The organism is Nocardioides sp., from assembly GCF_030149505.1.
GTDB lineage: Bacteria > Actinomycetota > Actinomycetes > Propionibacteriales > Nocardioidaceae > Nocardioides.
Map to the genome: position 1 here is coordinate 1 of NZ_JASBRN010000025.1, position 56021 is coordinate 56021.

Below are 56021 nucleotides of genomic sequence, written 5' to 3' on the forward strand. Positions count from 1 at the left end.
CCCCCTTCGTCGCTACCAGCCCTCTCGCTCGTTCCTCACGAGAGGGCCGCCAGACCCAACCACGCTCCTCCGGGGGCGCCGTCGAGCCGGCGCTCGGGCCGGGGGGCCCGGACGGCGTGGGCGACCCCTCCGCTGCGTTCGTCGGTGCGGGTGGGCTGGTGGCTGGGGATGGGCTGGTCGACGAGGAGTACCGAGTCGCGTTCGAGCGGGTGCAGGAGCGGTTGCACGCCGGGGACAGCTACGAGGTGAACCTGACCCACCGCCTGCGGGTGGAGAGCGGGATCGAGCCGGCGGCGGCGTACCTGCGGCTGCGCGAGCTCAACCCGGCGCCGTACGCCGGGTTCCTGCAGCACGACGTGCCGGGGGCGCGGGCGTGGCTGCTGTCGAGCAGCCCGGAGCGGTTTGCGACGGTCTCGACAAGCTCGACCAGCGGAAAAGGCTCGACCACCGACGGGCAGCGGCTGCTGGAGACCAAGCCGATCAAGGGGACGACCCCGCGCAGCGACGACCCGGTGGTCGACGCTGAGCACCGGGACCGGCTGGCGAGCGATCCGCGCTACCGGGCGGAGAACCTGATGATCGTGGACCTGCTGCGCCACGACGTGGCGTCGGTGTGCGAGGTGGGCAGCGTCGAGGTGCCGCAGCTGATGGAGGTGGAGTCCTACGAGACCGTGCACCAGCTGGTGTCGACGGTGCGGGGGCGGCTGCGGTCGGAGGTGTCGACGGTGGCGGCGCTGCGCGCGCTGTTCCCGGCGGGATCGATGACCGGGGCGCCGAAGCTGCGGACGATGGAGGTCGTCGACGAGGTCGAGGCGAGCCCGCGGGGGGCGTACGCCGGCGCGTTCGGCTGGGTGTCCGGTGACGGGCGGGCGGACCTGGGGGTGGTCATCCGGTCGCTGGTGACGGCGGGCGACGGGCGGTGGACGGTGGGGACCGGGGGTGGCATCACGGTGCTGTCGGACGTGGTGGAGGAGCACGCGGAGGCGGCGCTCAAGGCGCGGCGGCTGCTGGAGGTCTTCACCCCCTCGTGAGGGGGCTCCGACGTCTGCGGTGACTAGGGTCGGGGGCATGGCGTCCCACGCACCCGACCAGCGCTCGATCGACGGCGCGATGGACCGCGAGGAGCAGAAGCCGACGGTGGTGGTGCTCTTCGGTGCCGTCGGCGACCTGTCCAAGCGCAAGCTGCTGCCGGGTCTGCTGCACCTCTTCCAAGCCGACCTGCTCAACGACGCCCGGATCGTCGGGACCTCGCTCGAGGAGGTCGACACCGAGGAGTTCCGGCGGATCGCGCGGCAGGCCGTCGACGAGCACGGCGACTCGTGCTCGGAGCAGGTGTGGGCGGAGTTCGTGGAGCTGCTGACCTACGTGCCGCAGAAGGCCGGGACCGAGGCGCTGGCCCAGGAGGTACGCCGGGCCGAGGAGCTGCTCCCCGGTGCACCGCAGGACAAGCGGAGGCTGCACTACCTCTCGGTCCCGCCCAACGCTGCGCTCGCGGTCGTCAAGCAGCTCGACGACGCCGACCTGGTCGAGCGGTCGCGGATCGTGATGGAGAAGCCCTTCGGCACCGACCTGGAGTCGGCGAAGGCGCTCAACGCGCGGGTGCACGAGGTGTTCGCCGAGGAGCAGGTCTTCCGGATCGACCACTTCCTGGGCAAGGAGGCCGCGCAGAACATCCTGGCCTTCCGCTTCGCCAACGGCCTGTTCGAGCCGATCTGGAACCGCAACTTCATCGACCACGTGCAGATCGACGTGCCCGAGACGCTGGGGCTCGAGGGGCGCACGGCGTTCTACGAGACCACCGGCGCCTACCGCGACATGGTCGTCACCCACCTCATGCAGGTGCTGGCGTTCGCGGCGATGGAGCCACCGACCTCCTTGACGCCGGGACCGATCAGCGACGAGAAGCTCAAGGTCTTCCGCTCGATGAAGCCGCTGGACCCCAGCGAGGTCGTGCGCGGGCAGTACCAGGGCTACCGCGGCAAGGAGGAGGTCGCCGACGAGTCCGACACCGAGACCTTCGTGGCGCTGCGGGTCGACATCGACAACTGGCGCTGGGCCGGCGTGCCGTTCTACCTGCGGACCGGCAAGAAGCTCGCCGAGGGCGCGCGCATCATCTCGATCGCCTTCAAGGAGCCGCCGCTCAGCATGTTCCCCGAGGGTTCCAACGTCGGCACCCAGGGCCCTGACCACCTCACCTTCGACCTGGCCGACCAGTCGCGGATGTCGCTGTCGTTCTACGGCAAGCGGCCCGGCCCGGGGATGAAGCTCGACAAGCTCTCGATGCAGTTCGCCACCCACGACACCCCGTCGTCGGGCCTGGTGCTGGAGGCCTACGAGCGGCTGATCCACGACGCGATGCGCGGTGACCACACGCTGTTCACGACCGCCTCGGGCATCGAGGAGCTGTGGGCGAAGTCGATGCCCCTGCTGGAGAACCCGCCGCCGGTGCGGTCCTACCAGCCGGGCTCGTGGGGCCCCAACGCGATCCACCAGCTCATCGCACCGCACGCCTGGCGGCTGCCCTTCGAGCGGGCCTGGCGCGAGTCGGACGGCGCGGGCTGAGAGGTGGGCGGCCGAGGAGTCGGGGTCAGGAGCCGGAGGGGTACCCGGCGTCCTCCATGTCGCCCAGGCCACCGCCGTCGACCACGTCGGTGAAGCCGGCGTCGCGCATCCGGGCCACGGCGTCGGCCGAGCGGCTGCCGGAGCGGCAGTAGACGACGTACGACGCCTCGGGGTCCAGCTCGGCGAGCCGGTCGTCGAAGTCGGGGGCGGTGACGTCGATGTTCAGCGCGCCCTCGACGTGGCCCTCGTCGAACTCGGCAGGGGTGCGCACGTCGATGACGGTGGCGCCGGAGTCGACCGCCGAGGAGATCGAGGCGCTGCCGTCGCCGCTGGAGCAAGCGGTGAGTGCGAGGAGCAGGGCGGCCAGCAGGGACACGAGGCGGGTCATGCGCCGAGGATAGCGACAACCCCCCAAGGGGATGTCAGACACCGGGCTCGGAGCGCGGGTCGTCCTCCCAGCGGCGACCGCCCATGTCGATGCCGCGGCGGGTGTTGGACATCGACGTCACGACCGTCGTGCCCAGCGGGCCGTGCCGGTCGAAGACCGTGCAGCTGCCGACCGCGACCCCGTCGACCTCGACCCGGTCCAGCGCGCGCAGGCCCACGGTCACGCCGATCGGCAGCCGGGCGAGCGTCAGGGTCACGTCGGCGTTGATGTGCTGCACCCCGGCGCTGCCCCAGTTGCAGGCGAGGCTGGTGCCGTCGGCCGACGCGGCGACCGCCTGGAACGGGGTGACGGCCTCGCCGAGGACGATCGCGGGCGCGGTGTTCCAGTAGGTCTTGCGCGAGCCGTCCTGGTGCTGGCGGAAGTCCTGCGACCAGCCGGCGCTGCTGTGGATGAACGGCACGTGCGGCTGGTCGGTCACCGGAGCGACGTCCAACGGGGGTGCCTCGGGCCGGTCCGGGTTCGACCAGGTGTCGCCGGGGGCGTCCTCGGTCGGGCGCAGCCACAGGCTCGATGCCCGGGCGGTCGGCCCGCCCTCCTGGTGCAGGGTGACGTCGACGAGCGCCAGCCTCCGGCTCTCGCGCACCACCCGCGTGGTCGTCCACGCGGGCTGCATGCGTGTGGGGGCGAAGAGGTCGACCGTGACCCGGGTCGGCACCAGCTCGGGTCGACCCAGCTCCCGGCGTACGACGGTCTCGGCCGCGCGCCCCAGCAGGCCGGCCACCGCGACGCCGTGCGCCTGGTCGTCGGACCAGCTGCTCATCGCCAGGTGCAGCGGCTCCACGGCGTCCGCCTGCGCGTGCTCGGGCAGGGCTGCGAAGAAGGCGAGGTCCACGGGGCGCACGCTACCCACCGCCGAACCGTCACTTCCGAACCCCCGAGACGTCACATCCGGACCGGCGCTGTGCGAGATCGACGGCTGGGAGGTGCGGGACTGACGGGTGGAGGGTTCAGGACTGACGGTTCGGCGGTCAGGCCAGGCCGGCCTTGCGGGCGAGGCGGTCGGCGAGCTCGGCGGGGTCGAGCTCGTCGGCGAGGATCCGGGAGGTCGCCCAGCCCGAGGTGTCGAGGCCGGAGAGCCGGGTGAAGACGTGGAGGTCGTCGGCGTAGGTGTCGGCCAGCAGCCGCAGGTCCTCGCCGGTGGGCGGGGCGGCGTCGAGCCGGCGCTCGTGGGAGTTGCGGGGACGCGGGTCGATCTCGCGGCCGAAGCGGTGCAGCCCCAGGAAGTCGGTCATCGAGTCCAGCGCCGCACCCGGATCGACGACGACGTCGTCGAAGCGCATCAGCAGCATCCGCTCGCGCGGCAGGTGCTCGAGCGCGCGGCGCAGCTGCGCGCCGTAGAGACCGCGCGAGACGACGGAGTACTGCCGGGCGTCACGCTTGCTCCAGCCCTCCGGGACCTCGTGCACCCCGGGGGTGCGCATCCGGATCAGCTCCCCGAAGCCGGGGTACTCCCGCTTGGCGTCCAGCTTGTCGGTGAGCATCGTCCACTGCGAGAACGCCCGCTCGATCGGGTCGCGGAAGCACAGCACCAGCTGCACCTCGGGCCCGCCGGTCGCGGCCAGGTGGGCGTCGTACGCCGCGATCCGCTCCATCGCCCCCGGCCAGAAGAAGTACGACGGGGTGGAGTCGATCGCGCGGCGGGCCAGACCGGCCTGGTCCTCCCGCGGCACGGTGCCGTAGGCGGAGTAGTCCGGCGCCGACCAGTCGAGGCTGTCGTCGTCGAAGAAGTGCCGCTCCTTGACCCCGTGCCGGGCCACGTGGCGGTGCCGCACGAGCAGGGCGTGGAGCGTGCCCGAGGCGCCCTTCTGCACCCCGCCCAGGATGATGCTGACGGGGAGGAAGGGCTGGTCCGGTGCAGACGCCTCGGGGGTCACGGGGGGAGTCTAGGAGTGTGCGTCCACCAGGCTGGGGCTGCCGGGGAGCTCGAGCACGAGCCGGGCCCCGCCGTGGGGCGAGCGCTCGGCCCGCACGGAGCCGGCGTGCCGGGAGGCGGCCTGCGCGACGATCGAGAGCCCGAGGCCGGAGCCGGGCATCGCGCGGGACTCCTCGGAGCGGTAGAAGCGGTCGAAGACGTGGGGCAGGTCGTGCTCGGCGATGCCGGGCCCTTCGTCGTCGACGGTGAGGACGCCGCGGTCCAGGTGGACGCGCACGGTGCCGCCGGGCGGGCTCCACTTCGCGGCGTTGTCGAGCAGGTTGGTGACGGCCCGCTCGAGGGTGCCGGTCTCGCCCTGGACCACCCAGGGCGTCGTGTCGACGTCGAACCGGAGGGACGGCGCGCGACGGCGTACGCGCTCGACGGCGTGGTCGACGGCCTCGGCGAGCTCGACGGCCTCCACGACGGTGGGCAGCGGCTCGTCGCGGGCCAGCTCCACCAGGTCGCCCACCAGCTGGCTGAGCTCCTCGATCTGGGCGGCGACGTCGGCGAGCAGCTCGGCGCGCGCCTCCGCCGGGAGCGACAGCCCGCCGGCGTCGGCCTGGTCGAGGAGCTCGATGTTGGTGCGCAGGGAGGTGAGTGGCGTGCGCAGCTCGTGGCCGGCGTCGGCGACCAGCTGCCGCTGCCGCGTGCGGGAGAGCTCGAGGGCCAGCAGCATCTGGTTGAAGGCGGTGGCCAGGCGGGCGACCTCGTCGTCGCCCTCGACCTGGATCGGGGTCAGCTGCTCGGTCCGCGCGATCGTCTCCACCGCGCCGGTGAGCCGGCGCACCGGGCGCAGACCGTTGCTCGCGACGGCCCAGCCGGCGATGCCCGCGGTGATCATGCCGGCGATGCCGAACAGGACGGTGACGAAGCCGAGCTTGCCGAGCACCCGCTCCTGCGGGGCCAGGGACTGCGCGAGCACCAGCGCCTGTCCCTGCCCCGAGGCGCCGGCCGGCACCGCCACGACCCGGAACCGCTCCTCCCCGGTGTCGACCGTGCGGAGGGAGAAGGGCTCCTGGCGCAGCGCCACGGCCAGCTCCTCCTCGCCCAGGGAGATGCGGGGGTCGCCGGCCCGGTCGGCGGAGAAGATCGGGGGGTTCTCGTCGAGGTCGATGAAGGCGATCCGGATGTCCCCGGCACCCAGCGCCCACGGCGGGATGTCGGCGCGGACGCTGTTGGCCAGCGTGGTCTGGGTGGCGGCCTGCTGGGCCCGCTCGAGCAGCGAGGAGTCCAGCGAGCTGCCGAGCTGGACCCGCGTGGTGACGAAGGCACCGAGGGCCACGAAGGCGACCGAGAGGCCCACCGCGATCGTCGTCAGGAGCGTGACCCGGCTGGCCAGCGAGCGGCGGTAGTGCCAGCGCTCGCGGCTCCTCATGACTCCTTGAGCACGTAGCCCACACCGCGCACGGTGTGCAGCAGCCGCGGCTCGCCCTCGGCCTCGGTCTTGCGGCGCAGGTAGCCGACGTAGACCTCGAGGGAGTTGGCGGTCGTGGGGAAGTCGTAGCCCCAGACCTCCTCGAGGATGAAGGAGCGCTCCAGCACCCGGCGCGGCCTGCGCAGGAACATCTCCAGCAGCGCGAACTCCGTGCGGGTCAGCTCGATCAGCCGCTCGCCGCGACGCACCTCGCGGGTGGCGGTGTCCATGGAGAGGTCGGCGAAGGAGAGCACCTCGTCGTCGGCGCCCTCGGGAGGCGCGACCCGGCGCAGCAGGGCACGCAGCCGAGCGAGCAGCTCGGCCAGCGCGAACGGCTTGGTGAGGTAGTCGTCGGCCCCGGCGTCCAGGCCCTCGACCCGGTCCCCGACCGCGTCGCGCGCGGTCAGCACGAGCACCGGTACGTCGTTGCCGGCCGTCCGCAGGGCGCGGGTCGTCTCCAGCCCCCCGAGCCGCGGCATCATCACGTCCATCACGACCACGTCGGGCCGGGCCGAGCCGATCGAGGCCAGGGCCTCCGCGCCGTCGTGGGCCACCGACACGGCGTACCCGTTGAACTCCAGGCTGCGGCGCAGCGACTCGCGCACGGCCTTGTCGTCGTCGACGACCAGGACGCGGTGCTTCGCGTCGGTGCGGTCCTCGGCGGGTGCGGTCACGGGTCCACTGTGCCAGGCAGGGCTGAGCGCGGGCTGAGAGCCACGGACTGAGGAGGGGTGTCGAACGGCTCCCGGCGGGGTACGGTCCGCGGCAGACGGGGCGGCGGTAAGAGCAGCCCCCAGGGCTGGGGGGCCTCATGCGGACGAGTCGTGCCGTGCTGTCGGTGGTGCTGCTGTGCGGAGGGCTGGGCACGACCGGGCCCGCGAACGCGCACGAGGGGCAGGTGGGCCCCGCCGGTGGTGAGCGGCCCGCCGCGGGTCCCGGCCTCTTCTCCACGACGGCGTCGGCGCCGGCGCGGGCGGCCGAGCCCGGTCTGCCCGACCGCTTCCGTGACGAGGTGGTCATCGGCGGCCTCACCGAGCCGACGTCGGTGTCCTTCGCGCCCGACGGCACGGCCTTCGTCTCGCAGAAGTCCGGCGCCGTCCTGACCTACGACCGCCAGCCCGACGGCACGTACGCCGACCCGAGCCCCGGGCAGTTCGTCGACCTGCGCGCGCAGGTGCACAACTACTACGACCGCGGGCTGCTGAGCCTCGACGTCGACCCCGACTTCCCGCGCCGGCCCTACGTCTACGTCGTCTACGCCTGGGACGTCGACCCCCGCGACCCCGGCCGGGTCCCGGGCTGGGGCGAGCCCGACGGCTACTACGACGAGTGCCCCGAGCCGACCGGCACCAGCCCGGACGAGCAGGCCGTCGGCTGCGTCGTGCAGGCACGCGTCTCGCGCCTCACCGCCGTCCGGGGCCCCGACGGCTGGGTGATGGCGCCGGACGGTGAGCAGCCGCTGCTCGACGACTACTGCCTGCAGTTCCCCTCGCACGCGGCAGGCTCGGTCCAGGTTGGACCCGACGGCGCGCTCTACGCCACGGTCGGCGAGGGCGCGTCGTTCGACTTCGCCGACTACGGCCAGGTCGGCAACCCGTGCGGGGACCCGCAGGACGAGGGCGGCTCAATGCGCAGCCAGGACCTGCTGACCACCGGCGACCCGGTCGGCCTCAACGGCTCGGTGGTCCGGATCGACCCCGACACCGGCGCCCCCGCGCCGGGCAACCCCGTGCACCCGCAGGGGGGCGTCGCCTCGAGCGCGATCGCCATCGGCCTGCGCAACCCGTTCCGGTTCACCTTCCGCCCGGGCGCCGGCGACCGGCCCGAGCTGTGGGTCGGCGACGTCGGCGGCAACGGCTTCGAGGAGGTCGACCGGGTCGTCGACGCCTCCGCCGTCGGTGCCTCCGCGCGCAACTTCGGCTGGCCCTGCTTCGAGGGCCCCGGCCGCAACCCCGAGTTCCAGGCACTCGACCTGCCGGTCTGTGAGCGGCTCTACCGCGAGGGCGGGGTGGCGGCGCCGTACTTCGCCTACGAGACCCGGGGCGACAGCCTCTCCGACGACGAGGGCTGCGCGAGCGGCACCGCGTCGATCTCCGGGGTGCAGTTCCTCGGCGCGACCTACCCGTCGAGGTACGCCGGGGGGCTGGCCTTCAGCGACTTCTCTCGCCAGTGCGTCTTCGTGCTGCTGCCCGGTGCCGACGGGCTGCCCGACCCCGACCGGGTCGAGCCGCTCGTCACCGGCGCCCGGTCGCCTGTCGACCTCACCACCGGTCCCGACGGCGATCTCTACTACGTCTCCTACGGCACCGACGAGCGCGGCTTCCCGCTGCCCGGCAACGGGGCGATCCGCCGGGTGCACCACTACCCGGGCAACCTGCCGCCCACCGCGCGCCTCGAGGTCGAGGGCGAGCCCTACGGCGACGTCCCGCTCGAGGTGTCCCTCGACGCGTCCGGCAGCCGCGACGAGGGGTCCATGACCTACGCATGGGACCTCGACGGCGACGGGGTCTACGACGACGCCACCGGTCCGAGGGCCGGCCGCACCTACACCGACGGGGACACCAACGTGCTGGTCGGCGTGCGGGTCACCGACGAGGACGGCGCCACGAGCACCGCCCAGCAGTGGCTCTACCCGGGCAACACCCCGCCGACGCTGACCATCGAGAAGCCGACCGACACCACCACCTTCGCCGTCGGCGACCAGATCGACCTCGTGGCCAGCGGCAGCGACGCCGAGGACGGCAGCTACGCCTCGCGTGCGGACAAGTTCTCCTGGACCGTCTCGGTGCGGCACTGCCCGTCGGTGTGCCACACGCACCCGTTCACGACCTTCCAGTACCAGAACGTCGTCGAGGGCAGGTTCTTCGCACCCGACCACGAGTACCCCTCGACGATCCTGCTCACGGCCTCGGTGATCGACGACCGCAACATGACCACGTTCCGCTCCATCGAGCTGCAGCCCCGCCCCAGTGAGCTGGTGCTGACCAGTCGCCCCGCCGGTGCGCGGCTCAAGGCGACCGGGCACGTCGGCGAGGGCACCTACACCTACATCGAGAACAGCCGGCTCACGGTCTCCGCCCCCAAGCGGCAGAACATCCGCGGCAAGGTCTGGCTCTTCGAGCGGTGGAGCGACGGCGGGGCGCGCACGCACGAGGTGGTCGCGGCGCAGGGTGGCGTCGACCTGCGCGCGGTCTACCGCGCGAAGAAGGGCAAGCGCAAGCGGTAGCCCTCGCCGGTGGTCACAGGTAGCGGCCGGCCAGCCCGGCGGCGCGGGCGGCGTACCCACCGCCGAAGAGGCACGCGTGCACCAGCAGCGGGAAGAGCTGGTGCAGCGCGACCCGCTCCTGCCAGCCCTCGGCCAGCGGGGAGACCGACTCGTAGGCCTCGAGCAGCTGCGGCAGGTGCGGCAGCCCGAACAGCGCGAGCATGGCGAGGTCCACCTCCCGGTGGCCGCCGTACGCCGCCGGGTCGACGAGCCAGCCGCGCGCCGGTGACCCCGGCGACTGGAGCGACGGTCCGCCCCACACGACGTTGCCGTTCCACAGGTCGCCGTGCAGCCGGGCCGGTGGCTCCTCGGGGAGCAGCGCCGTGAGCCGGCCGACGACCGCCTCGACGGTCGCGGCCTGACCGGCGGTGACGTGCCCGCGGTCGCGGCCGAGCTTGAGGTAGGGCAGCAGCCGGCGCACGGCGTAGAACTCGGCCCAGGTGTCGGTGGGCCGCTGCGGCAGCGGCAGCCGCCCGATGAAGCCGTCGCGCTCGGCGCCGAAGCCGGGGGCGCCGGCGGCGTGGGTGCGCGCCAGCCCGCGGCCGAGCTCGGCGGCCGCCTCGGGGGTGGCACGCACCGGCTCGACCCAGCGCACCACCAGGCAGTCGGGGGCGACGGCCAGCAGCTCGGGCACGGGTGCGCCGTCGTCGTGCTCGGCCGCCTCGGCCAGCCAGCGCAGCCCGGCGGCCTCGCTCTCGAAGAAGCCGTCGGGCACGTGCGGTGCGGTCTTGGCCAGCGCCGTGGTGCCGTCGGAGAGCCGCAGCTTGGTGGCGTGGCAGGTGTCCCCCCCGGCCACGTCGGCGGTCGCCACGACGGCGGTGCCGAGCAGCTGCTCGGCCCGCTGCGCGATCCGCGGGGCGCGGGTCACGAGGCGTCCGGCCCCGCCCCGGCCGGAGGCCCGGCCAGCCCTGCGAGCACCGTCGGCAGCGCTGCGACCAGGGCGTCGCTCGTCCGCTCGACCATCCTCAGCACCTCCTCGAACCCGGAGTCCCCACCGTAGTAGGGGTCAGGGACCTCGCCACCCCGCCCGTCGGGGTCGAGGTCGCGGAAGAGCCTGACCCGCTCCGCCTCCGCGGTCGCGCCGGTGCCGGCCGCGAGGGCGCGCGCATCGGCGAGGTTCTGCTCGTCCATGGTCAGCAGCAGGTCGTGGTCGCCGAACCACTCCGGGGTCAGCTGCTGGGCCCGGTGGCGGCTCGGGTCGAGCCCGGCGGCGCGCAAGGTGGCCGCGGCGCGCGGGTCCATCGGCTTGCCCTCGTGCCAGCCGGCGGTGCCGCAGGAGTCGACGACGACGTACGGCGCCAGGCCGGCGGCGTCGACCCGGTCGCGCAGGACGACCTCGGCCATCGGGGAGCGGCAGATGTTGCCGAGGCAGACCAGGCCGATCCGGTAGCGGCCCGGCCGGCGCGGCGGCGGGAGGAGGGACCCGTCGGTGGAGGTCACGGCGCGGGTCAGTCGTCCTTGCCGAGGACGTTGTCGACCAGCCAGGTCACGAGGGTGATGACGATCGCGCCGCCGACCGCGGGCCAGAAGCCCGTGACCCGGAAGCCGATGTCCAGCGCGCCGGCGATGGCGTCGGTGAGCAGCAGCATCGCCGCGTTGATGACGAGCAGGAACAGCCCCAGGGTCAGCAGCACCAGCGGCAGGGAGAGCAGGGTGAGGGCCGGCTTGAGGACGGCGGTCACCGTGCCGAGGATGAGCGCCACCAGCAGCAGCGGGAGGATCTTCTCGGACAGCTCGGCGTCGCGCGGGGTGAAGCGGATGCCGTCGATCAGCCAGGCCGCGACGGCCAGCGCGACGGCGTTGGTGAAGAGCCAGGTGACGATGCGCACCGTTCGATCATGGCAGGGAGGGGCTCCCACGGGGCGACCCGGGGACCACTAGCCTCGGGGCGGTGTTCCCGGTCGGTGGTGTGGGCGTGATGCTCGTGGGCGTCGCGGTGACCGGCCTGCTCAGCGCGGTCCTCGCGACGGTCCTGGCCCGGCGTACCGGCGCCTCCTGGGCGTGGTCCCTGGCGCTGCTGCTCTGGTCGCTGGCCGCGATCGGCTTCGTCACGCTGATCCCCGCCGACGGCAGCCCGGGCGTGGTCTACGCCGACCAGCGCTACTACAACTCCTGCTCCTTCGACTACGGCGGTCCGGCGCCGGAGGGCTTCTGGGTCCTCTCCGGCGGCCAGCGGCTGCTCAACGTGCTGGTCTTCGTGCCGTCGGGCGCGCTCCTGGTGCTTGTCCTGGGCCGCTGGCGCAGCGCCTGGTGGACCGTGCCGATCGGCCTGGTCGGCCTGGGACTGGTCTCGGTCGGCATCGAGGCGACCCAGCAGGTGCTCTCGAGGCTCGACCGGTCCTGCGACGTCACCGACGTGGTCGACAACCTCACGGGTGCAGGCATCGGGGTCGCCCTCGGGCTGGCGTTCCTGCCGCTGGTGCGGCCGTGGCGCCGGGGTCGACCGCGGGCCGCGCAGCGGTCCTAGGGTGGCGGCATGGCCGACACCCCCCAGCCCCGGGCGCACATCCGCGACATCCCGGCGTACGTCCCCGGCAAGCCGCCCACCCCGCGGCCGGACCTGGTGACCTACAAGCTCTCCAGCAACGAGAACCCCTACCCGCCGCTGCCCGGCGTCGTGGAGGCCGCGCACGCCGCGGTCGCGACGATGAACCGCTACCCCGACATGGGCAACGCCCTGCTCTACGCCGGCCTCGCCGAGCGGCTCGGCGTCCCGGTCGAGGACCTGGCCGCCGGCACCGGCTCGGTCGCGCTGGTCTACCAGCTGCTCAGCGCCTTCTGCGACCCCGGCGACGAGGTCGTGCACGCCTGGCGCTCCTTCGAGGCCTACCCGATCGCCATCACCACCGCCGGTGCGGTCTCGGTGAAGGTGCCGGTCACCGAGGACGGTCGCCACGACCTCGACGCGATGGCCGCCGCGATCACCGAGCGCACCAAGGTCGTGCTCGTCTGCACCCCCAACAACCCCACCGGCCCCTCGGTCACCCAGACCGAGCTCGACGCCTTCCTCGCGCGGGTGCCCTCGCACGTGGTGGTCGTCGTCGACGAGGCCTACCTGGAGTTCGTGCGGATGCCCGACGCGGTCGACGGCGTCGCGACCTACCGCGCCCACCCCAACGTCGTGCTCTTCCGGACCTTCTCCAAGGCCTACGGCCTCGCCGGCTTCCGGGTCGGGTACGCCGTCGCGCAGGCGCCCGTCGCCGCGGCCCTGCGCGCGGTCTCGCTGCCCTTCGGCGTCAGCGCGGTCGCGCAGGTCGCGGCCCTGGCGTCCCTCGACGCCGAGGACGCGCTGCTCGAGCGGGTCGACGCGCTCGTCGCCGAGCGCGACCGGGTGGGTGCCCGGCTGCGCGAGGTCGGGTGGCAGGTGCCGGAGGCCCAGGGGAACTTCTTCTGGTTCGCCCTCGGCGAGCGGACCGCGGAGTTCGCCGCGGCCTGCGACGAGGCCGGCATCGTGGTGCGGCCCTTCGCCGGCGAGGGCTGCCGGGTCTCGGTCGGGGAGACCGAGGCCAACGACCGGCTGGTCGAGGTGGCGGCGCGGTTCGTGTGACCCGGGCGGGCTCCTCGGGTGAGCAGGCTGGTTGAAGTCTCACCTAGCCTCGGGCGCATGAGCGATGAGACACCGTCGTACGTCGAGGAGGGCGGCTTCGAGCGGGACATGACCTACGTCCCGGACCGGATCACCCGCGGTGGCGCCAAGCCCGAGCACGGGCCCGTCAACGGTGAGCTGTGGCCGGTCGAGCCCGGTCGCTACCGCCTGGTCGCCGCTCGCGCCTGCCCGTGGGCCAACCGCGCGATCATCGTGCGCGAGCTGCTCGGCCTGCAGGACGTCATCTCCCTCGGCACCCCCGGCCCGACCCACGACGCGAAGTCGTGGACCTTCGACCTCGACGCCGGGGACAAGGACCCGGTGCTGGGGATCCACTGGCTGCGCGCGGCCTACGACAAGCGCTTCCCCGACTACCCGCGCGGCATCACGGTGCCCGCGATCGTCGACGTCCCCTCCGGCGAGCTGGTCACCAACGACTTCCCGTGGATCACCCACGACCTCTTCTTCGAGTGGCGCGACCACCACAAGCCCGACGCCCCTGACCTGTGGCCCGAGGACCTCCGCGAGGAGATGGAGGAGGTGATGGAGCGGGTGTTCACCGAGGTCAACAACGGCGTCTACCGCTGCGGCTTCGCCGGGGACCAGGGCTCCTACGAGTCGGCGTACGACCGGCTCTTCGACGCCCTCGACTGGCTCGAGGAGCGGCTCTCGACCCGCCGCTACCTCATGGGCGAGGCGATCACCGAGGCCGACGTGCGGCTCTTCACGACCCTGGCGCGCTTCGACGCGGTCTACCACGGCCACTTCAAGTGCAACCGCAACAAGCTGACCGAGATGCCGCACCTGTGGGGCTACGCGCGCGACCTGTTCCAGACCCCCGGCTTCGGCGACACCATCGACTTCGCCCAGATCAAGGCGCACTACTACGTCGTGCACTCCGACATCAACCCGACCGGGATCATCCCCAAGGGGCCGGACGAGTCGCTCTGGCACACGCCCCACGGGCGCGAGCGCGTCTGACCGGTCGGGCGCAGGGCGCCCGACTGTGCGTACGCCGATCTGGAGGTCCTGCACCGAAGCAGGTTCAGTCGAGGACCTCGAGATCGGCCCGCTCGACGCGTCAGGTCACCGGAGGGCGCCCGGCGGCGCCGCGGGATCAGCTGCTCTTGGCCTCGACCTCGCTCTTGAGCTTGAGGACCTTGCCGCCATCCTCCTGCTCGATGAGGTACGCCGGGTCGTCCTTGCTCCCGTCGCGGGTGATCTTCTCGCCCTTGATCTGGCGGGTGACCTTCTCGCGGTGGATCTCGGCGACCTTGCCCTCGGCAGTCGAGCCGCCCCACTTCCAGGTGACCTTGCTGCCCTTGCGGATGCTCATGGACCGACCGTAGGCAGGCTGCCGCCCGGCCCCGCACACCCGGCGGAGGACACCCGCAGGGCTGGTGTGGGCCGCGTGGCAGCGCGGGGTCAGCGCGAGGCGTCGGCCTCCGCGGCGGCCTTCAGCTTCACCAGGGTGGCCTCGATCGCCTGCTGGGTCTTGTCGCCGAAGAGCGTGGACAGCAGCGCTCGGCCGGGGGCCGGGTAGTGGGAGAGGTCCCAGGTCTCGGTCACCTCGGTGCCGCCGTCGGGGGTGGGCGTGAGCTCGTAGCGCCAGCGGTGCAGCCCGGCGTGCCGCCAGGCGATCAGCCGGTCGGTCTCGAACTCCACGACCTTGTTGCTGATCCGGTAGGGCGCGCCCATCTTCATGCTCATGCCGAACCGCGAGCCGAGCTCGAGGCGGTCCGGGCCGGAGACGGCGTCGCGCACCGTGCCGGAACCGTCGATCCGGGAGTGCTGGCGCGGGTCGGCCACGATCGCGAAGACCGTGGCCGGGGGAGCGGCGACGGTCGTCGTGGCGGAGCGGTTCTTGGACGTCTTCGCGTGGGGGGAGGCCATGGCACCGAGCGTATGGACCGGGTTGGAACGCGCACCGCACCCGGCTGTTACGTTGGTCCCATCGGGATGTGTCCCGGGTCACAACCGCGCCACCCCAGCGGTCCAGCCCGAGGCCCACCGGACCCAGCGCCCCGGCACGGAGACCCCACCGCCGGGCGAGGCAGAAGGAGACCAGCGCAGATGACCCCACCACCCGACACCGCGGACGGGACGTTCGGCCCCGACCTGGTCGAGGTCTTCGGACCCAGCCAGAGCGACGGCGGCCCCGAGCTGGTGCAGCTCCTGACCCCCGAGGGCGAGCGCGTCCACCACCCGGAGTTCGACCTCGACTTCTCCGCCGAGCAGATCCGCGGCTTCTACCGCGACATGGTGCTGACCCGGCGCATCGACACCGAGGCCACCGCCCTGCAGCGCCACGGCGAGCTCGGCATCTGGGCCCAGCTGCTCGGGCAGGAGGCCGCGCAGATCGGCGCCGGCCGCGCCCTGCGCCCGCAGGACTACGTCTTCCCGACCTACCGCGAGCACGGCGTCGCCTGGTGCCGCGGCATCGACCCGCTCAAGCTGCTCGGGCTCTTCCGCGGCGTCGACCACGGCTCCTGGGACCCACACGAGTTCAACTTCGGGCTCTACACGATCGTCATCGGCGCCCAGACCCTGCACGCCACCGGCTACGCCATGGGCATGCAGCGCGACGGCGTCGTCGGCACCGGTGACGCCGACCGCGACGCCGCGGTCATCGCGCACTTCGGCGACGGCGCCTCCTCGCAGGGCGACGTCAACGAGGCCTTCATCTTCGCCGCGTCCTACAACGCGCCGGTCGTCTTCTTCTGCCAGAACAACCAGTGGGCGATCTCGGAGCCGATCGAGCGCCAGACCCGCATCCCGCTCTACCAGCGCGCGCTGGGCTTCGGCTTCCCGGGCATCCGGGTGGACGGCAACGACGTGCTGGCGACGTACGCCGTCACGCAGGCTGCCCTCCAGCGGGCCCGTGACGGGCAGGGGCCGACCTTCGTCGAGGCCTACACCTACCGCATGGGTGCGCACACCACGACCGACGACCCGACGCGCTACCGACTCTCCGCCGACGTGGAGTCCTGGAAGCTCAAGGACCCGATCGCGCGGCTCGAGGTCTACCTGCGCCGCAACGGCCTGGTCGACGACGGGCTGGTCGAGCAGGTCAAGACCGAGGCCGACGAGCTCGGCGCGCACCTGCGGGAGGGCTGCAAGGCGATGGCCGACCCGAGCCCGATGCGGATGTTCGAGCACGTCTACGCCGAGATCCCCGAGGAGCTGGCCGTGCAGCGCGACGGCTACGCCGACTACCTCGCGACCTTCGAGGGGGCGCACTGACATGACCGGCACGAAGATCACCCTCGCCAAGGGCCTCAACATGGGCCTGCGCAAGGCGATGGAGGACGACCCCAGGGTCCTGCTCATGGGCGAGGACGTCGGCAAGCTCGGCGGCGTCTTCCGCATCACCGACGGCCTGCAGAAGGACTTCGGCGAGGACCGTGTCATCGACTCCCCGCTCGCGGAATCCGGCATCGTCGGCACCGCGGTCGGCCTGGCGCTGCGCGGCTACCGCCCGGTGGTGGAGATCCAGTTCGACGGGTTCGTCTACCCCGCCTACGACCAGATCGTGTGCCAGGTCGCGAAGATGCGCTACCGCTCGGCCGGGCACAGCCCGATGCCGATGGTCATCCGCATCCCCTTCGGTGGCGGGATCGGCGCGGTCGAGCACCACTCGGAGTCGCCCGAGGCGCAGTTCGCGCACACCCCGGGCCTGAAGGTGGTCGCCTGCTCCAACCCGGTCGACGGCTACTGGATGATCCAGCAGGCGATCGCCTCCGACGACCCGGTGATCTTCCTGGAGCCCAAGCGGCAGTACCACGCCGAGAAGATGGAGCTCGACGAGTCGCTCGCCCCACCGCCGCTCTTCACCTCGCGCGTCGCTCGCCGCGGCACCGACGTGACGGTGCTGGCCTACGGCCCGACCGTGCGCACGGCCATGACCGCCGCGGAGGCCGCAGCCGGCGAGGGCCGCTCGCTCGAGGTCATCGACCTGCGCACGCTCTCCCCGCTCGACATGGGGCCGGTCCTGGAGTCGGTGCGCCGCACCGGCCGCTGCGTGGTCGTGCACGAGGCGCACGTCAACCTCGGCCTGGGTGCCGAGCTGGCCGCCCGGGTGACCGAGGAGTGCTTCTACTCCCTGGAGGCGCCGGTGCTGCGCGTGGGCGGCTTCGACACGCCGTACCCCGCGTCCCGGATCGAGGAGGAGTTCCTCCCCGACCTGGACCGGCTCCTCGACGCCGTCGACCGCACGTTCGCCTTCTGAGCCCAGCCCCACCGCTGGTTGAGGAGGCGCGCCAGCGCCGTCTCGAAACCCGGTGACCGAGAGGAAACCAGATGCCTGAGTACAAGCTGCCCGACGTCGGCGAGGGCCTGACCGAGGCCGAGATCGTCGCCTGGCGGGTCAAGGTCGGCGACGTCATCGAGGTCAACGACATCGTCGTGGACATCGAGACCGCGAAGTCGATCGTCGAGCTGCCCTCGCCCTACGCCGGCGAGGTGACCGCCCTGCTCGTGCCCGAGGGGGAGACCGTCCCCGTCGGGACGCCGATCATCCGGATCGGTGCGGAGGAGGCGGTTGAGGAGGTTGCGCAGCAACCGTCTCGAAACCCCGGAGCCTCCGCCGCGACGCCGACGCCCGAGGCCGAGATGGAGATCGACCTGTCCAACCCCGCCGCCTCCGGTGGTGGCGAGGGCGAGAGCCTGGTGGGGCGCAACAAGGCCGACCGCGGCCCGACCCGGCGTGCGCGCCGTGCCGCCCCCGGTGCGGTCGCCGCCAACGCGCAGGCGCAGGCGGCGTTCGAGCCGGGCGCCTCGCCCGCCGTCGACGTCGACGAGCTGCCCGAGCAGGCGCCACCGGCCCCGTCGGCGGTCGAGGAGGTTGCTCTGCAACCGTCTCGAGACCCCGAGCCCGCCGCCGTACGCGCCCTGGCGAAGCCGCCGGTCCGCAAGCTGGCCAAGGACCTCGGGGTCGACCTGACCTCGCTGGCCGGCGCCGGGCCCGCGGGCTCGGTGACCCGGGACCAGGTGCAGGCCGCGGCCGCCGGGACGTCATCCGGAGGGGACGTCCGTCCGGTCGCAGCGCATGACGTCCCGCGGGCGGCCGGCGCCCGCGAGACCCGCGAGCCGATCAAGGGCGTGCGCAAGATGATGGCGCAGGCGATGGTGTCCTCGGCGTACTCCGCGCCCCACGTCACCGAGTGGGTCACCGTCGACGCGACCCGCACCGTGGAGCTGGTGGAGCGGCTGCGCTCGCACCGCGAGTTCCGCGACGTGAAGGTCAGCCCGCTGCTGGTGCTGGCGAAGGCGTGCCTGCTGGCGATCCGGCGTACGCCGGAGATCAACTCGTTCTGGGACGAGGCGGCCCAGGAGGTCGTGCTCAAGCACTACGTCAACCTCGGCATCGCTGCCGCGACGCCGCGCGGGCTGGTCGTGCCCAACGTCAAGGACGCCGACGCGATGACCCTGCGCGAGCTCGCCGAGGCGCTCGGCGAGCTGACGACGACCGCGAAGGAGGGCCGCACCCAGCCGGCCGACATGAGCGGCGGGTCGTTCACGATCACCAACGTGGGCGTCTTCGGCGTCGACGCCGGCACGCCGATCATCAACCCGGGCGAGTCCGCGATCCTGTGCTTCGGCTCGATCACGAAGAAGCCGTGGGTGGTGGACGACGAGATCGTCGTGCGGCACGTCACGACCCTGGCGCTCTCGTTCGACCACCGGCACGTGGACGGGGAGAAGGGGTCGCGGTTCCTCGCCGACGTCGCCTCGATCCTCGAGGACCCGGCCTCGGCGCTGCTGTTCTGAGGTGACTCGTGCGGGTCAGCGTGCGCCCTGACGCGCGCTGACCCGCACGAGTCGGTCGCCCGCGGGACGAAAGACCTCAGGTCGGCCACCGCTGGGCCGATCTCACTTCTCATGAGGGTCCGCCTTCCCTAGGTTCCACGCGGACCCGGAGAGGGGTGTCACCATGCGCAACTCGATCAAGGCCGCGCTCGCCGCGACCACCGGGGCCGCACTGCTGCTCGGGGGTGCGGGGTCGCTGGCCTACTGGCAGGACGTCGAGACCGAGACCGGTGACACCGTCACGACCGGCGTCCTGGACGTGACGGCGCCCGACTGTGAGGACGGCTGGGTCGACGAGACCGCCGACCTCGTGGACTTCTCGAACTATCTCGTGGTGCCCGGAGAGGTCTTCACGCAGCAGTGCACGTTCACCTTCGCCGCGACCGGCGACAACCTGTCCGCGGACATCGGTCTGGTCGCCCCGAGCGCGCTGACCGGGACGCTGGCGGGTGAACTGACCTACACGGCCACCTACACGTGGGACGGGGGTGCGCCGGTCGCGCTGGACGACGCCGCGGTCGCGACGATCACTAACGTCAACAACGGCGACACCCTGGTCATCGACATGGAGATCGAGCTCCCGTTCGGTGTCGCCGTCGACAACGGCAGCAACAACGGCGCGGAGTTCGGCGCCGGAACGCTGCAGGCCGTCGTTGAGGACGTCGTCGTCACGGTGACCCAGACCGACCCCAACCCGTAAGCCGATGGCGCGCCAGCTCGTGCGCGCCGTCTCCTGGGTGGTCCTCCTGGGGGCGACGGCGCTGGTGACGCTCGCGGTGCTCGTGCCGCGGGTGGCCGGCGCGACGCCGTACACGGTGCTCACCGGTTCGATGAGCCCGGCGTACCCCGCCGGCACGCTCGTCGTGGTGCGCCCGGTCGCGCTCGCCGACGTGCGCGTCGGGGACGTGGTGACCTACCAGCTGCGCAGCGGCGAGCCGACCGTCGCGACGCACCGCGTCGTCGGTGTCGGCTGGACCGCGGACGGCGAGAAGGTGCTCACGACCCGCGGCGACGCCAACTCCGTGGCGGACGCGGAGCCGGTGCGCGAGGTCCAGCTGCGGGGCGAGGTCTGGTACTCGCTGCCCTGGGTGGGCCGGCTCAACGTCCTGCTCTCCCCGGACCAGCACCAGCTGCTGGTGCAGCTCGCAGCCGGGGGGCTCTTCCTGTACGCCGCGGTGCTGCTGCTGCGCGGGTGGCGGTCGGACCCAGGCCACACGCCGGCACGGCACCCGGCCGAGCACGGGTTGCCGCACGTGTCGTCGCTCCGGGCTCGGGGCCTGCTGGTCACGCCGCCTGGCCGTCACGTCGGGTCGCAGCACGACGAGAGTGACGCGGCCCCGGCAACGGCCGCGGCTTCGGAAGAGGTGTCGGCATGAGCGGCCGGCACGCGGCGCCGCGACGTGCTGAGCCGCGGCGGCCTGCCCGTAGGGGCGCTGCGTCCCGTCGTACCGCACCTCGGCCGACGCGGCCGTGGACGCCGGTCGTCGTCGCCCTCGTCGGGGCGCTGGGGCTGGTGGGGGGACTCGGGACGCAGGCGTACTGGAACGACGTCGAGACGGTCGCCGGCGCCACGGTCACCTCGGGGTCGCTGGACCTGCTGGTGGAGGGTGAGCAGAGCTACACCTGGACAGCGCTCGACCTCCTGAACATCGCGCCCGGAGAGAGCACGGCCAAGGTGCTCACACTCAACAACGCCGGCACGACTCCCTTCACGGTCTCCATCACCGCCTCCGCGACGGCCTCCGTCGTGGCCCTCCGCGATGCCATGCGGGTCACGGTGGTGCCGGCAGGGACCGTCAGCCAGACCAGCGCGGTCTACCCGCGGGCGGAGAGCTGCACGGGCACCGCATCCTTCGGTCCGGCAGCCCTGACCGGCTCCGAGACCACTGTCCTGACCGAGAGCGATGTCGTCGACCCATGGGACTCGCTGACGATCTGCGTGCGGCTACATCTTGACCTCGCCGCGGACAACTCCACCAAGTCCAGTACGTACACCCCCACCTTCACCATTACCGCGACCCAGGTGGCGCCGTGAGGCGGGCTGCGGCGGTCGGCGTGATGGCGGCCGTGGTGCTGGCTGGCACCTCACCAGCGGCAGGGACATGGAGCGACGTATCGACCGTGACGGGAACGCCCGTCTCCTCCGGTTCGCTCCAGGCCCCCGTGCTGACCTGCCAGAGCGTTGACGTGCTCGGGGCACTGGGCCTGCGCCTGCTCACCAAGGTCGTGCTCACCTGGACGGCGTCGACGAGCCCTACGCTTCTCGACTACACGGCCCAGGTCGTGTCTCCGGGGACCCGCAACCTCGCGGTGACGTCCAACGGTTCGACCAGGTCGACAGAGATCACCCCGGACATCCTCACTGGCCTCCTCGGTGGCACTGTCACAGTCCGAGTGCAGGCGAGGTTGGCGAACAGCAACTGGGCCGCCTCGACGGACCGAAACGTGACGTACGACGTCCTGGGCCTGCGCGTGAGCTGCTGATCACCCCAGGTCGACCGGGCCGACCTCCCAGCCCTGGGGCGCCATCGGGTGCAGCATCGCGTCGGTGCCGCCGTCGATGAACAGGCACGCGCCGACGATGTTGGTCGCCTCGGGCCCGAGCAGGAAGCAGATCGGGCCGGCCACCTCCTCGGCGCGGCCGGTGCGGCCGATCGCGGTGGGGTAGGCGTCGATGGCGGTGCCGAGCAGCGGGTCGGCCCGCATCTGCTCGACCATCGCGGTCTCGGTCGCGCCGGGGGCGACGGAGTTGAGCCGGATGCCCGCGCCGGCCCACTCCGGCTTCACGCCCTCGCGGCGGGCCCACCAGGCCAGGCCGGCCTTGCTGGAGGGGTAGACCATGACCGAGTCGACCTTCGCGGCCTCGACCCGGGCCGCGGCCTCGTCGCCGCGCAGGCAGGCCTCGACGGTGGGGACGTTCCAGCCGGGCATGCCGGTGATCGAGTTGCTGGCCAGGAACACGACCGCCGCGTCGCCGTCGCGCTCCGCGGCCGCGTGCAGCTGCGGGTGCAGCCCGGTCACCATCGCGACGGCCCCGAAGAAGTTCACCGACACCACCAGGTCGCCCGGCACGCCCGTGCGACCCGCCAGCCCCGCCGCCGGCACCAGCCCGTGGACCACGTCGGTCAGCGCCTGCACCCCGGCGACCGCGGCCGCCCGGCCCTCCGGCGTACCCAGGTCGGCGGCCACGTCGACGCCCTCGCCCTCGCGCAGGTCGACCCCGATGACCCGGTGCCCCCGCTCGCGCAGCATCGACGCCGTCGCCCTGCCGATCCCTGAGGCAGCTCCGGTGACGACGTGGGTGCGCGGGCTCGTGGGGGCGGTCATGCGCGGGACTGTAATGCGTTCTAGTCGTCGGGCGACCCCGGGCGACCCGCTCAGCGGGAGCGGCTCAGCTCAGCACGTCCTTGCGCGCGAAGAGCACGAACCCGAGCGCCGTGAACCCGACGGCGTAGACCAGCGACCACAGCGTCCCGTCGACCAGGTCGTCCCAGACGACGTCCTGGCGCAGCAGCCCGAACCACGCGGAGGCGTCGTGGAGGGGCAGGGCGTTGCGCAAGGAGCCGAGGTTCTCGATCTGGTCGAGGATCGCGCTGACGATCGTGACCAGGACCGCCCCGCCGACCGCGGCGAGCGGGGCGTCGGTGCGCACCCCGAGGCAGAAGGCGATGGCGCCGACGGGGAGCAGGATGACGACGAGGTACGCCGCGATCAGCGCGATCCGGCCGGCGAAGGTCCCCCACTCCAGGGTGCTGCCGTCGAGGCCGGTGAACGCATCGGCCCCGTAGAAGACCAGCCCCACCAGCAGCGACCAGCCGATCAGCACCACGACAGCGAGCGCCGTGCTGACCAGGCCGATCACGAGCTTGGTCGCCAGCAGCCGGGAGCGCGGGACCGGCGCGACCAGGAGGTAGCGCAACGTCGACCACGACGCCTCCGAGGGCAGCGAGTCGCCCACGAAGAGCGCCGCGACCACCAGGAGCAGGAACGAGGCCGAGACCGCGGTGGTGAAGACGGCGAAGTTGGCCGCGCCGCTGGTCGCGAGGTCGACGAACCGGTCGTCCCCGCCACCGCCGTCGCCGTCGCCCAGTGCGAACGCGCCGACGATGATCAACGGCAGGGCAAGGAGGAGGCCGAAGGTCCACAGGGTCCGGCGCCGGCGCAGCTGCCGGCCGGTCTCGGCGCTCAGGGTCAGCGGCCGCCCGGGGAGCCTCGTCGCGGCGGGGGCGGCGGTCGGGATCGGGGTCGGAGTGCTCATCGGGCGCGCACCTGCCTCAGGTCGGGGTCGGTGCCCGAGGCCTCGGCGATCACGCCGAGGAAGACCTCCTCGAGCTGGCGGCGGCTGCTGACCGCCACGAGGTCCGCGCCGCTGCCGGCGACGAGGCGCACCACCTCGGCACGGGGCAGCTCGGCGGTGACGACCAGCCGCGGTCCGACCGGCTCGGTCGCGCCCTCCGCCTCCTCCTCGGGCAGCACCTCGACCTCGGAGACGCCGGGCTGGCGGCGTACGACGTCGGCGACCGTGTCGGGGTCCGAGCCGGGCCCGAGCGTGAGCAGCGTGGTGCCGGCGCTGTCGACCAGCTCGGCCACGGTGCCGGTCACGACGACGCGGCCGGCGTGCATGACCACGACGTGCGAGCAGGTCATCTCGACCTCGGCCAGCAGGTGGCTGGAGACGATGACGGTGCGGCCGGCGGCGGCGTAGCGCTGCAGGATCGGCCGGAGCCCGGCGATCTGCGGCGGGTCGAGGCCGTTGGTCGGTTCGTCGAGCACCAGCACCTCGGGGAACCCGAGCATCGCCTGGGCGATCCCGAGTCGCTGGCGCATGCCCTGGCTGTAGGTGCGCACGGGTCGCTCGACCGCGCCGCCGAGCGCCGCGACCTCGAGCACCTCCTCGAAGCGCGCCTCCTCCTCGGGGCGGCCGGTGGCGGCCCAGTAGGCGTGGAGGTTCTGCCGGCCGGTGAGGTGCGGCAGGAAGCCCGGGCCCTCGACCAGGGCACCGACCCGCGCCAGCACGGGTGAGCCGGGGTGGACCTGCTCCCCGAGCACGTGCACGCGCCCGGAGTCGGGGCGGATGAGGCCCATGGCCATGCGCAGGGTCGTGGTCTTGCCGGCGCCGTTGGGGCCGAGCAGGCCGACGACCTGGCCGCGGCCGGCGGTCCAGGAGACGTCGTCGACCGCGCGGTGGCCGTCGGCGTAGGTCTTGACCAGGCCCTCGACGACGAGCGGCACGTCGGCGAGCTCCGGGTCCGGGGCGGTGGCCCGGCCCCGGCGTCGCACGAGCGGCACGAGGACCGAGGCGGCCAGGAGCACGCCGAGGGCGACCAGGAGCCCGACGACCTCGGCGTCCGGGCCGCCGGTCCCGCCGTCGACCGGGGTGCCGGCGACCGAGGGCAGCCGCAGCCGGTCGACGGTGACGACGTCGGCTCGGGCCGCGCGCGGGGACGCGTAGGTCTGGTCGGTCGTGGTGACGAGCACGCGTAGCCGGCTGCCCGCGGGCACCCGCCAGGTGCCGCCGGCGAGGTCGACGTCGACGGTGCGGGCCTCGCCCGGCGTGGTGGCGATCCGCACCGGCGCGACCAGCTGGCGGGTCAGCACGGCGGTGTCGTCGGGGGTGACCTGCCACAGGCTGAGGAAGAGCGTGCTGGTCGGCGCGCTCGAGGTGACGCTGAGGCTGACCCGGGGCGCGCCCACGAGGACCCGCTCGGACTCCAGCGGCTCGGTGTCGAAGGCGACCGACTGCCCGGGCAGGGCGGCCAGCGGGTAGGTCGAGACCGCGTCGGTCACGGCGTCGACCAGGGCGTCGCCGGTCCCGGGCACGGTGGTGAGCGAGGCCGGCACCCCGCCGGGCGGGTTCAGCACCGGTCGCGGCTCGGGGTCGAGCGGCACCTCGTCGTACGTCGGCAGGGGCAGGTCGGGGGTCGTGAAGTCCTGCGGCTCGTCGCGCTCGCGGCCGGGGGCCGGCGGCACGGAGTAGGAGAACGGCGGCACCGGGAGGTCCGACCCGTCACCGCTGCGCGGGTCCCGGGCGGGGTCGAGGTAGTGGTCGAGCCACCGCTCGAGCCCGGCCGCCTCGTCGAGCACCGACGTCGCGAAGGCGTCGTGCCCGCCCTCGGTCCACCGCACGGCCACGGGGGTGCCGCGCTCGGTGAGCGCCGCGGCGGTCGCATCGCTCTGGTCGGTGCCGAAGAGGGAGTCGGCGAGCCCCTGGACGAGGTACGTCGGGGCGCGCAGGTCGCCCAGCAGCGGGGCCGGGCTGTGCGCCGCCAGCATCCCCAGCAGCTCGTCGCTGGCCTCGCCGGTGCGGGACGCGTCGAGGAACAGCTCGCAGATCTCCCGGTCGAAGCGGCCGCACACGGGGTCGGTGGCCGCCCCCTGGGCGGCGCTCCCGAGGAAGAACCGCGACGCCCACAGCTGCTTGAACGGCCCCGGCCCGCGGCTGCGCGCGGCCTGCGGGAAGAACGCCTCGGCCAGGTCGTTCCACGTGATCGCCGCGACGACGGTGTCGACCCGGTCGTCCGTGGCGGCGGTCATCAGCGCCAGCGCCCCGCTGTACGACGCCCCCACGGCGGCCACCCGCGGGTCGCCCCGGCCGTCACGCAGCACGTCGTCGCGCTTGGCGAGCTCGTCGAGCAGGACCCGGGCATCCGCGACCTCGAAGTCCGGGTCGGCCAGGTGGATCCGGCCGCCGGAGGCGCCGAACCCGCGGGCGGAGTAGGCCAGCACGACGTACCCCTGTGCAGCGAGCCGGCGCCCCAGCCCGTCGAGGTCGGCCTTGCTGCCGCCGAAGCCGTGGGTTGCCAGCACCGCCGGGTGCGGCCCCTCGCCGGCCGGGACGTACGTCGTGGTGTCGATCCGCACCGGCTGCCCGTCGGGCTCGGGGCCGACCCGGACCATCGCCTCGCTCGTCGTCACCTCGGTCGGCGCTGTCGCGGGCTGGTCGTCGGACTGCTCGAGGACCTGGTCGACCCGCGGCTGGGCCGGGAGCGGCTGGGTCGGGAGCGGCTGGGCGGCGGTCGCCCCCGGGAGGAGGAGTGCGGCCCCGAGAGCCATCGCGGCGGCGGTCGCCAGCGGGGCGCGGGGACGGATCACGGGGCCAGTCAACCGGGTGGGGGCAAGGTTTGTCGGCCGGCCGATAGAACGTGCGCTCCGGTTGGGTGGCCGCGTCGCAAGGTTCGTCGGCCGGCCGACAGACCTTGCGGTGGGCCGCTGGACCTTTGTCGTCCAACCCCAGGGTTTGTCGGCCGGCCGATGAACCTTGCCGCTCAGCCGGCGTACCGCGCCGCCCGGTCGGCCGGCGAGCCCGGCCCCCGGGCGAGCAGCCCGGCGAGCTCGTGGGCCAGGACGGCGCCGACCCGGCGGCAGAACTCCTCGGGCTCCTCGGCGGCGTCGGGCTTCTCGGCCACGACCCGGTCCACGACGCCGAGGGCGTGCAGGTCCAGGGCCCGCACCTTCTGGGCGCGGGCCATCTCGGGGGCGTGCGCGGTGTCGCGGTGGACGATCGCGGAGGCGCCCTCGGGCGGGAGCGGGGAGAGCCAGGCGTGCTGGGCCGCGACGACCCGGTCGGCGGGCAGCAGGGCGAGGGCACCGCCGCCGTTGCCCTCGCCGAGCATCAGCGACAGGGTCGGGGCGTCGAGGGTGACCAGGTCGCCGAGGCAGCGGGCGATCTCCCCGGCGAGACCGCCGTTCTCGGCGTCCATCGACAGGGCCGCGCCGGCGGTGTCGATCACCGTGAGCAGCGGCAGGCCGAGCTCGGAGGCCAGCCGCATCCCGCGCCGGGCCTCGCGCAGCGCCCCGGGCCCGAGCGGGTGCGCGGCGGTCTGGCCGCGCCGGTCCTGGCCGAGGAACACGCACGGCACGTCGCCGAAGCGCACCAGCGCGATGAGCAGCCCCGGGTCGGACTCGCCCTGGCCGGTGCCGTTGAGGGGGACGACGTCGCTGGCGGCGTACCTCAGCAGCCGGCGTACGCCGGGGCGGCCGGTGTCGCGCGAGCGGGTGACGGCGTCCCAGGTGTCGACGTCGGGCACCGGCTCGTCGCCGGGGTCAGGGGCGTCGAGCGGTGCCGGCGGCCGCATGACCCGCAGCGCCCGGTCGAGGATGTCGGGAATGTCCTCGGGCGCGACGACGGCGTCGATGATGCCGCGGGCGTAGAGGTTCTCGGAGGTCTGCACGTCCTCGGGGAACTCCTCGCCGTAGAGCGCCTGGTAGACCCGCGGACCCAGGAACCCCACGAGCGCCCCCGGCTCGGCCACCGTCACGTGCCCCAGCGAGCCCCACGACGCCATGACCCCGCCAGTGGTCGGGTTGCGGAGGTAGACGAGGTACGGCAGGCCCGCGCCGCGGTGCGCCATGACCGCCTCGGCGATCCGGACCATCTGCACGAACGCCGGCGTCCCCTCCTGCATCCGGGTGCCGCCGGAGATCGGGGCGGCCAGGAGCGGCAGCCCCTCGTGGGTCGCGCGGCGGATCGCGGCGACCAGCCGGTCGGCGGTGGCCCGGCCGATGGAGCCGGCCAGGAAGCCGAACTCGCCGACCAGCACCGCCACCCGCCGGCCGCGCAGCAGACCCTCGCCGGTCAGCACCGACTCGTCGGTCCCCGCCTTCTCGCGGGCCGTGGCCAGGTCGGCGGCGTACGCCTCGGAGATCTCGCCGTACGCCGGCGGCTCGTCCCACGAGGACCACGACCCCGCGTCGAGGACGAGGTCGATGAGGTCGGCGGCGCTGAGTCGATCGGGCATGGTCGGAGGGTAGGCCGCGCGGCGGCTGTGGGCTGACCGTCTCCGGGGGTCGAGCAGCGAGCGCCAGCGGGCGCCGTCGAGACCGCGGCACCTGCCTGTGGTCGGCGACCACAGGCAGGTCACGCGGTCTCGACGACGGCTCGCCAGGGCTCGCCTGCTCGACCGACGCTAGGAGAGCAGTGCCAGCACCTCGGCCTCCTCCTGGCGGGTCAACCCGGTGACGACGGCGTCCGGCGTCGCGCGCAGCCAGGCGAGGGTGTCGCGGGCGGTCTCGGCGATCCGGCGCACCGTGAGACCGGCGGCCTCCGAGGGGGTCCAGTCGTGGGCGAGCATCCCGTCGTACGCCGGTCGCGGCAGCCACAGCGGGAGCGACCGTGGCCCCGACCAGGGCTGCACGCCGGCCGCCGCGAGCTCGTCGTCGCCGGCCCACACCCACGCCGGGGTCACGTCGAGCCCGATGGTGCAGTCGGTCAGCAGGTCGCCGATCGCCATGGCCGGACCCACGCCGTCGAAGGTGCCGGTGAGTCCGTCCTCGGCCGCGCGCACGAGCCAGGCTGCGAGGTCGCGCACGTCGATGACCTGCACGGTGTCGGTGGGCAGGCCTCCGGCCAGCACCTCCTCGGCGGGCTCGACGTCGGCCAACCGCGCCGGCCAGTAGGAGAAGCGGCCGGTCGGGTCGCCGGGACCCACGATCAGCCCGGGGCGCACCACGAAGGCGCGCTCGACCCCGTCGCGGACCAGCTGCTCGCACGCGATCTTCATCGGCCCGTAGGCGTCGGGCTGCTCGGCGAGGTCGACGTCCTCGGGCTGCGGGTCGCGCAGGGGGAGGCTCGCCGGGGTCCCGTCGGGGGTCGTCTCGTCGGCGTAGACGTTGATCGTGGAGACGAAGGTCCAGTGCGCCCCGGGCCAGGCGGCCACCGCGCGACGCACCCACGACGGCGTACGGGCCACGTCGACGACCGCGTCGAACCGCTCGGCCGCGAGGTCGGCCGGCACCTCGCCGGTCCGGTCGAAGGCCACGTGCCGGGCCCCCTCGGGCACCGACCCCGACTCGCCCCGCGCCGCGCACACCACCTCGTGGCCGCGCGCCAGCGCCTCGACCGCCACCGCCCGCGACAGGAACACCGTCCCGCCCAGCACCAGGAATCTCATGCCGCCACCCTCGCCGCGCCCGGCCGGCCCGGGGAAGGGGTGTTCGCGGTGGGCTGACGGGGTTACTCCGAATCAGATGTGATGCGGGACGCGAGCTGAGCATCAGATCTGATGCGGAGTACCTCGCCCGTCAGCCCGACCCGAGGCGACACGCCCGACTCACCCGTTGGGGGCGGAGCAGCGGCGTGGGAGGTGGTTAACCACCCCGGTGCCGGGCCACACCGCCCGGCCCGACCGGTCCCGACCCTCTCGGGTGGGCCACGACCCAGCGAAGGATCGCCATGTCCGCACTGCTCCTCGGTTCCATCTCCGTGCTCGCCGACACCTCCGAGCTCCAGCGCGAGGCCTTCAACCGGGCCTTCGCCGAGCACGGCCTGGACTGGGAGTGGTCGCAGGAGGAGTACCGCGACCTGCTGACCAGCAACGGGGGCCGTGACCGCGTGGCCGAGTACGCCGCCGGGCGCGGCGAGACCGTGGACGCCGAGGCGGTCCACGCGACCAAGTCGCGGCTCTTCCAGGCCCGGCTGCGCGAGGGCGCGGCCAGCGTCCGCCCGGGCGTCTCCGAGACCATCGCGCAGGCCCGTGCCGCGGGCCACCGGGTCGCCCTGGTGACGACCACCTCCGCGGAGAACCTCGCCGCCCTCGACGCCGGCCTCGGGGGGCTGCCCGCCCTGCGGGACTTCGACCTGGTCGTCGACGCCGACCAGGTGGAGGTCGGCAAGCCCGACCCGGCGGCGTACCTCCTCGCGCTCGAGAAGCTCGGCGAGCGCGCCGAGGACTGCGTTGCGGTCGAGGACAACCTCGGCGGCGTCGAGTCCGCGCGGGCGGCCGGCATCCGGGTCGTCGCGTTCCCCAACGCCAACACCGAGGGCCACGACTTCGGCGGCACCACCACCGTGCAGCAGCTCGACCTCGACGCCGTCCTGCCGCAGGCCGGTTGAGCGACACCACCCTCTCCCCGACCCACAGACAGACCAGGAGCCACCGATGGACCAGCCGCTCGCCCGCCTCGAGACCTCACCGACGTCCTTCCACGTCGAGGCCTACGAGAAGATCGACTACACCCTCGACGTCGTCGACGGCGTCTTCGACCCCGCCAACCTCGCGCTGGCCGACTGCTTCTCCGCCGCCGGCCGCTGCCTGGCGGTCGTCGACGAGAACGTCCTGGCCCTGCACGGGGAGTCGATGCGCGCCTACTTCGAGCACCACGGCATCGACCTGGTGGTCGAGCCCGTGCGGATCGCGGAGACCGCCAAGTCCCTGCGCACGCTCGAGGACATCGTCGACGCGCTGTCGGCCTTCGGCCTGCGGCGCAAGGAGGAGGTGCTCGTCGTCGGCGGCGGGCTGACCACCGACGTGGCGGGCTTCGCCTGTGCGTCGTACAAGCGCACCACCGGCTACGTCCGCATCCCCACCACCCTCATCGGGCTGATCGACGCCAGCGTCTCGATCAAGGTCGGGTGCAACCACGGCAAGCTGAAGAACCGCCTCGGCGCCTACCACGCCTCCAGCAAGGTGCTGCTGGACTTCGGCTTCCTGGAGACGCTGCCGATCGACCAGGTCCGCAACGGCATCGCCGAGATCATCAAGATCGCGACCGTCGGCCACCGCGAGGTCTTCGAGCTGCTGGAGAAGCACGGCGAGGAGCTGCTGGAGTCCCACGTCGCGCAGGCCCCCGGCTCCGAGCACCTGCGCCCGGTCGCCGACGAGGTCACCTACGAGGCCATCCGCCGGATGCTCGAGCTCGAGGTGCCCAACCTGCACGAGCTCGACCTCGACCGGGTCATCGCCTACGGCCACACCTGGAGCCCCACGCTCGAGCTGGCCCCCGAGCCGCCGTTCTTCCACGGGCACGCGATCAGCATCGACATGGCCTACTCCGCCACGCTCGCGGAGAGGTTGGGCCTCATCGACACCGTCCAGCGCGACCGGATCCTCGGCCTCTTCAGCCGGCTCGGGCTCTCCATCGACAGCCCGTTCTTCACCGCCGAGATCCTGGAGAAGGCGACCCCGTCGATCATCCAGACCCGCGACGGCCTGCTCCGTGCGGCCATGCCCGGCCCGATCGGCACCTGCCACTTCGTCAACGACCTCACCATCGAGGACCTCGTGGAGGGCCTGGCCGCCCACAAGGCGCTGTGCGCGGCGTACCCCCGTCGAGGCGAGGGCGTCGACGCCTTCACCGCGCCCGAGGACGAGGGCCTGCACGCCGTCGTCCCCTCGCGGACGGTGGCCTGAGGACATGATCGAGGCGGCCGTGGCGCCCCGGCCGGTCACCCCGGTCGGGATCGTCGCCGAGCGGCTCGGCCGCGCCGAGGAGCGGTTGGTCGCGGCGGGCGTCGCCGACGACCTGCTGGTCGAGCTGCGGCACGCCATGCGCGTGGCCGAGGGCCTCGAGCCGTACGTCGAGGCGCACACCTCCCCGGAGTCCGAGGCGCTCGCCGGGCTGGCGCGGCTGACCGCGGCCACCGACTGGGCCTCGGGCAACACCGACGGCGGACCGGCCCTGGAGCAGGAGATGCTCTCGGGCCACGTCGAGGGCGCGTTCCTGGCGTTCCTCGTGCGGGCCACCGGTGCGCGCCGGGTGCTCGAGGTCGGCATGTTCACCGGGTACGCCGCGCTCGCGATGGCCGAGGCGCTGCCCGCCTCCGGCGCCGCTGGTGAGGACTGCGAGGTGGTCGCGCTCGAGCTCGACCCGCGGGCGGTCGAGGTGGCCCGCGAGGGCTTCGCCGCCTCGCCCGCCGGGGCCCGGGTGCGGATCGAGGAGGGGCCGGCCGCGGAGTCGCTCGCGCGCCTGGCCGCCGCCGGGGAGCGCTTCGACCTGGTCTTCGTCGACGCCGACAAGGGCGGGTACGCCGGGTACCTCGACCAGCTGCTCGCCGGGGACCTCCTCGCCCGCGGCGCGGTGGTCGCCATCGACAACACGCTGCTGCAGGGCGAGCCCTGGGCCGAGTCACCGAGCGCCAACGGGTCTGCCATCGCGGCCTTCAACGACCGCGTCGCGGCAGATCCCGGCTGGGAGCGGGTGCTCGTGCCGCTCCGGGACGGGGTCACCCTGCTGCGGCGCCGGGACACGTGATGAGCCGGCCTCCGGCGGTCGAGCAGCGAGCGTCAGCGAGCGTCGTCGAGACCCCGGACGCTGATCCGCGGACCTCACGCACCACGAGTCCGTCACGCGGTCTCGACGACGCCCTCGCCGGCGCTCGGGCTGCTCGACCATCCGGCGCAGCGGCGGCCGAGCAGCGAGGGGGCGGCGAGGGCCCCGGTCGGATCCGCCAGGCCGCCCAGGCGGCGGGCGTGCTGGGCCTGCTCACCGCGACCCTGCCGGTCAACCTCGCGCTCGCGGGCGCGGCCACCCTGCGGCGTACGCCGTCGGGCGCGGTCGCACGGCCCACCACCGCCCAGCGCCGGACCGTGCTGGTGACCGGCGGCAAGATGACCAAGGCGCTGGTGCTGGCGCGGGGCTTCCACGCGGCGGGGCACCGGGTGCTGCTGGCCGAGCAGGCGCGCTACCGCCTCACCGCGCACCGCACGTCGCGCGCGGTCGAGGCCTTCCACGTGCTGCCGACGCCCGGGTCCGCCGGCTACGAGCAGGCCGTGCTCGACCTGGTCCGCGCCGAGGGCGTGGACACCTTCGTCCCGGTCAGCAGCCCCGCCTCCAGCCTCCCCGAGGCCGAGGTCGGCGAGCTGCTGCGCGCCGAGGGCGTCGTGGTCGTGCACCTCGACGCCGAGCGGCTGCGGGCGGTCGACGACAAGCACGCCTTCGCCGCCGCCGCGGCCGCCGGGCTCCCGGTGCCCGACACCCACCGGATCACCGATCCCCAGCAGGTGCTCGACCTCGACTTCGACGCGCTGCCGGGCGCGGCGTACGTGCTGAAGTCGATCGCCTACGACCCCGTGCGCCGCCTCGACCTGACCCCGCTGCCGCGACCGACCCGCGCCGAGACCGAGGCGTTCCTGGCCGGGCTGCCGATCAGCGAGGAGCGGCCCTGGATCCTCCAGGAGCTGCTCGAGGGCACCGAGTGGTGCACCCACGGGACGGTCCGCGACGGTCGGCTCGCGGTGCACGTCGCGTGCCGGTCCTCGGCGTGGCAGCTCGTCTACGAGCACGAGGAGCACCCGGGCATCCGTGCGTGGGTGGAGCAGTGGGTCCGGGACGTGCTCGGCCCCGGCGCCACGGGACAGGTGTCGCTGGACTTCATCGAGGGACCCGACGGGGTCGTGCGGGCCATCGAGTGCAACCCGCGCACGCACTCGGCGATCACCCTGCTCGAGGGGCACCCGGACCTGGCGGCGGCCTACCTCGGCGGTGGCCCGGACGAGCGCGAGCACCAGCCGGTCGAGCCCGAGCTCGGCGGCGCCCCGACGTACTGGACCCACCACGAGCTCTGGCAGGGCCTCACCCACCCCCGCACCCTGCCCGAGCGGCTGCGGCTGCTGCGGCGCGGCCGCGACGCCGTGCTCACCCCGACCGACCCGTGGCCGTTCCTCGCGCTGCACCACCTGCACGTGCCGTCGCTGGTGCTGGCCAACCTCCGCGCCGGGCGGCCGTGGCAGAAGGTCGACCTCAACATCGGCAAGCTCGTCGAGCCCGGTGGGGACTGAGCGCGTGCGCCTCCTCCACCTGGTCGGCTCCCCGACCGACGACTTCCACGCCGAGCTGTCGCTGGTCTACGCCCGGGGCGCCCTGGCCTCCCTCCAGGAGGGCACCGACCACGAGCACGTCGTGGCGTTCGTGGCGCCCGACGGCCTCTGGCGGCTGCCGGACCGGCCCGCGCTCGACGACGCGACGCTCGGGTCGACCGAGCCGGTCGAGCTCGCCACTGCGCTGCGACGCGTGCGGGAGGTCGGGATCGACGCCGCGCTGCCGCAGATGTTCTGCCGCGCGGGTATGACGCACTACCGCGCCCTGCTGGACGTGCTCGACCTCCCCTACCTCGGCAACGACCCCGCCACGATGGCACTCGGCGCCGACAAGGCCCGGGCCCGCGCGGTCGTCGCAGCGGCCGGGGTGCCCGTGCCGGAGGGCGCGGTCGTGCGCGTCGGCGACCCGCGGCCGGTGTTCGCCCGGCCCGGCTCGGGCGGCAGCGGCGACGTGGTCGTCAAGCCGGTCGACGCCGACAACTCCGCGGGGGTCACGCTGGTGCGCGGGGGCGAGCCGGACGCGGCGTACGTCGCCGCGGTGGCCGCCGCCTGCCGCGACGACGGAAGCGGCCGCGCGCTGGTGGAGCGCTACGTCCCACTCGGTCGCGAGGTGCGCTGCGGGGTGCTGGCGACACGGGAGGGACTGGTGGCGCTGCCGCTGGAGGAGTACGCCGTGGACGAGGCCGCCTCCCCCGTGCGGCTGGCCGACAGCAAGCTCGCGCGCGACGGCGCGGGCGACCTCGGGCTGGTCGCCAAGGACGTCACCCGCGCGTGGATCGTGCCGGCCGACGACCCCGTCGTGCCAGCCGTCCACGAGGCCGCGCTGGCGGCGTACGACGCCCTCGGCTGCCGCCACTACGGCCTCTTCGACCTGCGGATCGACCCCGAGGGGCGGCCGTGGTTCCTCGAGGCCGGCCTCTACTGCTCCTACGCCCCGACCAGCGTCGTGGCGACCATGGCCCGCGCCGCGGGCATCGACCTGCCCGCGCTGCTGCAGCACGGGCTCGACCGGCTCGGCCTGCCCGCTCCCGCTCACTCTCTCGGAGGCACCGCATGAGGACCGTCCCGCTCCAGCCCCTCGGCGTCCGTGTCGAGGACCTCGACCTCGCCGATCCCGCCCTCGACCTGCCCGGCCTGGTGCCGGTGCTGCGCGACCTGCTCGCCGAGCACGGGGTCGTCCACGTGCCCGACCAGCACGCGCTCGACGACGACGGGTTCCTCGCGCTGCTGCAGGCCTTCGGGCCGCTCGCGTTCACCACCGGCGAGACCCCGCTGGCGTCGCACCCGCAGCTCAACGTGATCAGCAACGTCGGCCGCGAGAGCCCGCCGGTCAGCAACTGGCACGTCGACACCTCCTACGTCGACCGGCCGCCGGCGTACACCGCGCTGCGAGCCGTGCAGGTGCCGGTCGAGGGTGGCGCGACGCAGTTCAGCGACCAGTACGCCGCCCTCGACTCCCTCCCCGACGACCTGCGCGCGCTGCTGGCCGACAAGACGCTGCGCCACGTCGTCACCGGCGTCGATCCGGGCCCGGGCGAGCAGACCGAGGCCGAGCACCCGCTCTTCCGGCCGCACCCGGTCACGGGCCGCCCGGCGCTCTACCTCACCGCTCCCAAGCGGTGCGCAGCGATCAGCGGGCTCGACGAGGTCGAGACCCGCGAGGTCGTCGCCCGGCTGCTCGACCACTCCACCCGCCCCGACAACGTCCTCGCCCACCGCTGGGCCCCCGGCGACGTGGTGCTCTGGGACAACGCCTGCGTGCTCCACCGCGCCGACCACTCCGCCGTCGTCGGCGACCGGGTCATGCACCGGGGGATGGTCGCCTCCCACGTGGCATGACCCCCGGACTTCGTGACTCGGCGCTGGTTCGAGGGTGACTCGGCACGCCTTCGAGCGTCACTCGGCGCGCGCTGGACTCGACTTGACTGCGACCCGCCCACCTTCGAGCCCGCCTGCAAGTCTCCGCGTTCGTAGCTCGCACCGGGATGGTAAGGAGCCGGTCCGGGCACTCGCCTTACCCACCGACTCCCGCCGCGACAGGGGACCGAAACGAGCACGCTATGCACGACTGTGCACACGCAGTGAGTAGACGCCCACTCCCTGCGACGCTCGATGGCGGCGATCGTCGAGACGCGGCTCGCCCTGTGGAGAGCTCGTGGCCCGGCCCGGCCCCTGTCGGGTAGGAAGGACCCGACCGCCGGAGACGAGCATCTCCAGCGGAACATCTCGGGAAAGGCAACAGCATGTGGAAGTACGTCGATCGGATCCGCGAGAAGGACGCCGAGGCACGCCAGAAAGTCACCGCCTCGCGAGGTCGGTGGATAGTGGGGCAGCTCGCGCTAGTGCTCGTCTTCGCATTGGCAGCGATGTTCATCTTCGACAAGACCGACGCCATCGGCGCTCAGGCCGACTCAAAGCCCTCGGCGTCGTACAAGTGCGTCGACGACACCGGAACCCCGTGCGGGACCTGGGCTGAGAAGAAGACCAAGCGTTTCGAGAACGGCAAGCTCGACAACTCCAAGGGCCTGGTCCTGCCGGCGAAGTGGCAGAAGAAGATCACCAAGAAGATGGTCGCCAAGTACGGCAAGGGCGGGAACGGCACCCAAGCCCGCTACGACGGCGACTGGGGCTGGTGGAAGCGGCCGCTGACGGTCGCCATGTGCGGGTACGACATGCAGACCATGGGCCTATGCCTGGCCGGGAAGCCAGATGTCGCCAAGGAAGTCGTCGAGGTCAAGGTCACCTGCGGCGGCCTCGGCGTGATCGGCAGCCTCGGTAGCGGCGGAATCGTCGGATTCGGCAAGGGCGCCGGCGGCTGCCTGTTCGGAAAACTCGCTATCGCCTGGTTCGACTAACAAGCAACGCTCTCGACAGTTCCTCTGATCGCGAAGGCGGACCCTCGGCACAGTCCGACGGGTCCGCCTTCTTCGTTTATCGGAGCTCACCCGTGGCACCAATGAATGACACGTCCGACTCGGGCTGCGACGACACCGTCCCCGACCCGATGCACGTCAGCCTCGCGGCCGCCCCTGTTCACCGTGGACGGTCGAGGGCGCAGCGAGGTCGCGCGCGCCGCGTAACGTGCACGAGGGGAAACCGACCCGGGACTTGACCGACACCACCATCGTCGAGGAGGTGACCGAACCCGACCTCCAGGCCCTCACGGCCTGACCGACACGCCCAACCGAGGGATCAACCTCGTACACCACACCCGCGGACTGGACCCGCGCTGGGTCGGCCTCGAACCAGCGCCGGGTGAGCGGTGAACCAGCGCCGAGTCAGCGTTGAACCAGCGCCGAGTCAGCGGGGAGGCGAGTCGGTCCCGAGCAACCAGGCGTCGAAGACCGGCCGGAGGTCCCGTCCCGCCTCGGTCGACCACCACGAGACGACGTCGTCGTACGACGCGGTGCCGTACGGGCGGGAGGCCGGCCACTCGCGCATCAGTCGCCAGAACAGCTCGTCCCCGAGCAGCTCGCGGACCTCGTGCCACATGAGCGCCCCGGAGTAGTAGGCGTTGCCCTCGCCGAAGGTGGCCGGGTCGTACGCCGCGGGCGGCCCGGACTCCGCGCGCATCGCCGGCTCGTCCTGCGCCCAGAAGTCGAGCAGCGCCTCCAGGGAGTAGGGCTCCTCCTCGGCCTGCCACAGGCCCTGGAGGGGACCGCCCCGCAGGACGACGGGACCTACCCCGCGCTCTCGGTCGGCTCCGAGGCCGGCTGGACCGAGGAGTCCTCGGCCGGCCACGGGGTCTTCCTCGCCCTGATGCCCGGCACGGACCTGCCCGAGCGGATGCCGGGCCACCCCGAGTGCGACTCCACCGCCCCGCCGTACTCCGACGCCGGCACGCAGCCCTCCCGGACCGTCGTCCACTCCGGCTGCCCCGGCGGCGTCACCGTCGAGCGGGTCGTCCAGGTCGCGGCCGACCGGGTCCTCTGGGTGCAGGTCCGCAGCCCCGACACCGCCACCGCCAACCGCATCCTCGACTCCGTCACCACCCGCGGCATCTGACGCTCACTCGGCACTGTTTCGAGGGCGACTCGGCGCCAGTTCGACCCTGACTCGGCGCGGATTCGAGAGTGAGTCGGCGCCCATTCGAGTCACTCGAACCAGCGCCGACTCACCGTCGAACCAGTGCCGAGTGACGCTCGAATCCGCGCCGAGTCACCCTTGAACCAGTGCCGAGTCAGCGCGCCCCGGGACCGGTCGTTCAGCCGTCGAGGGTGGAGTGGACCTGCCGCCCGGCGACCCAGGTGCCGGCGACGGTGACGGCGCGGAGATGGGCGGCCGCCTCGGCGGGGGTGTCGTACGCCGCCAGCGGGTCGTGGTCGAGGAGCGCGAGGTCACCGAGCGACCCGACCCCGACCGTCCCGGCACCGTCGACCGAGGCGCGCAGGACCTCGAGCGGGGTGAGTGCCTGCTCCCCGTGCCAGGCCTCGCGCTCGTCGCCGGAGCGGTGGACCGCGGCGGCCATCGCCAGCCACGGGTCCAGCGGGCTGACCGGGGCGTCGGAGCCGAGCGCGAGCTCCACGCCGTCGTCGAGCATCCACCGGAAGGCGAAGCAGCGCGCGGACCGCTCTCCCCAGATCCGCTCGGTCAGGTCGCGGTCGTCGAGCAGGTGCGCGGGCTGCACGCTGGCCCGGATGCCCAGCCGCGCCATCTCGCGCACGTCACCGCGGTTGACCATCTGCGCGTGCTCGATCGAGCCCCGCGCGCCGGTCTCGGCGTACGACGCCAGCGCCTCGGCGACCGCGGCGTCGCCGATCGCGTGCGTGGCCACCTCGAGCCCGTGCGCCCGGGCCCGGGCGAGCAGGGCGCGCAGCTCGGCACCCGACAGGTTGGGCTGGCCGGAGGGGTACTCCAGGCGGTACGCGTCGCCGTACGGCTCGCAGCACCACGCCGTGCGGGTGTTGAGCGAGCCGTCGCTGATGATCTTCAGCGGCCCCATGACCAGCCGGTCGTCACCGGGCACCAGCGGGTCGCCCGTGCGCAGGCCGCGGGCGAGGACGTCGTCGAGCCCCTCGGCGTACGTCGCCATCCGGACCCGCAGCACGTCGGCACCCTCGGCCCACCGCTCCTGCCACTCCGGCACGCCGCCGGACCACTCGAAGTCCGCGAGCCCGACGACGCCCATGGACGCGGCGTGGTCGAGGGTGCGGCGGTAGGCCTCCGGGCTGGTGCCGTCGTCGCCGATGAGCGTGGAGAGCCGGGCCATCGCCGCGAACCACTCGGACTCGCGCACCACCGAGTCGCGCACCGGCAGGGCGAGGTGCAGCAGGGCGGGGGTGTTGAGCCAGGCGTGGTGGGCGTCGCCGGAGATCAGCACGACCGGGGTGTCCCCGGAGACCGCGTCGAGCTCGGAGACGGTCACCTCGCGCTCCCAGCCGGCCGAGCGGTGGCCCCAGCCGATGACGGGGAGGTCGGGGTACTCGGCCACCCGTGCGGCCACCAGGGCCGTGGCGTCCTCGGGGGACCGCGCCCCGGCGAGGTCGAGCCGCCCGGAGGTCAGCGTCCACTGGGCCAGGTGCACGTGCTGGTCCCACAGCCCCGGCACCAGCCAGCGGCCGTCGGCGCGCACCTCCTCGACCCCGGCGGGCCGCTCGAGAGCGGGCCCGACGGCGCTGACGCGACCCCCCTCCACCAGGACGTCCACGGGGTCGCGCGGCGCCTCGGTGGTCACCGGGACCAGGCGCGCGCCGCGCAGGATCAGGCTGCTCATGGGCGCGACGATAGGCACCACCGGGTCGCGACCCGAAAACCGCCGTGGGCCGGGCGCGCGGACCCGGTTACGGTGACGCCCGTGGACGCACGCAGGCTCGGGCTGGCGGCGCTCGCGGTCGTCCTGCTCGCGGCCGCTGGCGCGGCCCTGGGGTACGCCGCCGGGCGCGAGACCCCGGCCCCGCTGGTCGTCGACGCCGCACCCGTGGCGGCCGCCAACCCGGCGTACCCGCGCGACCCCGTGCTGCGGGTCCTCCCCGACCCCGACGACCCGCCGCTGCGACCGGGGCTCCCCACCGCGCGGGCGGTCGTGGGCACCAGCCCGTTCTCGGTGTCGCTGCCCGTGCCGCGCGGCTGGGTCCGCTCCGACGCCACCGCCGGCGAGACGCGCTTCTACCCCGAGCCGCCCACCGACGACACCGTCGGCGGGTACTTCGTGCGGGTGCGCCTGGTGGGCAACCAGTACCTCTCGGTGCCGGCCCAGCTCGACGCCCGGCTCGAGGCGCTCTCGACCGCGAGCGGGATCGAGGACCTCACCCTGGAGTCGCGCTCCTTCGACGCCCTCGTCGTCTCCTACGTCGCCGACGGCTACCGCCGCGTGGCGATGGAGCAGTTCGTGGCGCCGCCGGGGGAGGAGGTCGCCTCGGCGTACGTCGCCGTCATCGGCCGCGAACGCGACCGCGACGGCCTCGCCGACCTGCTGGACCGGCTCACCGGCGGTCTGCGCTTCGAGTGAGCCGAGCCCGCTCGGCCCCGGACGCAGCACTGGCCCGGACGGTCGAGGGAGGGCGACCGTCCGGGCCAGTGCCCGGGGGGATGGATCAGGGGAGGTCGACCGGGCGCAGCACGCGGTTGATGGCGTGGGCCAGCTGGTTGGCCTGCGCGTTGATGTCGGTCACCGTGACGCGCGGGTCGGCGTCGGAGGCGTCGCCGTCCTCGAGGGTGATCTTCGAACCGTCGACACGCACGGTCACCGAGCCGCCCTGGGCGGTCTCGACGGCCTGGTCGTCGGCGGCGACGACCGCGGTGGAGTCGAGCTTCGAGCCGGCGACCACGTGGTAGAGCAGGACGGTCTCGAGGGTGTCGACGTCGACGTTGGCAGCCAGCGCCTTGAACGCCTTGCGCTCGTTCTGGCCGGCGGCGGGCTCGACGAGATCGCGGGCCAGGCGGCGGAAGGCCAGGTCGGTCGGCGCGAAGGCGGTCAGCGTCTGGGTGCCGTCGGCCAGCAGGGCCACGGGGCTCTCCGGCTTCGCGCCGAGCACGACGCGCACGGCGCGGTCGAGCACGTCGAAGTCCTTCTGGTCGCGGTCGAACTTGTTGCCGTCGGCGGCCAGGACCTCGGCAAGGCTCGTGTCGGTCTCGTCGGCAGAGGCCGGGGCGGAGGTCGCGAGCGCGCCGGTGACGGCGAGGGCGGCGACGGAGCCGAGGGCAGCGGTGCGGCGGAGGAGGGACATGGTGGAAAACCTTTCCGAGTAGGTCAGCGGTGTGTTCAACCGTTGCCCGTGATTCGGCCCGACCCGACCACCCGGATGGGTGGAATCTCCACTGTCTGTGGAGAATCCTGTTGAGAATTTCCTGAGAGCGGACGGGGCCGTGACCTCAGGTTCGCGGGCTCAGCCCTCCAGCAGCCGCAGGATCTCCTGCGCGACCGCCTCCTGGTGCGCCGCGAACGGGTGGAAGGCCAGCGCCTGCCCCTCCACCGTGTCCTTGCCGGCGATCCAGGGGTCCTCGGAGCACACGTCGTGGCCCTCGGTGAGGGCGTAGGCGTCGACGTACTCGGCCCCGCCCTTGCGCGCGCCTTCCTCCAGCGCCTCGGCCAGCCCGCGGTTCATGGTGCGCGCGAAGGCCAGGTCCCCGTCGGCGATCGGCAGCTGCGGGCAGGCGCGGTCGCCCTGCGGGACGATCTGCGGGTAGCCGACGACCAGGATCCGGGCGTCGGGTGCCCGGCCGCGGACGCCCTGGACCACCGAGGAGATGCGCTCCTCGATCTTGGCCAGCACCTCCGGGCCGTCCTCGGAGGCGACGTCGGTGCACGGGCTGCCGTCGGGGTCGGTCGAGGCGATCTGGGCGCACCCACCGACGAGGGTCGAGAAGAGGCCGAAGTCGTTGCCGCCGATGGAGACCGTCACCAGCGAGGTGTCCTCGGTGACCGCCTGCAGCTGCGGCGGGCGGCTCAGGCCGTCGAAGGTCCGCTGGACCCCGATCAGCGAGGTGGTGTCGGCGCCGGCGCAGCTGACGTCCTCGAGCTGGGTGCCCTCGAGCGCGGCCGCCACCAGCGAGGGGTAGTTGCCGCTCGAGCGCAGGCAGCCGTCCTGGGGGTCGGTCTCGGGCACCAGGGGCGCGGAGGTGTAGGAGTCGCCGATCGCGACGTAGCGGGGGTACTCGGCGGTCGCGGAGGCATCCTCGGACGCATCCGTCGTGGCGGGGTCCGAGGCCGAGGGCGAGTCCGACCCGGAGCCGGAGGGCTGCTCGGAGGCGTCCTCGCCGCACCCGACCAGGGCGACGGACAGGACCGTGGCGGCCAGGAGGCGGGGCAGGGCTCGGGGAAGGGCTCGCATGGCGCGAACGTACCCGCCGCCGCCCGGGGCACCGACCGGGTGAAGGCGCCCGGGCGGCGCGCTCGAGCCGACGCGCTCACGCCAGGGCGATGGTCAGCGCCAGCACTGTCCCCGGGTCGTCCAGCCGTTCGCCGTACAGCTCGCGCAGCTGCTGCATCCGGTATCGCACCGTCTGCGGGTGCACGAACAGCTCCGCCGCGACGTCCTCGCGGCGGCCGTGGTGCAGCAGCCACGAGCGCAGCGTCTCGGTGAGCTTCTCGGCCTGCGCGGGCCGCAGGTCGGCGAGCGGTGCCAGGACCTGGGCGCGCAGGTCGGCGCGCGCCTCGGGGTCGGCGTCCAGCACCAGCCTCGGCAGGTCGGCCTCGGTGTCGGGGCCGAGCCCGGCCTCCCGGGCCCGCACCGCCCGGTCGTACGACGAGCGCACCTCCAGCCACGGCCGCGCGGGCCCCACGACGGCCTCGCGGTCGCGCACGGCCCGCAGCAGGCCGGCGCGGGCGCGGCCGTGGGCCTCCGGCACGAGCAGCAGCTCGACCCCCTCGATCCCGGGCACCTCGGGGACCTCGATGGTCGCGGCGCTGACCGCGCCGAGCACCGGGCGCGCCTGCGACTCCGGCACCAGCACGGCGGTCAGGGTGGTGGGCGGCTCCCACTCCGCCGCCGCCGCGGCCTCGAGCGTGGCCTCGGCGGTCGAGCCGTCGAGCAGGTGCCGGGCCACCCGCTCCAGCAGCCGCTGCCGCACGCGCCCGCTGGTGGCCAGCTCGTCGGTGTGCCCGGCGGCGGAGGCGGCCGACAGCTCGTCGATGAAGGCGAAGGTCAGCTCGGCGAAGCCGCCCACGGCCTCGGCGTCCATGCCCGCCTCGATGGCGGCGGTGGACAGCTCGCGCCAGGAGACCCGGGCGCCGATCCGGTAGGCCGAGAGCAGGGCGTCGGTGCTGCGGCCGCTGCGCGCCTCGCCCCGACCGAGCTGGTAGGCGCCCTCCACCGCGGGCGCGGTGGGGGTGCGGGGATCGGTGCCGCGGCGCCCGCTGGCCAGGGAGAGGAACCCGCTGAGCGCCAGCTGCACCGCGCTGCGGATCGTGTCGCCCATCGAGCCGGACAGGGCGTTCTCGTAGGCCGGCACCTCGTCGATGATCGCGGCCACGACCTGCTCGGCGACCCGCGGGAGGTCGGCGCGCATCCGGGCCGCGGCCTGGGGTGCCAGGACCAGGCCGTGGTCCGCCGTACGCCGGGGCAGGTCGCGCGGCACCACGCCTCCTTTGTTCGCCACGAACAAGAAACCCGGACGGGTTCACGTCGCTGACACAGGACTTTACCCCGAGCGGTCCAGCACCATGGTCGACATGACCACCGCACACCTGCCCGCCAGCGTGGGCGGACGCCCCACCGGGCTGGGACGAACGCTGCGCGAGCGCGTCCGCACCGCCGCCCGGTCGGTGGCCGAGTCCGCGGTCACTCCGCTCGACCTCGACGACCTGCTCGACCACTTTCACCCGCTGCGCCGCGGCGCCGAGCTCTCGGGCCGCGTGCTGGAGGTGGTCCCCGAGACCGCGCAGTCCGCCACCCTCGTCATCAAGCCCGGTCGCGACTGGGCCGGCCACGTGCCCGGGCAGTACGTCCGGGTCGGCGTCGACGTCGAGGGCGTGCGCCTGTGGCGCACCTACTCCCTGACCCACGGCCCCCGCGCCGACGGCTCGATCTCGATCACCGTCAAGGCGATCGAGGGCGGCACCGTCTCGAACCACCTGGTCCACCGCACCGCCCCCGGCACGATGCTGCGCCTGGCCCAGGCCGACGGCGACTTCGTGCTCCCGCAGCCGCTCCCGGCGAAGCTGCTCCTGGTCACCGCCGGCTCCGGCATCACCCCGGTCATCGGCATGCTGCGCAACCTCTTCTCCCGCGCCACCCCGCCGACCACGGACATCGTGCTCATCCACTCCGCGCTCTCCCGCGCGGAGGTGATCTTCGCCGAGGAGATCCGGGGGTACGCCGCCCGCGGGCTGATCCGCCTGGTCGAGCTGCACACCGACACCGACGGGCTGCTCGACGTCGACTCCCTCGACGAGCTCGTGCCCGACCTGGCCGCGCGTCCGACGTACGCCTGCGGACCCGCGGGGCTGCTCGACGCGCTCGAGGCCCACCACTCCGCACGCGGCCTGGTGCTGCACACCGAGCGCTTCCGTCCCGTGACCGTCGCGGCACCGGGCGAGGGTGGCACGGTCACCTTCGCCGACGGCCGAGAGGTCAGCGCCGACGGTTCCACCCCGATCCTCGACGCCGCGGAGTCCGCCGGCGTCCTCATGCCCAGCGGATGCCGGATGGGCATCTGCATGGGCTGCGTCCTGCCGCTGAAGGAGGGAGCCGTGCGCGACCTGCGCAACGGCGCCCTCACCGTCGCCGTCCCGGGGGAGACCGACCCGGCCGGCGTCCCGATCCAGACCTGCGTGAGCGCCCCCGCCGGCGCCTGCTCCGTCGACCACTCCTGAGGAGAACCCGATGACGACGATCACCCGCAAGCCCGAGAACCCCACGGCGCACCTCACCGAGGCCGACATCGAGCAGATCGGCATCGAGCTCGACGCGATCCGCCAGGACGTCATCGACTCGCGCGGCGAGCGCGACGCGGCGTACATCCGTCGGCTCGTCGACGTGCAGCGTCGCCTCGAGCTGGGCTCGCGAGCCGTGCTCCTCGGCTCGGCGATCCCCCCGCTGTGGGTGCTGGGCACCGTCGGGCTCTCGGTCGCCAAGATCCTGGAGAACATGGAGATCGGGCACAACGTCATGCATGGCCAGTGGGACTGGATGCGTGACCCGAAGATCCACTCGACCACGTGGGAGTGGGACAACGCCTCGACCTCCGACGGCTGGAAGCACAGCCACAACGAGGTGCACCACACGTACACGAACATCGTCGGCAAGGACAACGACCTCGGCTACGGCATCATGCGCGTCGACGAGGACCAGCGCTGGGTGCCGTTCTACCTGCTGCAGCCGCTGTGGAACTTCGTCAACGCCTGCGTCTTCGAGTACGGCATCGCCGCCTACGACCTCGAGCTCGGCAAGAACCTGAGGATCCCGAAGGAGAAGCGCTCCGCGGAGTTCCAGGAGAACCTCGCCAAGACCCTGCGGAAGATCCGCAAGCAGGCCACCAAGGACTACGTCGTCCACCCGCTGCTGGCCCTGCCGTTCGGCGGTGCCGTCGGCGCGCTGGCCGGCAACCTCGTGGCCAACGTCGTGCGCAACGTCTGGTCGCACTCGGTCATCATGTGCGGCCACTTCCCCGAGGGCGTCGAGACCTTCGAGCGCGCCGCCATCCCCGAGGACGAGACCCGCGGCGAGTGGTACCTGCGCCAGATGCTCGGCTCGGCCAACATCTCCGGCGGCAAGGTCACGCACCTCATGACCGGCAACCTGTCGCACCAGATCGAGCACCACCTCTTCCCCGACCTGCCGTCCAACCGGTACGCCGAGGTCGCCCCCAAGGTGCAGGCGCTCTTCGAGAAGTACGACCTGAACTACCACGAGGCGCCGCTGCCGCAGCAGCTCTACTCCGCCTGGCACAAGGTCGTGCGGCTCTCGCTGCCCAACGACTGGCTGGCCACCACCACCCCGAAGAACCTGCCCTCGCAGCTGAAGACGCTGTGGGCGATGTCGACCAAGGGCCCCAAGGTCCGCCGCGCCGCCCAGGCCCGGCTGACCCAGCTCGCCCGGCGCCAGCAGGTGGCTGCCTCCGAGCAGGCGGGGTCCGCGGCGGCCTGAGCCCGCGGAAGCGGGGATAGTCCGCACGAGAAGTCACCCTCAGCTCGAGCTGAGGGTGACTTCGCGTTCGGAGTACCCCGCCGATGGGATCTCTGTGACGCGTGGGACTCAGGCGGAGACGCTCGCGGGGAGCGCCTCGGTCGAGGCGTGGTGGGCCAGCGCGGCCCGGAGTCCGCGCTGCGAGGCCACCATGAGCACCACGGCGAGGACCGTCGTCGTCACGGTGACCCCGAAGGCTGCGGTGTGGGTGCCGGTCGCGTCGGCGAGCCGGCCGGCCACCGAGGCGCCCAGGGCGTAGCCGATCCCGGTCGCGCTCGCGAGCACGGTCATGGCGGCGCCGACGCGGCTCTGCGGCACGACCCGCTCGCCCATGCTGAAGACCGCGATCATGTACGGCGCCACGGCGCAGCCCAGGAGCAGCACCGTCAGTGTGACGGTGAGCAGCGAGTCGACCAGCAGCAGCGGCAGCGACAGCACCAGCAGCCCGACGGCGGCCGCCAGCGCCCGGCGCTCGTGCCCGATCCGCTCCGGGAGGTACGCCGTCAGCAGCCCGGCCACCGCACTGCCGACGCCGAGCGTGGCGTGGACGAAGCCGGCCGCGCCCGGGTCGCCCGCCGCGGTGGCGAGCACGGTGGCCCCGGTCTGGGTCGCCCCGAACAGCACCCCGATGCAGAGCTGGGCCAGCGCCAAGGTCAGGAGCACCCCGGTGAGCAGCCGCGTCGCCACGACCGGGCCGTGGTGGCGGGTGTGCCGGGCGGAGGCGTCGAGGGCGAAGGCGCTGCCGAAGACCGCGAGCAGCCCGGCCGCGACCAGCAGCGCGCCCGACGGGCTGATCGCCACGGCGACGAGCCCGACCAGTGCGGGGCCGAGGGCGAAGGACGCCTCGTCGGCCGCGCCCTCGTAGGCGAACGCGGCATCGACGAGCCGGCGCTGCTCGTGGCCGGTGCCGTGGGTCAGCGGGCGCCAGCGCACGCGCGCCAGCGGACCGACCTGTGGCATCGCGAGGCCCGCGAGCGCCGCGATCACGATGGTGAGCGGCGTCGAGCCGCCGACCTGGAGCACCAGCGCGAGCAGGCCGAGCGCGCCGGCGAGCGACTGCACCAGCACGACCGGCCGCTGGCCGACCCGGTCGGCGAGGCCGCCCGCGACCGGGGCGCCGAGCGCGTTGGCGACGGCGAGTGCGCCGGCGGCCAGGCCGCCGAGGCCGTAGCTGTCGGTCGCCGAGGAGACCAGCAGCAGCGTGCCGAGCTGGGACATCGCCAGCGGCAGCCGCCCGAGGAAGGCGACGAGGACGTAGGTGGGACCGGCGAGGTGGAGCAGTCGTCGGTAGGAAGCGAGGGGACTCATGGGGTGTGTTCCTGGGGTACGGCGAGCATCGCGCCGGACCCACCACCAAGAACGCGTCGAACCCTCTGCTTCTGAAGTTGTGGGCGCCACGATACCCCCGCCGAACCGTCACCTCCGAACCGCCGAACCGTCAGGTGTGAACCGCCGACCCGTCAGGTGTGAACCGCCGACCCGTCAGCTTCGAACGGCCGACGTGCGGAAGTGACGGCTCGAGGGTTCGGAAGTGACGGCTCGGCGGTGCGCGAGCGACGGTTCGAGGGTTCGTTCCTGACGGTTCGGCGGTGCGCGCGGTCGGTAGCGTGGCGGGGTGCAGGTCGTCTCCGTCGGGTACGCCGCGGTCAAGGGCACCCGCCACCTGACCCGTCCCGAGGTGCGGATCGGGCCGGCCGGGGTCGTCGGCGACCGGCGGTGGTGCCTGGTCGACGTGGAGGCGCGGCAGGTGCTCCGCACGGTGGCGCACCCGCGGCTCATGGGGCTCGCGGTCGACGAGGAGCCGCTCGTCGCGGCCGGCGCCGTCGCGGCCGGCACCGTCACGACCGGCACCGGGGACCGGGTCACCTGCGACTACTGGGGCCGTGAGGTGGCCCTCGACCTGCTCGACCACCCGCTGGCCGCGGAGGCGTCCGGGCTGCTCGGGCTGCCGCCGGCACGCGGCGTACGGCTCGCGGCGGCGCCCGAGCGCGGCGTGGTGTACGCCGGGGCGGTGAGCCTGGTCGCGCTCTCGACCGTGGAGGCGCTGGCCGCGGAGGTCGGTGTGCCGGTGGACCCGCGGCGCTTCCGCGCCAACCTGGTCGTCGACACCGGCCTGCCGCCGCGGGCCGAGGAGGCGTGGGTGGGGCGCGCGGTGCGCGTGGGCGACACCGTCGTGCGCCCCACGGCGCTGACCACGCGCTGCGCCGTCGTCGACCACCACCCCGACACCGGCGCGCGCGACCTCCGGGTGCTCGCCGCGCTGCCGGTCATCGGCGGGGCCCCGGTGTGCGGGGCCGACGGCGAGGTGGTCGCCGATGGCGTCGTGCGTCCGGGGGACCCGGTCGAGCCGGTCGGGGACTGACCCGGCGGGGCGGCTGGGCTCAGCCCCCGAGCGCGGCCGACACCACCGCGCGGGCCTCCTCCTGGACCTGCGCGAGGTGCTCGGGACCGCGGAAGGACTCGGCGTAGATCTTGTAGACGTCCTCGGTGCCCGAGGGCCGCGCGGCGAACCACGCCGACTCCGTGGTCACCTTGAGCCCGCCGATCGAGGCGCCGTTGCCGGGGGCCTCGGTGAGCCTGCCGGTGATCTCCTCGCCGGCCAGCGTGGTGGCGGTGACGGCGTCGGGGGTCAGGGCCGCGAGCGCGGCCTTCTGCTCGCGCGTCGCGGGCGCGTCGACCCGGGCGTACGCCGGCTCCCCGTGTGCCGCGACCAGGTCCGCGTAGTGCTGCGAGGGCGACCGGCCGGTGGTCGCGATGACCTCGGCCGCCAGGAGGCACAGCAGCAGGCCGTCCTTGTCGGTGGTCCACACCGAGCCGTCGCGGCGCAGGAACGAGGCGCCCGCGGACTCCTCGCCGCCGAAGCCGAAGGACCCGTCGACCAGTCCGGGCACGAACCACTTGAACCCGACCGGCACCTCGACCAGCGGCTTGCCGAGCGAGGCGGCGACCTTGTCGATCATGGCGGAGGAGACCAGGGTCTTGCCGATCCGCGCGGTGTCCGGCCAGCCCGGTCGCGCGCCGCCGAACAGGTGCTGGATCGCCACGGCCAGGAAGTGGTTGGGGTTCATCAGCCCCGCGTCCGGCGTGACGATGCCGTGCCGGTCGGCGTCGGCGTCGTTGCCGGTCGCGACGGCGTACGCGGCGTCCTCGCCCATCCGCCCGATCAGCGAGGCCATCGCGGAGGGCGAGGAGCAGTCCATCCGGATCTTGCCGTCCCAGTCGAGCGTCATGAAGCGCCACGTCGGGTCGACCAGCGGGTTCACGACGGTCAGGTCGAGCCCGTGCCGGTCGGCGACCTCGCCCCAGTAGTGCACGGCCGCGCCGCCCATCGGGTCCGCCCCGATCCGCACCCCCGCCTCGCGGATCGCCTCGACGTCGATCACCGAGGGCAGGTCGTCGACGTAGGTGCCGAGGAAGTCGTACGCCGTCGCGGCCGCCCGCGCCCGGGCGAACGGCACCCGGCGTACCCCCTCCAGGCCGGCGCGCAGCAGCTCGTTGGCCCGCGCGGCGATGACCTTCGTGGCGTCGGAGTCGGCGGGGCCGCCATGGGGCGGGTTGTACTTGAAGCCACCGTCGCGCGGGGGGTTGTGGGAAGGCGTGACGACGATGCCGTCGGCCAGGCCGGACGCCGGGCCCCTCCCGCTGGTCGAGCCTGTCGAGACCCCGTTCGCGCGCAGGATCGCGTGCGACACCGCGGGCGTGGGGGTGTAGCCGTCGCGGGAGTCGACCATGACGGTGACGTCGTTGGCCGCGAGGACCTCGAGCGCGGAGACCCAGGCCGGCTCGGACAGCGCGTGGGTGTCGCGGCCGAGGAAGAGCGGTCCGTCGAAGCCCTGGGAGGCGCGGTACTCGCAGATCGCCTGCGTCGTGGCCAGGATGTGCGCCTCGTTGAAGGAGCGTGACAGCGAGGACCCGCGGTGCCCGCTGGTGCCGAAGGCGACCTGCTGGTCGACGTCCTCCGGGTCGGGCTCGTCGCTGAAGTACGCCGTCACCAGGTGGGCGACGTCGACCAGGTCCTCGGGCTGGGCCGGCTGTCCTGCGCGCGGGTGGCTCATGGCCGTGATCATGCCGTGCGGCGCGGCCCGTGCGCCCCCTTCGGAGGTGGGAGGATCGGCGCCATGTCGACCACCGCCTCTCCCGCCGCGCGCGCCGTCACCCACTCGAGCGAGCGGGCCGCCAGCCACGTCACCTGCACGGTCACCGACGGGATCGCCCACGTGCGGCTGGACCGGCCGGAGAAGCTCAACGCCCTGACCCTGCAGGTGCTCGACGACCTCGCGGCCACCGCGCGCACCCTGCGCCGCGACAGGAGCCTGCGTGCGGTCGTGCTGTCCGGCGAGGGCGATGCGTTCTGCGCCGGCCTGGACTTCGCGCACGTGATGAAGCAGCCGATGCGGGTGGCCCGCTCCTTCGTCCCGCACCCGCTGCGCGGCACCAACACCTTCCAGGAGGCCTGCTGGGCCTGGCGCCGGCTGCCGGTCCCGGTCGTCGCCGCCGTCCACGGACACTGCCTCGGCGGTGGGCTGCAGATCGCGCTGGCGGCCGACTTCCGGGTCGCGACCCCCGACTCGCAGTGGTCGGTGCTCGAGGGCAAGTGGGGGATCATCCCCGACATGTCCGGTGTCCGGTCGCTCAAGGAGCTGGTCGGCATCGACGTGGCCAAGAAGCTGACGATGACCGCGGAGGTCGTCTCCGGCGAGGAGGCGCACCGCCTCGGCCTGGTCACCACCCTCGACGCCGACCCGGTCGCCGCCGCGCTCGCCCTGGCCCAGCAGCTCAAGGGCCGCTCACCGGACCAGCTGGCCGCGGCCAAGCGGCTCTTCGACGACACCTGGACCGCCGGCGCGCGCTACACCTTCTTCCGCGAGCGGGTCGAGCAGGCCTGGCTGCTGGCCGCCCGCAACACGGCCGTCGCGCGGAAGGCGGCCTTCGCCCGGGTCGCCCCGGAGTTCGGGCCGCGGGGACGCTGACGCCGTTGCGGTGGGCCCGTCCGGTCGCCTGGCTGGCGGTCGTCTCCCTGTGGCTGGCGCTCGGGCCGCTGGTCGTCGTCGCCGCCGTGGTGCTGCTCGCGGTGCCTCGCACGGGTCGCCGCGCACGCCCGCTGCTGCTCGGCTCCGGGCCCCCCACCCGTCGTACGACGCTCGCGGCCGTGGCCGCGGCGGGACTGGTCGTGGGTGGGCTGTGGGTGCTGCCGGACGGTCGGCTGCCGGTGCCGCCGGGCGGAGGTGCGTGGGTGACCCCGGGCTACACGGGTCGACCGGTCTCCGCCCAGCCGCTGCTCGCCGACGGGGCGGGGGTGCCCGACCCGGTCGTCGTGCCGACCGTCTCCGACCTGCCCGGTCCGCTGGGGCTGTCGGTGGAGGTCGACTCGGCGTGGTTCGGCGCGGAGCACTGCGGAGCGCTGCTGCCCGACTCCCACGGGCGGCTCGCGGCGCTGTGCACGAGCCGGAGCGGTGCACGGCTCAAGGTGATCGACCCGCGCACGCTGCGGCCGGTCGCGACGCAGGAGCTGCCCGACGCGTGCGGGGAGTCGGGGGCGCCCGCGCCGCCGGTGCTCGACGCCGCGGGCAACCTGCTCGTCGCCACCGGTGACCGGCGGCTGCTGCAGGTCGCCACCGCCGACGCCGCGGACGACCCGGCGCTGGTGACCGAGGCGGTCGTGGACCTCGCCCCGGTCGTGCCGGCGGGGGACTGCGTGGTCGCGGTGGTGGTCGACGGGACCGAGCGGGCCTGGTTCGCGACGGCCGCCGGGCTCGTGGGCGTCGTCGCCGGGGACGCCGACCCAGTCGTCGTGGACCTCGGGGAGCCGGTGGGCCAGCCGCTGGCGGCCGACCGGGACGGCGTCTACGTCACGACGGTCGAGGCGGTGCACCGGGTCGTCACGAGGGCGGGTGCCCCGCTGGTCGGGTGGCGGACGGCGTACGAGACCGGGAGCGGGGTGAAGCCCGGCCAGCGCGACGCCGGCAGCGGCTCGGGAGCGGTGCTCCTCGACTCCGACGCCGGGCCGCTGCTCGCCTTCACCGACAACGCCAACCCGCGGATGCACGTGGTGGTCCTGCGGGCAGGGGACGGCGAGCAGGTCTGCCGCACGCAGGTCTTCGAGGACGACGCGTCCGCGACCGAGGCCGCCCTGGTGCCGGTGGAGGGCGGCGTGGTCGTGACCAACGGCCACGGCTGGACCGGGCTGGCGAGCGGGGTGCTCGGCCGCCGCCCGCCCGGCGGTCTGGCGCGGGTCGAGGCGGACTGCAGCACGGCCTGGACGTCCCCGGAGGTCGCGCCGACGTCGGGCGTGACCCTCTCGCGGGCGACCGGTCTGCTGTACGCCTGGACCAAGCGCCGCAGCTGGCTCGGCGCCGACGCGTGGTACCTCACCGCCCTCGACGCCCGCACCGGCCGCACGGCCTGGTCGGCCCGCGGCGGCACCGGCCCGTGGGCCGACAACGACGGCGCCGCCGTCACCCTCGGTCCCGGGGGCGCCGCGTTCGTGGGCACCCGGGCCGGGCTGGTCCGGGTCGTCGACGGCACCCGCGGCCTGCGCGACTGAGCCGTACGACCCGGGGTCGAGCCGGCCGAGCCGCCCCGCACCGGTGGTCGAGCCGCCCCGCACCGGTGGTCGAGCAGGCCGAGCCGCTGGGCGAGCCCGTGTCGACACAGCGTGAGGTGTCTGTGCTCGGCCGCGTCGCGACCGATCTGGAGGTCCGGCACCGAACCAGGTGCCGTCCAGGACCTCCAGATCGCGCGAGGTGACCGCGACCGGCCGGTGAGCCTAGGGGTAGGTGATCCCCGTCGCGGTCTCGCTGAGCTCCCAGAGCGACCGGGCCGCCTCGGGGTCGCGGGCGCGGCGGGACATCGGGACGACCTGCGGGAGGCCGGACATCTCGCCTGGGCCGCCCGGTCCGCAGTAGGTGGACCCGGGCAGGTCGGCGGTCGCGGCCATGAGCGTGGGCCAGGCGCCGGCCGCGGCGGACTGGGAGACCGCGCGGATGGTCGCGTCGAGGATGGAGGCGATGCCGCCCGAGGACCGGCCGTACTGCCCGTTGGCGGCCAAGTGGGTGCCGGCGAAGCCGGGGTGCGCGGCCAGCGCCTTCACCGGGAGCTCGGCCTCGCGGCAGCGCCGGTCGAGCTCGAGGGTGAAGAGCAGGTTGGCGAGCTTGGAACGGGCGTAGGCGCCCCACCGGTCGTGGCGGCCCCGCTGGACGGTGGGGTCCTCCAGGGGTGCGCGGGTCGCCACCTTGTGGAAGCCGGAGGAGACGGTGACGACGCGCCCGGCGCCGCTGGCGACCAGCTGCGGCAGCAGAAGGCCGGTCAGCAGGAACGGACCGAAGTGGTTGGTCGCCATGGTGAGCTCGAACCCGTCGGCGGTGCGGGTGCGCGGGACGCCCATGACGCCGGCGTTGTTGACCAGCACGTCGACCGGACCGAGCGCGGCGGCGGCCGCACCGGCCGAGCGGACCGAGGAGAGGTCCGACAGGTCGACGACGAGCGGCACCAGGTCGGCGCCGGGCACCTCCTCGGTGATGGCCACCGAGGTCTCGTCCAGCTTGCGAGGTGTGCGCCCGGCCAGCACGACGCGCGCACCGCGGCGGGCCAGCTCCAGCGCGGTGTGGTGGCCGAGACCGCCCAGGGACGGTCCGGTGACCACGACCGTGCGGCCGGCTTGGTCGGGGATGTCGGCGAGCTGCCAGGCGTCCATGCGCGTCCTCCTCGTGCTCGGGGGTGGCTCGGGTGGTGGCAGGAAGGGTCGGTGCTGCCTCCGCCGCGGGTCAGGGTGTGGGTCAGGGAGTGGTGGCCATCGCGTCGACCACCCGCTGCCCCAGCGACTCGTCGCCCTCGATGCGCACCGCGCCGGGCGCCGGCCGGCGACCGCCGGCCAGGCACGTGAAGGACTCGCGGTCCATCGCCAGCAGCACGTCGGGGGTCGCGGGCGGCTCGGGGAGCACACGGCCGCGGCGGTCCTCGCCGACCTCGAAGGCGAAGGGCGCGCTCCCCTCCATGTCCAGGACCAGCGAGGTCCCCGGCTCGGCACCGACCTTCTTGGCGAGGACGAAGCCCATCGACTCGGCGAGGTACTCCGCGGTGTGCCGCGCCGGCTCGGTGGCCATGCCGCCGGGGCGACCGACGGCGCGACGCACGTCCTGCTCGTGCATCCAGACGTCGAGGGGGCGGTTGCGCAGCAGGGTGCGCCACGACCACGGGACGCCACCGAAGATCCGCTCGGGGATCGCGTCGGCGTCGGTGGGCGGGTCCGCGAGCAGGGCGGTGCGTCGGGCAGTGGCCGACTCCCGGATCTCGGTGATGAGGGCGTCCGGGCTGGCATCGCGCCGGTTGACCACGCCGATCTCGGTGTAGTGCCCCAGCAGGCCGGTGACGTGCGCCGGGGGCGGGTCGCCGATGTCGGCGTGCTCCTCCTCGCCGGTCGCCAGCACCTTCTCCAGGTGGGCGACGTGGGCGGCGACCGCCCGCACGTCCCAGCCGGGGAGGTCGGTCGGACGGTCCCAGTCGGCCTCGTCGAGGCCCTCGAGCAGGGCGGTGAAGTCGTCGATCGCCTGCCACCACACGTCGGCGTACCCCGCCAGCAGCTCCTGGTCGCTCATGGGCCGGACTCTAATCGGGCTACCGTCCGGGGCACCTGACCGTCCGCGGATCTCGACCCGCCCGTCGCGGCCTCGTCCCTCGGCCGCGGCGCTTGCTCGATCAGGCTCAGGCGTCGCTACCGGAACCGGACCGCGAGGACGGCGACGTCGTCGGCCAGCGCACCGTCGTCGAGGTCGCTGAGGACCCCGTCGAGGAAGTCGGTGACCGGCCCCGACGGCTGCGCGAGTGCCGCCTTCCGCAGCCGCTCGAGCCCGTGGGTGAGGTCCTCGCCGCGCCGCTCGACCAGACCGTCGGTGTAGAGCAGCAGCGTGGAGCCGTCGGGGATGCGTCGCCGGTTGTCGCTGCGGTGCGCGTCGGGCAGCACGCCGAGCATGACGTCGTGGTGCTCGTCCTCGAGCCAGGTGACCTCGCCGTCGGGGGCCAGCAGCAGCGGCGGCGGGTGGCCGGCGTTGGTCCAGCGCAGGGTGCGGCCGCCGGAGCCGTCGGGCTCCTCGCTCCGGAGGTAGACCAGGGTCGCCAGGCCGTCGACGCCGAGGTCTGCCATCGCCTCCTCCAGCCGCAGCACCTGCCGCGACGGCGGGTCGTCGACGGCCCACGCCAGCGCGCGCAGGGTGGTGCGCATCTGGCCCATGGTCGCGGCCGCGCCGATGTCGTGCCCGACGACGTCGCCGATCATCAGGCTGGTCGCGCCGGAGGGCATGAGCACGGCGTCGTACCAGTCGCCGCCGACCTGGTCCCGCGCGGCCGCGGGCCGGTAGCGGGCGGCCATCTCCAGCTCCTCGGTCTCCGGGAGCCGGGGGAGCAGGGCGGTCTGGAGGACGACCAGCGCGTCGTGCTGCTCCTGGACAAGCAGGGTGCGGGACAGCGACTGGGCGGCGTACGTCGCCAGCACGCCGAGCGTGGCCAGCTCGTCCGCCGCGAGGTCGCGGGGGTCCTCCCAGATCACGGCCATGGCGCCGAAGGTCCGGCCCGCCGAGGTCAGCGGGAAGAAGGCGCGGCACTCGCCGACCTGTGCGCGGTAGTCCAGGTCGGGGTAGTGCTGGTTCTGGTCGGCGCGGTCGCGGTAGTGCAGTGGCTGCTCGCTGACGATGCAGTGGCCCAGCGGGTTGCTCAGGTCGGCGCGCAGGCTGTTGTTGAGCTGGGCCGAGCGCCACGTGTCCCCGGTCTGGGGCACGTAGTGCAGCCGGGGGACCTCGACGTCGAGGTGCGGCTGGGTCGGCAGGTCGTGGGCGGCGGCCTCGGAGAGCCAGATGCCGGCGCGCAGGCAGCCGAGCTGCTCGCGGGCCACCCGCTCGGCCGCGGCCGCGACCTCGGCGACGGTCGCCGCCGAGGCCAGGCCCTCGCTGAGGGCGAGCAGGACGGCGCTGCGCCGGCCCAGCGAGTCGGCCTCCTGGGCGGCCTCGGCGGCCTCCTCCCGCAACCCGCGCTGGGCGAGCTCGGTGGAGCACGCGGCGGCGAGGTCCGCCAGGGCCTCGAGCGCGTCGAGGGTCCAGGCGCGGGGCTCGGGGTCGATGGCGCAGAGCGAGCCGATGATCTGGCCGGTGTGGTCGCGGATCGGGTGGCCGGCGTAGGCGACGACCCCGAGGTCGGGGATCGCCAGGTTGTCGCGCAGGCGCTCGTCGAGCCGTGCGTCCCCGGTCACGACCGGCGCCTGGTCGTGGACGACCCACTGGCAGAAGGAGTGGGTCAACGGGGTCTGCCGCGCGGCGTCGTACGGCGCGGAGAGGCCCTCGGCGCCGACGAAGACCTGCCGGTCGGTCTCGACCAGGCTGACCAGCGCGACGGGGACGTCGAGCGCGCGGCGGACCATCCGCGCGTAGCGGTCGAAC

52 protein-coding genes (1 of these 52 running past the window's edge) are annotated in these 56021 nt (G+C 73.8%); 27 read left to right on the forward strand and 25 right to left on the reverse strand.

What is annotated here, in order from left to right; all coding sequences use genetic code 11:
* Nucleotides 1-158 precede the first annotated feature (158 nt).
* Complete coding sequence (locus Q1V71_RS04725) at nt 159-1031, forward strand: anthranilate synthase component I family protein (RefSeq protein WP_300641227.1); 873 nt, start codon at nt 159-161, stop codon at nt 1029-1031.
* A 37-nt stretch (nt 1032-1068) separates the two neighbouring features.
* The gene (gene zwf, locus Q1V71_RS04730; protein ID WP_300641229.1) at nt 1069-2562 is read left to right on the forward strand and encodes a glucose-6-phosphate dehydrogenase; all 1494 of its coding nucleotides are present in this window, start codon (nt 1069-1071) and stop codon (nt 2560-2562) included.
* A gap of 25 nt (nt 2563-2587) precedes the next feature.
* Here the strand turns inward: zwf and Q1V71_RS04735 are convergent, their stop codons facing one another.
* The 5 genes from Q1V71_RS04735 to Q1V71_RS04755 form a co-directional block, all read right to left on the reverse strand.
* Nucleotides 2588-2950, reverse strand: a complete 363-nt coding sequence (locus tag Q1V71_RS04735; RefSeq protein ID WP_300641231.1) for a rhodanese-like domain-containing protein — start codon at nt 2948-2950, stop codon at nt 2588-2590.
* 34 nt (nt 2951-2984) lie between these two features.
* Nucleotides 2985-3842, reverse strand: coding sequence for an acyl-CoA thioesterase domain-containing protein (locus Q1V71_RS04740; protein ID WP_300641233.1), 858 nt, complete (start codon nt 3840-3842; stop codon nt 2985-2987).
* 136 nt (nt 3843-3978) lie between these two features.
* Entirely contained in the window at nt 3979-4884 is a 906-nt protein-coding gene (locus Q1V71_RS04745) for a sulfotransferase domain-containing protein (protein WP_300641235.1), read from the reverse strand.
* Between the two features lie 9 nt (nt 4885-4893).
* Nucleotides 4894-6300 carry a cell wall metabolism sensor histidine kinase WalK gene (locus Q1V71_RS04750; RefSeq protein WP_300641237.1) on the reverse strand — a complete coding sequence of 469 codons (1407 nt, stop codon included), beginning with the start codon at nt 6298-6300 and terminating at the stop codon, nt 4894-4896.
* Nucleotides 6297-7013: a response regulator transcription factor gene (locus tag Q1V71_RS04755; RefSeq protein ID WP_300641239.1), complete on the reverse strand. Its 717-nt coding sequence runs from the start codon at nt 7011-7013 to the stop codon at nt 6297-6299. The genes Q1V71_RS04750 and Q1V71_RS04755 overlap by 4 nt, the downstream gene beginning before the upstream one ends.
* Nucleotides 7014-7150: 137 nt before the next feature.
* Between Q1V71_RS04755 and Q1V71_RS04760 the strand changes: the two genes are divergently transcribed.
* Nucleotides 7151-9565 (forward strand): PQQ-dependent sugar dehydrogenase, encoded by a 2415-nt coding sequence (locus Q1V71_RS04760; RefSeq protein WP_300641241.1) that lies wholly within the window; start codon nt 7151-7153, stop codon nt 9563-9565.
* A 13-nt stretch (nt 9566-9578) separates the two neighbouring features.
* Here Q1V71_RS04760 and Q1V71_RS04765 read toward each other — a convergent pair whose 3' ends face one another.
* From Q1V71_RS04765 to Q1V71_RS04775, 3 genes are read right to left on the reverse strand one after another with little or no spacing between them, the layout of a single operon-like run.
* Nucleotides 9579-10472, reverse strand: coding sequence for a fructosamine kinase family protein (locus tag Q1V71_RS04765; protein ID WP_300641243.1), 894 nt, complete (start codon nt 10470-10472; stop codon nt 9579-9581).
* Entirely contained in the window at nt 10469-11044 is a 576-nt protein-coding gene (locus Q1V71_RS04770; protein ID WP_300641245.1) for a low molecular weight protein-tyrosine-phosphatase, read from the reverse strand. Before Q1V71_RS04770 ends, Q1V71_RS04765 begins: the two co-directional genes overlap by 4 nt.
* 8 nt (nt 11045-11052) lie before the next feature.
* Nucleotides 11053-11433, reverse strand: a complete 381-nt coding sequence (locus Q1V71_RS04775; protein WP_300641247.1) for a phage holin family protein — start codon at nt 11431-11433, stop codon at nt 11053-11055.
* A 62-nt stretch (nt 11434-11495) separates the two neighbouring features.
* On the opposite strand from Q1V71_RS04775, the gene Q1V71_RS04780 reads away from it, so the two are divergent.
* Genes Q1V71_RS04780 through Q1V71_RS04790 form a run of 3 tightly spaced genes read left to right on the forward strand, consistent with a single transcriptional unit; the run spans nt 11496 to nt 14171 of the window.
* On the forward strand, nt 11496-12071 hold the full coding sequence (locus Q1V71_RS04780; protein WP_300641249.1) for a VanZ family protein: 576 nt from the start codon (nt 11496-11498) through the stop codon (nt 12069-12071).
* A 9-nt stretch (nt 12072-12080) separates the two neighbouring features.
* Nucleotides 12081-13151 carry a histidinol-phosphate transaminase gene (gene hisC, locus Q1V71_RS04785; RefSeq protein WP_300641251.1) on the forward strand — a complete coding sequence of 357 codons (1071 nt, stop codon included), beginning with the start codon at nt 12081-12083 and terminating at the stop codon, nt 13149-13151.
* A 57-nt stretch (nt 13152-13208) separates the two neighbouring features.
* Nucleotides 13209-14171, forward strand: coding sequence for a glutathione S-transferase C-terminal domain-containing protein (locus Q1V71_RS04790; RefSeq protein ID WP_300641253.1), 963 nt, complete (start codon nt 13209-13211; stop codon nt 14169-14171).
* 136 nt (nt 14172-14307) lie between these two features.
* Here the strand turns inward: Q1V71_RS04790 and Q1V71_RS04795 are convergent, their stop codons facing one another.
* Nucleotides 14308-14526 carry a DUF2945 domain-containing protein gene (locus Q1V71_RS04795; protein WP_300641255.1) on the reverse strand — a complete coding sequence of 73 codons (219 nt, stop codon included), beginning with the start codon at nt 14524-14526 and terminating at the stop codon, nt 14308-14310.
* Nucleotides 14527-14615: 89 nt separating this feature from the next.
* On the reverse strand, nt 14616-15083 hold the full coding sequence (locus tag Q1V71_RS04800; RefSeq protein ID WP_300641257.1) for an SRPBCC family protein: 468 nt from the start codon (nt 15081-15083) through the stop codon (nt 14616-14618).
* A 180-nt stretch (nt 15084-15263) separates the two neighbouring features.
* Between Q1V71_RS04800 and pdhA the strand changes: the two genes are divergently transcribed.
* The 7 genes from pdhA (at nt 15264) to Q1V71_RS04835 (ending at nt 21482) form a co-directional block, all read left to right on the forward strand.
* Nucleotides 15264-16433 carry a pyruvate dehydrogenase (acetyl-transferring) E1 component subunit alpha gene (pdhA, locus tag Q1V71_RS04805; protein ID WP_300641259.1) on the forward strand — a complete coding sequence of 390 codons (1170 nt, stop codon included), beginning with the start codon at nt 15264-15266 and terminating at the stop codon, nt 16431-16433.
* A gap of 1 nt (nt 16434) precedes the next feature.
* On the forward strand, nt 16435-17418 hold the full coding sequence (locus tag Q1V71_RS04810) for an alpha-ketoacid dehydrogenase subunit beta (protein WP_300641261.1): 984 nt from the start codon (nt 16435-16437) through the stop codon (nt 17416-17418).
* 71 nt (nt 17419-17489) lie between these two features.
* Nucleotides 17490-18959: a dihydrolipoamide acetyltransferase family protein gene (locus Q1V71_RS04815; protein WP_300641263.1), complete on the forward strand. Its 1470-nt coding sequence runs from the start codon at nt 17490-17492 to the stop codon at nt 18957-18959.
* A gap of 163 nt (nt 18960-19122) precedes the next feature.
* Nucleotides 19123-19698: an alternate-type signal peptide domain-containing protein gene (locus Q1V71_RS04820; RefSeq protein ID WP_300641265.1), complete on the forward strand. Its 576-nt coding sequence runs from the start codon at nt 19123-19125 to the stop codon at nt 19696-19698.
* A 4-nt stretch (nt 19699-19702) separates the two neighbouring features.
* A complete protein-coding gene (locus tag Q1V71_RS04825) occupies nt 19703-20374 on the forward strand; it encodes a signal peptidase I (RefSeq protein WP_300641267.1) in 672 nt (223 codons plus the stop codon).
* On the forward strand, nt 20371-21033 hold the full coding sequence (locus Q1V71_RS04830) for a TasA family protein (protein ID WP_300641268.1): 663 nt from the start codon (nt 20371-20373) through the stop codon (nt 21031-21033). The genes Q1V71_RS04825 and Q1V71_RS04830 overlap by 4 nt, the downstream gene beginning before the upstream one ends.
* A complete protein-coding gene (locus tag Q1V71_RS04835) occupies nt 21030-21482 on the forward strand; it encodes a hypothetical protein (protein WP_300641270.1) in 453 nt (150 codons plus the stop codon). Before Q1V71_RS04830 ends, Q1V71_RS04835 begins: the two co-directional genes overlap by 4 nt.
* On the opposite strand, the gene Q1V71_RS04840 is transcribed toward Q1V71_RS04835, so the two are convergent.
* The 5 genes from Q1V71_RS04840 to Q1V71_RS04860 all read right to left on the reverse strand — a co-directional run bounded on the left by Q1V71_RS04840 (nt 21483) and on the right by Q1V71_RS04860 (nt 28888).
* Nucleotides 21483-22325 carry an SDR family oxidoreductase gene (locus Q1V71_RS04840; protein WP_300641272.1) on the reverse strand — a complete coding sequence of 281 codons (843 nt, stop codon included), beginning with the start codon at nt 22323-22325 and terminating at the stop codon, nt 21483-21485.
* A 64-nt stretch (nt 22326-22389) separates the two neighbouring features.
* Nucleotides 22390-23256 carry an ABC transporter permease subunit gene (locus Q1V71_RS04845; RefSeq protein WP_300641274.1) on the reverse strand — a complete coding sequence of 289 codons (867 nt, stop codon included), beginning with the start codon at nt 23254-23256 and terminating at the stop codon, nt 22390-22392.
* Entirely contained in the window at nt 23253-26090 is a 2838-nt protein-coding gene (locus Q1V71_RS04850; RefSeq protein ID WP_300641276.1) for an alpha/beta fold hydrolase, read from the reverse strand. Before Q1V71_RS04850 ends, Q1V71_RS04845 begins: the two co-directional genes overlap by 4 nt.
* Before the next feature lie 173 nt (nt 26091-26263).
* Entirely contained in the window at nt 26264-27736 is a 1473-nt protein-coding gene (locus tag Q1V71_RS04855; protein WP_300641278.1) for a carboxyl transferase domain-containing protein, read from the reverse strand.
* Nucleotides 27737-27904: 168 nt separating this feature from the next.
* The gene (locus Q1V71_RS04860) at nt 27905-28888 is read right to left on the reverse strand and encodes an NAD-dependent epimerase/dehydratase family protein (RefSeq protein WP_300641280.1); all 984 of its coding nucleotides are present in this window, start codon (nt 28886-28888) and stop codon (nt 27905-27907) included.
* Nucleotides 28889-29169: 281 nt separating this feature from the next.
* On the opposite strand from Q1V71_RS04860, the gene Q1V71_RS04865 reads away from it, so the two are divergent.
* The 7 genes from Q1V71_RS04865 to Q1V71_RS04895 all read left to right on the forward strand — a co-directional run bounded on the left by Q1V71_RS04865 (nt 29170) and on the right by Q1V71_RS04895 (nt 36387).
* Complete coding sequence (locus Q1V71_RS04865) at nt 29170-29829, forward strand: HAD family phosphatase (protein ID WP_300641282.1); 660 nt, start codon at nt 29170-29172, stop codon at nt 29827-29829.
* Nucleotides 29830-29875: 46 nt separating this feature from the next.
* Nucleotides 29876-31126, forward strand: coding sequence for a sedoheptulose 7-phosphate cyclase (locus Q1V71_RS04870; RefSeq protein WP_300641284.1), 1251 nt, complete (start codon nt 29876-29878; stop codon nt 31124-31126).
* A gap of 4 nt (nt 31127-31130) precedes the next feature.
* A complete protein-coding gene (locus Q1V71_RS04875; protein WP_300641286.1) occupies nt 31131-31967 on the forward strand; it encodes an O-methyltransferase in 837 nt (278 codons plus the stop codon).
* 218 nt (nt 31968-32185) lie between these two features.
* Nucleotides 32186-33493 (forward strand): hypothetical protein, encoded by a 1308-nt coding sequence (locus Q1V71_RS04880; RefSeq protein WP_300641288.1) that lies wholly within the window; start codon nt 32186-32188, stop codon nt 33491-33493.
* A 4-nt stretch (nt 33494-33497) separates the two neighbouring features.
* Complete coding sequence (locus tag Q1V71_RS04885; protein WP_300641290.1) at nt 33498-34589, forward strand: hypothetical protein; 1092 nt, start codon at nt 33498-33500, stop codon at nt 34587-34589.
* Nucleotides 34586-35371, forward strand: a complete 786-nt coding sequence (locus Q1V71_RS04890) for a TauD/TfdA family dioxygenase (protein ID WP_300641292.1) — start codon at nt 34586-34588, stop codon at nt 35369-35371. The genes Q1V71_RS04885 and Q1V71_RS04890 overlap by 4 nt, the downstream gene beginning before the upstream one ends.
* 404 nt (nt 35372-35775) lie before the next feature.
* Nucleotides 35776-36387: a hypothetical protein gene (locus Q1V71_RS04895; RefSeq protein WP_300641294.1), complete on the forward strand. Its 612-nt coding sequence runs from the start codon at nt 35776-35778 to the stop codon at nt 36385-36387.
* A gap of 445 nt (nt 36388-36832) precedes the next feature.
* On the opposite strand, the gene Q1V71_RS04900 is transcribed toward Q1V71_RS04895, so the two are convergent.
* Nucleotides 36833-37273 (reverse strand): hypothetical protein, encoded by a 441-nt coding sequence (locus Q1V71_RS04900; protein ID WP_300641295.1) that lies wholly within the window; start codon nt 37271-37273, stop codon nt 36833-36835.
* An 18-nt stretch (nt 37274-37291) separates the two neighbouring features.
* Between Q1V71_RS04900 and Q1V71_RS04905 the strand changes: the two genes are divergently transcribed.
* On the forward strand, nt 37292-37537 hold the full coding sequence (locus Q1V71_RS04905) for a hypothetical protein (protein WP_300641297.1): 246 nt from the start codon (nt 37292-37294) through the stop codon (nt 37535-37537).
* A gap of 199 nt (nt 37538-37736) precedes the next feature.
* Here Q1V71_RS04905 and Q1V71_RS04910 read toward each other — a convergent pair whose 3' ends face one another.
* A complete protein-coding gene (locus Q1V71_RS04910) occupies nt 37737-39245 on the reverse strand; it encodes an amidohydrolase (RefSeq protein ID WP_300641299.1) in 1509 nt (502 codons plus the stop codon).
* Nucleotides 39246-39326: 81 nt separating this feature from the next.
* Between Q1V71_RS04910 and Q1V71_RS04915 the strand changes: the two genes are divergently transcribed.
* Nucleotides 39327-39980: a hypothetical protein gene (locus tag Q1V71_RS04915; RefSeq protein WP_300641301.1), complete on the forward strand. Its 654-nt coding sequence runs from the start codon at nt 39327-39329 to the stop codon at nt 39978-39980.
* 85 nt (nt 39981-40065) lie between these two features.
* Here the strand turns inward: Q1V71_RS04915 and Q1V71_RS04920 are convergent, their stop codons facing one another.
* From Q1V71_RS04920 to Q1V71_RS04930, 3 genes are all read right to left on the reverse strand, one after another.
* On the reverse strand, nt 40066-40698 hold the full coding sequence (locus Q1V71_RS04920; protein WP_300641303.1) for a fasciclin domain-containing protein: 633 nt from the start codon (nt 40696-40698) through the stop codon (nt 40066-40068).
* A gap of 159 nt (nt 40699-40857) precedes the next feature.
* The gene (locus Q1V71_RS04925; RefSeq protein ID WP_300641305.1) at nt 40858-41802 is read right to left on the reverse strand and encodes an SGNH/GDSL hydrolase family protein; all 945 of its coding nucleotides are present in this window, start codon (nt 41800-41802) and stop codon (nt 40858-40860) included.
* 76 nt (nt 41803-41878) lie between these two features.
* Entirely contained in the window at nt 41879-43048 is a 1170-nt protein-coding gene (locus Q1V71_RS04930) for a PucR family transcriptional regulator (protein ID WP_300641307.1), read from the reverse strand.
* Nucleotides 43049-43142: 94 nt separating this feature from the next.
* Between Q1V71_RS04930 and Q1V71_RS04935 the strand changes: the two genes are divergently transcribed.
* Nucleotides 43143-44285: a ferredoxin reductase gene (locus tag Q1V71_RS04935; protein ID WP_300641309.1), complete on the forward strand. Its 1143-nt coding sequence runs from the start codon at nt 43143-43145 to the stop codon at nt 44283-44285.
* Between the two features lie 10 nt (nt 44286-44295).
* Nucleotides 44296-45558, forward strand: coding sequence for an acyl-CoA desaturase (locus tag Q1V71_RS04940; RefSeq protein WP_300641311.1), 1263 nt, complete (start codon nt 44296-44298; stop codon nt 45556-45558).
* Between the two features lie 108 nt (nt 45559-45666).
* On the opposite strand, the gene Q1V71_RS04945 is transcribed toward Q1V71_RS04940, so the two are convergent.
* Nucleotides 45667-46905 carry an MFS transporter gene (locus tag Q1V71_RS04945; RefSeq protein WP_300641313.1) on the reverse strand — a complete coding sequence of 413 codons (1239 nt, stop codon included), beginning with the start codon at nt 46903-46905 and terminating at the stop codon, nt 45667-45669.
* Between the two features lie 307 nt (nt 46906-47212).
* Here Q1V71_RS04945 and Q1V71_RS04950 point away from each other — a divergent pair, with 307 nt between their 5' ends.
* On the forward strand, nt 47213-47959 hold the full coding sequence (locus tag Q1V71_RS04950; RefSeq protein WP_300641315.1) for an MOSC domain-containing protein: 747 nt from the start codon (nt 47213-47215) through the stop codon (nt 47957-47959).
* 19 nt (nt 47960-47978) lie between these two features.
* Here the strand turns inward: Q1V71_RS04950 and pgm are convergent, their stop codons facing one another.
* Nucleotides 47979-49652 (reverse strand): phosphoglucomutase (alpha-D-glucose-1,6-bisphosphate-dependent), encoded by a 1674-nt coding sequence (gene pgm / locus Q1V71_RS04955; RefSeq protein ID WP_300641317.1) that lies wholly within the window; start codon nt 49650-49652, stop codon nt 47979-47981.
* Between the two features lie 63 nt (nt 49653-49715).
* Here pgm and Q1V71_RS04960 point away from each other — a divergent pair, with 63 nt between their 5' ends.
* Both Q1V71_RS04960 and Q1V71_RS04965 read left to right on the forward strand, forming a co-directional pair.
* Nucleotides 49716-50567, forward strand: a complete 852-nt coding sequence (locus Q1V71_RS04960; RefSeq protein ID WP_300641319.1) for a crotonase/enoyl-CoA hydratase family protein — start codon at nt 49716-49718, stop codon at nt 50565-50567.
* Nucleotides 50568-50572: 5 nt separating this feature from the next.
* Nucleotides 50573-52141, forward strand: coding sequence for a hypothetical protein (locus tag Q1V71_RS04965; RefSeq protein WP_300641321.1), 1569 nt, complete (start codon nt 50573-50575; stop codon nt 52139-52141).
* 222 nt (nt 52142-52363) lie between these two features.
* Here the strand turns inward: Q1V71_RS04965 and Q1V71_RS04970 are convergent, their stop codons facing one another.
* From Q1V71_RS04970 to Q1V71_RS04980, 3 genes are all read right to left on the reverse strand, one after another.
* Complete coding sequence (locus tag Q1V71_RS04970; RefSeq protein WP_300641323.1) at nt 52364-53290, reverse strand: oxidoreductase; 927 nt, start codon at nt 53288-53290, stop codon at nt 52364-52366.
* 82 nt (nt 53291-53372) lie between these two features.
* The gene (locus Q1V71_RS04975; protein ID WP_300641325.1) at nt 53373-54191 is read right to left on the reverse strand and encodes a maleylpyruvate isomerase family mycothiol-dependent enzyme; all 819 of its coding nucleotides are present in this window, start codon (nt 54189-54191) and stop codon (nt 53373-53375) included.
* A 116-nt stretch (nt 54192-54307) separates the two neighbouring features.
* A protein-coding gene (locus Q1V71_RS04980) for a SpoIIE family protein phosphatase (protein ID WP_300641327.1) crosses the window boundary here: on the reverse strand, nt 54308-56021 show its 3' portion. The gene runs 47 nt beyond the window's last position; only the last 1714 of its 1761 coding nucleotides appear in the window; its start codon lies beyond the right edge, outside the window; its stop codon occupies nt 54308-54310.

Coding starts and splice junctions, on each gene's coding strand:
- Q1V71_RS04925 (WP_300641305.1), bottom strand. CDS start 41,802: ATGCGAGCCCTTCCCCGAGCCCTGCCCCGCCTCCTGGCCGCCACGGTC.
- Q1V71_RS04920 (WP_300641303.1), bottom strand. CDS start 40,698: ATGTCCCTCCTCCGCCGCACCGCTGCCCTCGGCTCCGTCGCCGCCCTC.
- Q1V71_RS04800 (WP_300641257.1), bottom strand. CDS start 15,083: ATGGCCTCCCCCCACGCGAAGACGTCCAAGAACCGCTCCGCCACGACG.
- Q1V71_RS04855 (WP_300641278.1), bottom strand. CDS start 27,736: ATGCCCGATCGACTCAGCGCCGCCGACCTCATCGACCTCGTCCTCGAC.
- pdhA (WP_300641259.1), top strand. CDS start 15,264: ATGACCCCACCACCCGACACCGCGGACGGGACGTTCGGCCCCGACCTG.
- Q1V71_RS04945 (WP_300641313.1), bottom strand. CDS start 46,905: ATGAGTCCCCTCGCTTCCTACCGACGACTGCTCCACCTCGCCGGTCCC.
- Q1V71_RS04890 (WP_300641292.1), top strand. CDS start 34,586: ATGAGGACCGTCCCGCTCCAGCCCCTCGGCGTCCGTGTCGAGGACCTC.
- Q1V71_RS04870 (WP_300641284.1), top strand. CDS start 29,876: ATGGACCAGCCGCTCGCCCGCCTCGAGACCTCACCGACGTCCTTCCAC.
- Q1V71_RS04815 (WP_300641263.1), top strand. CDS start 17,490: ATGCCTGAGTACAAGCTGCCCGACGTCGGCGAGGGCCTGACCGAGGCC.
- Q1V71_RS04875 (WP_300641286.1), top strand. CDS start 31,131: ATGATCGAGGCGGCCGTGGCGCCCCGGCCGGTCACCCCGGTCGGGATC.
- Q1V71_RS04760 (WP_300641241.1), top strand. CDS start 7,151: ATGCGGACGAGTCGTGCCGTGCTGTCGGTGGTGCTGCTGTGCGGAGGG.
- Q1V71_RS04830 (WP_300641268.1), top strand. CDS start 20,371: ATGAGCGGCCGGCACGCGGCGCCGCGACGTGCTGAGCCGCGGCGGCCT.
- pgm (WP_300641317.1), bottom strand. CDS start 49,652: ATGAGCCACCCGCGCGCAGGACAGCCGGCCCAGCCCGAGGACCTGGTC.
- Q1V71_RS04895 (WP_300641294.1), top strand. CDS start 35,776: ATGTGGAAGTACGTCGATCGGATCCGCGAGAAGGACGCCGAGGCACGC.
- Q1V71_RS04845 (WP_300641274.1), bottom strand. CDS start 23,256: ATGAGCACTCCGACCCCGATCCCGACCGCCGCCCCCGCCGCGACGAGG.
- Q1V71_RS04865 (WP_300641282.1), top strand. CDS start 29,170: ATGTCCGCACTGCTCCTCGGTTCCATCTCCGTGCTCGCCGACACCTCC.
- zwf (WP_300641229.1), top strand. CDS start 1,069: ATGGCGTCCCACGCACCCGACCAGCGCTCGATCGACGGCGCGATGGAC.
- Q1V71_RS04750 (WP_300641237.1), bottom strand. CDS start 6,300: ATGAGGAGCCGCGAGCGCTGGCACTACCGCCGCTCGCTGGCCAGCCGG.
- Q1V71_RS04910 (WP_300641299.1), bottom strand. CDS start 39,245: ATGAGCAGCCTGATCCTGCGCGGCGCGCGCCTGGTCCCGGTGACCACC.
- Q1V71_RS04970 (WP_300641323.1), bottom strand. CDS start 53,290: ATGGACGCCTGGCAGCTCGCCGACATCCCCGACCAAGCCGGCCGCACG.
- Q1V71_RS04975 (WP_300641325.1), bottom strand. CDS start 54,191: ATGAGCGACCAGGAGCTGCTGGCGGGGTACGCCGACGTGTGGTGGCAG.
- Q1V71_RS04810 (WP_300641261.1), top strand. CDS start 16,435: ATGACCGGCACGAAGATCACCCTCGCCAAGGGCCTCAACATGGGCCTG.
- hisC (WP_300641251.1), top strand. CDS start 12,081: ATGGCCGACACCCCCCAGCCCCGGGCGCACATCCGCGACATCCCGGCG.
- Q1V71_RS04860 (WP_300641280.1), bottom strand. CDS start 28,888: ATGAGATTCCTGGTGCTGGGCGGGACGGTGTTCCTGTCGCGGGCGGTG.
- Q1V71_RS04790 (WP_300641253.1), top strand. CDS start 13,209: ATGAGCGATGAGACACCGTCGTACGTCGAGGAGGGCGGCTTCGAGCGG.
- Q1V71_RS04735 (WP_300641231.1), bottom strand. CDS start 2,950: ATGACCCGCCTCGTGTCCCTGCTGGCCGCCCTGCTCCTCGCACTCACC.
- Q1V71_RS04820 (WP_300641265.1), top strand. CDS start 19,123: ATGCGCAACTCGATCAAGGCCGCGCTCGCCGCGACCACCGGGGCCGCA.
- Q1V71_RS04960 (WP_300641319.1), top strand. CDS start 49,716: ATGTCGACCACCGCCTCTCCCGCCGCGCGCGCCGTCACCCACTCGAGC.
- Q1V71_RS04825 (WP_300641267.1), top strand. CDS start 19,703: ATGGCGCGCCAGCTCGTGCGCGCCGTCTCCTGGGTGGTCCTCCTGGGG.
- Q1V71_RS04940 (WP_300641311.1), top strand. CDS start 44,296: ATGACGACGATCACCCGCAAGCCCGAGAACCCCACGGCGCACCTCACC.
- Q1V71_RS04795 (WP_300641255.1), bottom strand. CDS start 14,526: ATGAGCATCCGCAAGGGCAGCAAGGTCACCTGGAAGTGGGGCGGCTCG.
- Q1V71_RS04840 (WP_300641272.1), bottom strand. CDS start 22,325: ATGACCGCCCCCACGAGCCCGCGCACCCACGTCGTCACCGGAGCTGCC.
- Q1V71_RS04905 (WP_300641297.1), top strand. CDS start 37,292: ATGCCCGGCACGGACCTGCCCGAGCGGATGCCGGGCCACCCCGAGTGC.
- Q1V71_RS04935 (WP_300641309.1), top strand. CDS start 43,143: ATGACCACCGCACACCTGCCCGCCAGCGTGGGCGGACGCCCCACCGGG.